General features: G+C 66.5%; 47 protein-coding genes and 1 tRNA gene (2 of these 48 only partly in view). 28 read left to right on the forward strand and 20 right to left on the reverse strand.

The window, feature by feature from the left end; all coding sequences use genetic code 11:
* Window positions 1–259 carry the beginning of a thiazole synthase gene (locus AC5P5S_RS05340; RefSeq protein WP_005410813.1) on the reverse strand. It extends 536 nt beyond the left edge of the window, so 259 of the gene's 795 nt are visible here — the first part of the coding sequence; it begins with the start codon at window positions 257–259; its stop codon lies off the left edge, out of view.
* Window positions 260–410: 151 nt separating this feature from the next.
* On the reverse strand, window positions 411–611 hold the full coding sequence (thiS, locus tag AC5P5S_RS05345; RefSeq protein WP_005410812.1) for a sulfur carrier protein ThiS: 201 nt from the start codon (window positions 609–611) through the stop codon (window positions 411–413).
* A 206-nt stretch (window positions 612–817) separates the two neighbouring features.
* Here thiS and AC5P5S_RS05350 point away from each other — a divergent pair, with 206 nt between their 5' ends.
* From AC5P5S_RS05350 to AC5P5S_RS05365, 4 genes are all read left to right on the forward strand, one after another.
* Entirely contained in the window at window positions 818–2,653 is a 1,836-nt protein-coding gene (locus AC5P5S_RS05350) for an autotransporter domain-containing esterase (protein WP_049460991.1), read from the forward strand.
* Window positions 2,654–2,768: 115 nt separating this feature from the next.
* Window positions 2,769–2,842 (forward strand) — tRNA-Gly (locus AC5P5S_RS05355).
* Between the two features lie 310 nt (window positions 2,843–3,152).
* Window positions 3,153–3,557: a DUF805 domain-containing protein gene (locus AC5P5S_RS05360; RefSeq protein ID WP_049448792.1), complete on the forward strand. Its 405-nt coding sequence runs from the start codon at window positions 3,153–3,155 to the stop codon at window positions 3,555–3,557.
* A 74-nt stretch (window positions 3,558–3,631) separates the two neighbouring features.
* Window positions 3,632–4,786 (forward strand): hypothetical protein, encoded by a 1,155-nt coding sequence (locus AC5P5S_RS05365; RefSeq protein WP_062605772.1) that lies wholly within the window; start codon window positions 3,632–3,634, stop codon window positions 4,784–4,786.
* Here AC5P5S_RS05365 and AC5P5S_RS05370 read toward each other — a convergent pair whose 3' ends face one another.
* Entirely contained in the window at window positions 4,787–5,224 is a 438-nt protein-coding gene (locus AC5P5S_RS05370) for an acyl-CoA thioesterase (RefSeq protein ID WP_005414313.1), read from the reverse strand.
* A gap of 129 nt (window positions 5,225–5,353) precedes the next feature.
* On the opposite strand from AC5P5S_RS05370, the gene rimK reads away from it, so the two are divergent.
* The 6 genes from rimK to AC5P5S_RS05400 all read left to right on the forward strand — a co-directional run bounded on the left by rimK (window position 5,354) and on the right by AC5P5S_RS05400 (window position 10,412).
* Window positions 5,354–6,232 (forward strand): 30S ribosomal protein S6--L-glutamate ligase, encoded by an 879-nt coding sequence (rimK, locus tag AC5P5S_RS05375; RefSeq protein ID WP_062605774.1) that lies wholly within the window; start codon window positions 5,354–5,356, stop codon window positions 6,230–6,232.
* Window positions 6,233–6,478: 246 nt separating this feature from the next.
* A complete protein-coding gene (locus AC5P5S_RS05380) occupies window positions 6,479–6,955 on the forward strand; it encodes a hypothetical protein (RefSeq protein ID WP_005410806.1) in 477 nt (158 codons plus the stop codon).
* An 89-nt stretch (window positions 6,956–7,044) separates the two neighbouring features.
* Window positions 7,045–7,515 carry a hypothetical protein gene (locus AC5P5S_RS05385; RefSeq protein WP_005410805.1) on the forward strand — a complete coding sequence of 157 codons (471 nt, stop codon included), beginning with the start codon at window positions 7,045–7,047 and terminating at the stop codon, window positions 7,513–7,515.
* Between the two features lie 8 nt (window positions 7,516–7,523).
* Window positions 7,524–8,201, forward strand: a complete 678-nt coding sequence (locus AC5P5S_RS05390; RefSeq protein WP_005410804.1) for a response regulator transcription factor — start codon at window positions 7,524–7,526, stop codon at window positions 8,199–8,201.
* Window positions 8,164–9,531 carry a sensor histidine kinase gene (locus AC5P5S_RS05395; protein WP_043034309.1) on the forward strand — a complete coding sequence of 456 codons (1,368 nt, stop codon included), beginning with the start codon at window positions 8,164–8,166 and terminating at the stop codon, window positions 9,529–9,531. Before AC5P5S_RS05390 ends, AC5P5S_RS05395 begins: the two co-directional genes overlap by 38 nt.
* Window positions 9,532–10,025: 494 nt before the next feature.
* Window positions 10,026–10,412 (forward strand): hypothetical protein, encoded by a 387-nt coding sequence (locus tag AC5P5S_RS05400; RefSeq protein ID WP_231336626.1) that lies wholly within the window; start codon window positions 10,026–10,028, stop codon window positions 10,410–10,412.
* 259 nt (window positions 10,413–10,671) lie between these two features.
* Here AC5P5S_RS05400 and coaE read toward each other — a convergent pair whose 3' ends face one another.
* Genes coaE through AC5P5S_RS05415 form a run of 3 tightly spaced genes read right to left on the reverse strand, consistent with a single transcriptional unit; the run spans window position 10,672 to window position 13,425 of the window.
* Window positions 10,672–11,283, reverse strand: coding sequence for a dephospho-CoA kinase (coaE, locus tag AC5P5S_RS05405; protein WP_062605778.1), 612 nt, complete (start codon window positions 11,281–11,283; stop codon window positions 10,672–10,674).
* Window positions 11,284–11,294: 11 nt separating this feature from the next.
* On the reverse strand, window positions 11,295–12,158 hold the full coding sequence (locus AC5P5S_RS05410; protein WP_005410800.1) for a prepilin peptidase: 864 nt from the start codon (window positions 12,156–12,158) through the stop codon (window positions 11,295–11,297).
* A 7-nt stretch (window positions 12,159–12,165) separates the two neighbouring features.
* Entirely contained in the window at window positions 12,166–13,425 is a 1,260-nt protein-coding gene (locus AC5P5S_RS05415; protein ID WP_062605780.1) for a type II secretion system F family protein, read from the reverse strand.
* 352 nt (window positions 13,426–13,777) lie between these two features.
* On the opposite strand from AC5P5S_RS05415, the gene AC5P5S_RS05420 reads away from it, so the two are divergent.
* From AC5P5S_RS05420 to pilB, 3 genes are all read left to right on the forward strand, one after another.
* On the forward strand, window positions 13,778–14,212 hold the full coding sequence (locus AC5P5S_RS05420) for a pilin (RefSeq protein ID WP_062605782.1): 435 nt from the start codon (window positions 13,778–13,780) through the stop codon (window positions 14,210–14,212).
* A 152-nt stretch (window positions 14,213–14,364) separates the two neighbouring features.
* A complete protein-coding gene (locus tag AC5P5S_RS05425; protein WP_062605784.1) occupies window positions 14,365–14,772 on the forward strand; it encodes a pilin in 408 nt (135 codons plus the stop codon).
* Window positions 14,773–14,994: 222 nt separating this feature from the next.
* A complete protein-coding gene (gene pilB / locus AC5P5S_RS05430; protein WP_062605785.1) occupies window positions 14,995–16,728 on the forward strand; it encodes a type IV-A pilus assembly ATPase PilB in 1,734 nt (577 codons plus the stop codon).
* Between the two features lie 125 nt (window positions 16,729–16,853).
* Here the strand turns inward: pilB and AC5P5S_RS05435 are convergent, their stop codons facing one another.
* On the reverse strand, window positions 16,854–18,227 hold the full coding sequence (locus AC5P5S_RS05435) for a sigma-54-dependent transcriptional regulator (RefSeq protein WP_062605786.1): 1,374 nt from the start codon (window positions 18,225–18,227) through the stop codon (window positions 16,854–16,856).
* Window positions 18,228–18,287: 60 nt separating this feature from the next.
* The gene (locus AC5P5S_RS05440) at window positions 18,288–19,901 is read right to left on the reverse strand and encodes a sensor histidine kinase (RefSeq protein WP_062605787.1); all 1,614 of its coding nucleotides are present in this window, start codon (window positions 19,899–19,901) and stop codon (window positions 18,288–18,290) included.
* Window positions 19,902–20,258: 357 nt separating this feature from the next.
* Here AC5P5S_RS05440 and sucC point away from each other — a divergent pair, with 357 nt between their 5' ends.
* From sucC to AC5P5S_RS05455, 3 genes are all read left to right on the forward strand, one after another.
* Window positions 20,259–21,428, forward strand: coding sequence for an ADP-forming succinate--CoA ligase subunit beta (gene sucC, locus AC5P5S_RS05445; protein ID WP_004154430.1), 1,170 nt, complete (start codon window positions 20,259–20,261; stop codon window positions 21,426–21,428).
* 21 nt (window positions 21,429–21,449) lie between these two features.
* Entirely contained in the window at window positions 21,450–22,325 is an 876-nt protein-coding gene (sucD, locus tag AC5P5S_RS05450) for a succinate--CoA ligase subunit alpha (RefSeq protein WP_005410793.1), read from the forward strand.
* Between the two features lie 241 nt (window positions 22,326–22,566).
* On the forward strand, window positions 22,567–24,201 hold the full coding sequence (locus tag AC5P5S_RS05455; RefSeq protein ID WP_024956776.1) for an NAD+ synthase: 1,635 nt from the start codon (window positions 22,567–22,569) through the stop codon (window positions 24,199–24,201).
* 419 nt (window positions 24,202–24,620) lie between these two features.
* Here AC5P5S_RS05455 and AC5P5S_RS05460 read toward each other — a convergent pair whose 3' ends face one another.
* Window positions 24,621–25,823: a lipase family protein gene (locus AC5P5S_RS05460; protein WP_062605788.1), complete on the reverse strand. Its 1,203-nt coding sequence runs from the start codon at window positions 25,821–25,823 to the stop codon at window positions 24,621–24,623.
* Between the two features lie 190 nt (window positions 25,824–26,013).
* Window positions 26,014–26,901, reverse strand: a complete 888-nt coding sequence (locus tag AC5P5S_RS05465) for an outer membrane protein assembly factor BamD (protein ID WP_024956778.1) — start codon at window positions 26,899–26,901, stop codon at window positions 26,014–26,016.
* Between the two features lie 113 nt (window positions 26,902–27,014).
* On the opposite strand from AC5P5S_RS05465, the gene rluD reads away from it, so the two are divergent.
* From rluD to AC5P5S_RS05485, 4 genes are read left to right on the forward strand one after another with little or no spacing between them, the layout of a single operon-like run.
* On the forward strand, window positions 27,015–28,004 hold the full coding sequence (rluD, locus tag AC5P5S_RS05470) for a 23S rRNA pseudouridine(1911/1915/1917) synthase RluD (protein ID WP_081113732.1): 990 nt from the start codon (window positions 27,015–27,017) through the stop codon (window positions 28,002–28,004).
* Window positions 28,004–28,774 carry a peptidoglycan editing factor PgeF gene (pgeF, locus tag AC5P5S_RS05475; protein WP_012481092.1) on the forward strand — a complete coding sequence of 257 codons (771 nt, stop codon included), beginning with the start codon at window positions 28,004–28,006 and terminating at the stop codon, window positions 28,772–28,774. Before rluD ends, pgeF begins: the two co-directional genes overlap by 1 nt.
* Window positions 28,775–28,776: 2 nt before the next feature.
* The gene (locus AC5P5S_RS05480) at window positions 28,777–29,301 is read left to right on the forward strand and encodes a DUF4166 domain-containing protein (protein ID WP_005414299.1); all 525 of its coding nucleotides are present in this window, start codon (window positions 28,777–28,779) and stop codon (window positions 29,299–29,301) included.
* Window positions 29,276–29,713, forward strand: coding sequence for a thiol-disulfide oxidoreductase DCC family protein (locus AC5P5S_RS05485; protein ID WP_049395383.1), 438 nt, complete (start codon window positions 29,276–29,278; stop codon window positions 29,711–29,713). The genes AC5P5S_RS05480 and AC5P5S_RS05485 overlap by 26 nt, the downstream gene beginning before the upstream one ends.
* A gap of 72 nt (window positions 29,714–29,785) precedes the next feature.
* On the opposite strand, the gene otsA is transcribed toward AC5P5S_RS05485, so the two are convergent.
* From otsA to AC5P5S_RS05505, 4 genes are all read right to left on the reverse strand, one after another.
* Window positions 29,786–31,150, reverse strand: a complete 1,365-nt coding sequence (gene otsA, locus AC5P5S_RS05490; protein WP_005410785.1) for an alpha,alpha-trehalose-phosphate synthase (UDP-forming) — start codon at window positions 31,148–31,150, stop codon at window positions 29,786–29,788.
* Entirely contained in the window at window positions 31,147–32,928 is a 1,782-nt protein-coding gene (locus AC5P5S_RS05495; protein WP_005410784.1) for a glycoside hydrolase family 15 protein, read from the reverse strand. Before AC5P5S_RS05495 ends, otsA begins: the two co-directional genes overlap by 4 nt.
* A 41-nt stretch (window positions 32,929–32,969) precedes the next feature.
* Window positions 32,970–33,728, reverse strand: a complete 759-nt coding sequence (gene otsB, locus AC5P5S_RS05500) for a trehalose-phosphatase (RefSeq protein WP_005410783.1) — start codon at window positions 33,726–33,728, stop codon at window positions 32,970–32,972.
* 236 nt (window positions 33,729–33,964) lie between these two features.
* Window positions 33,965–36,400, reverse strand: a complete 2,436-nt coding sequence (locus AC5P5S_RS05505; protein WP_062605791.1) for a TonB-dependent receptor plug domain-containing protein — start codon at window positions 36,398–36,400, stop codon at window positions 33,965–33,967.
* A 215-nt stretch (window positions 36,401–36,615) separates the two neighbouring features.
* Here AC5P5S_RS05505 and AC5P5S_RS05510 point away from each other — a divergent pair, with 215 nt between their 5' ends.
* The 4 genes from AC5P5S_RS05510 (at window position 36,616) to AC5P5S_RS05525 (ending at window position 42,048) form a co-directional block, all read left to right on the forward strand.
* On the forward strand, window positions 36,616–37,098 hold the full coding sequence (locus tag AC5P5S_RS05510) for a DUF3574 domain-containing protein (RefSeq protein ID WP_010481551.1): 483 nt from the start codon (window positions 36,616–36,618) through the stop codon (window positions 37,096–37,098).
* A gap of 36 nt (window positions 37,099–37,134) precedes the next feature.
* Window positions 37,135–37,992: an XAC2610-related protein gene (locus AC5P5S_RS05515; protein WP_062605864.1), complete on the forward strand. Its 858-nt coding sequence runs from the start codon at window positions 37,135–37,137 to the stop codon at window positions 37,990–37,992.
* A gap of 129 nt (window positions 37,993–38,121) precedes the next feature.
* Window positions 38,122–39,840, forward strand: a complete 1,719-nt coding sequence (locus tag AC5P5S_RS05520; protein ID WP_005410779.1) for a thiamine pyrophosphate-dependent enzyme — start codon at window positions 38,122–38,124, stop codon at window positions 39,838–39,840.
* Window positions 39,841–40,443: 603 nt separating this feature from the next.
* Window positions 40,444–42,048, forward strand: a complete 1,605-nt coding sequence (locus tag AC5P5S_RS05525; RefSeq protein WP_062605793.1) for a SulP family inorganic anion transporter — start codon at window positions 40,444–40,446, stop codon at window positions 42,046–42,048.
* A 79-nt stretch (window positions 42,049–42,127) separates the two neighbouring features.
* On the opposite strand, the gene AC5P5S_RS05530 is transcribed toward AC5P5S_RS05525, so the two are convergent.
* Complete coding sequence (locus tag AC5P5S_RS05530; RefSeq protein ID WP_059035206.1) at window positions 42,128–42,838, reverse strand: glutathione S-transferase; 711 nt, start codon at window positions 42,836–42,838, stop codon at window positions 42,128–42,130.
* Between the two features lie 170 nt (window positions 42,839–43,008).
* Between AC5P5S_RS05530 and AC5P5S_RS05535 the strand changes: the two genes are divergently transcribed.
* Window positions 43,009–43,830, forward strand: a complete 822-nt coding sequence (locus AC5P5S_RS05535) for a DUF3014 domain-containing protein (protein ID WP_059035203.1) — start codon at window positions 43,009–43,011, stop codon at window positions 43,828–43,830.
* Between the two features lie 181 nt (window positions 43,831–44,011).
* On the forward strand, window positions 44,012–46,597 hold the full coding sequence (clpB, locus tag AC5P5S_RS05540) for an ATP-dependent chaperone ClpB (RefSeq protein WP_012481080.1): 2,586 nt from the start codon (window positions 44,012–44,014) through the stop codon (window positions 46,595–46,597).
* A 72-nt stretch (window positions 46,598–46,669) separates the two neighbouring features.
* On the opposite strand, the gene AC5P5S_RS05545 is transcribed toward clpB, so the two are convergent.
* From AC5P5S_RS05545 to AC5P5S_RS05555, 3 genes are all read right to left on the reverse strand, one after another.
* Window positions 46,670–47,470 (reverse strand): MipA/OmpV family protein, encoded by an 801-nt coding sequence (locus tag AC5P5S_RS05545; RefSeq protein ID WP_012481079.1) that lies wholly within the window; start codon window positions 47,468–47,470, stop codon window positions 46,670–46,672.
* A 140-nt stretch (window positions 47,471–47,610) separates the two neighbouring features.
* On the reverse strand, window positions 47,611–48,900 hold the full coding sequence (locus AC5P5S_RS05550; RefSeq protein WP_062605795.1) for an ATP-binding protein: 1,290 nt from the start codon (window positions 48,898–48,900) through the stop codon (window positions 47,611–47,613).
* On the reverse strand, window positions 48,897–49,634 hold the full coding sequence (locus AC5P5S_RS05555) for a winged helix-turn-helix domain-containing protein (RefSeq protein WP_005414287.1): 738 nt from the start codon (window positions 49,632–49,634) through the stop codon (window positions 48,897–48,899). Before AC5P5S_RS05555 ends, AC5P5S_RS05550 begins: the two co-directional genes overlap by 4 nt.
* 182 nt (window positions 49,635–49,816) lie before the next feature.
* Here AC5P5S_RS05555 and AC5P5S_RS05560 point away from each other — a divergent pair, with 182 nt between their 5' ends.
* Window positions 49,817–51,103 (forward strand): O-acetylhomoserine aminocarboxypropyltransferase/cysteine synthase family protein, encoded by a 1,287-nt coding sequence (locus tag AC5P5S_RS05560; protein WP_049395423.1) that lies wholly within the window; start codon window positions 49,817–49,819, stop codon window positions 51,101–51,103.
* A 529-nt stretch (window positions 51,104–51,632) separates the two neighbouring features.
* Here the strand turns inward: AC5P5S_RS05560 and ybaL are convergent.
* Together ybaL and AC5P5S_RS05570 are read right to left on the reverse strand one after the other, a co-directional pair.
* Window positions 51,633–53,330, reverse strand: coding sequence for a YbaL family putative K(+) efflux transporter (gene ybaL, locus AC5P5S_RS05565; RefSeq protein ID WP_005414286.1), 1,698 nt, complete (start codon window positions 53,328–53,330; stop codon window positions 51,633–51,635).
* A 201-nt stretch (window positions 53,331–53,531) separates the two neighbouring features.
* Complete coding sequence (locus tag AC5P5S_RS05570) at window positions 53,532–55,919, reverse strand: TonB-dependent receptor plug domain-containing protein (protein ID WP_062605797.1); 2,388 nt, start codon at window positions 55,917–55,919, stop codon at window positions 53,532–53,534.
* Between the two features lie 335 nt (window positions 55,920–56,254).
* On the opposite strand from AC5P5S_RS05570, the gene AC5P5S_RS05575 reads away from it, so the two are divergent.
* Window positions 56,255–57,671 carry the 5' portion of an ABC-F family ATP-binding cassette domain-containing protein gene (locus AC5P5S_RS05575; protein ID WP_005414284.1) on the forward strand. It continues 449 nt past the right edge of the window, so the window shows 1,417 of its 1,866 coding nt (coding positions 1–1,417); it begins with the start codon at window positions 56,255–56,257; the stop codon falls past the right edge of the window.

Below are 57,671 nucleotides of genomic sequence, written 5' to 3' on the forward strand. Positions count from 1 at the left end.
CTTCGGCGGTGTAGCAGCCGGCGGTGTTGGGCAGGATGGTGTAGCGCTCCGGCGGCAGCACGTCGAGCAGGTTCGGCTCGCCCGGGTTCTGCCCGATGTTGGTGCGGCGGATCGCCACGGTGACGATCTGGGCGCCCGCGGCCTCGGTGGCCAGGCGGGTTTCTTCCAGATCCTTGAACTTGCCGGTGCCGGTCAGCAGCCGCGAGCCATAGGTCTTGCCGGCGATCACCAGCGAATCGGGGGAGACATGAACGTTCATGGCGCGATTATCGCCTATCCGCCTGAAGATGGGATCACGCAAGGCGGTGCTGTCCGCAGGAGGGCGAGGGTAGTGCCGGCCGCTGGCCCGCAAATGCAGGGTGCCTGACAGCGTCGGATTGCCGGCCAGCGGCCAGCACCACCCGGAGGTCTCAGCCCCCGCCCAACGCGTGCACGATCTCCACCACGTCGCCTTCGGCCAGGACGTGCTCGCCGTGGCGGCTGCGGCTGACGATCTCGCCGTTGACCTCGACCGCCACCCGGCGCTGCAGCAACTGTTCGGCCTCGAGCAGGTCGTGAAGGGTTGCCGAAGCGGGCAGGGCGCGGGGTTCGCCATTGAGCTGGATGTTCATCCGTGCATTGTCGCCGATAGCCCGCCGGGATCGGAACACTTGCAAATTGAACGGGGCGCCAGCTCCGGCACAGCAGGTTTCCCGGCGATCGGGCGACAATCCATGCGGCGGCGCAGCGTGAGCAAAACGCGGCGCAGTGAAACCATTCACCGTGCGCCGGCGTACGTCCGCCGGGTCCTCAACGATATCCCCACAGGAGTTTTTTCATGCTGCTCAGCAAACGCCCGATCCGCACCCTGATGGCGGCCGCGATCGCGCTGGCCGCGCTTCCGGCCATGGCAGGCGAATCCCCGTATTCCAAGGCCGTGTTCTTCGGCGACAGCCTGACCGATGCCGGCTATTTCCGCCCGCTGCTGCCGGCTGATGTGCGTCCGGTGACCGGCCAGTTCACCACCAACCCGGGCTGGGTGTGGTCGCAGCAGGTCGCCAACTACTATGGCCTCAATGGCGCCGCCAATGGCAACGGCCAGAACGGTGACAATTACGCGGTCGGTGGTGCCCGCGTTGGCGTGGACGTGCCGAGCGCAATGGGGACTATCCCCTCGCTGAAGTCGCAGGCGGCCCGTTATCTGGCTGCCAACGGCGGCAAGGCTGACGGCAATGTCCTGTACACGGTGTGGGGCGGCGCCAATGACCTGTTCGCCGCCGCAGCTGCGCCGACGCAGGCACAGGCCATCATCGGCGCCGCCGTCACCGACCAGATCGCTCTGGTGGGTGCGCTGAAGCAGGCCGGTGCGCAGTACGTGCTGGTGCCGAACCTGCCGAACGTCGGCCTGACCCCGGCCTTCCGCGGCCCGAACGCGGCCACCGCCACCGCGCTGTCAGCCGGCTACAACAAGGCTCTTTATGGTGGCCTGAAGCAGGCCGGCATCGAGTTCATCCCGCTCGATACCTTCACCGTGCTGGGCGAAGTCGCCGCCAATCCGGCCATGTACGGCTTCACCAACGTCACCAGCACCGCCTGCAAGATCGATCCGGCCAATTCGACCCAGAGCATCCTGACCTGCAATCCGACCAGCTACGTCAGCCCGGATGCGGCCAACACCTATCTGTTCGCCGATGGCGTGCATCCGACCACGGCGGGCCACCAGCTGCTGGGCCAGTACGCGGTCTCGGTGCTGGAAGCCCCGCGCCTGCAGCAGGTGCTGAGCCACTCGGCACAGACCATCGGTCGTTCGCGTGCCGATCAGGTCAGCATGCACCTGGGCGGTCGTCCGGCCGACGGCCTGTCCTGGTGGGGCGGCGTCCGCGGTGACCTGCAGCGCTACGACCACGCGGATCTGTACGACGGCCTGGCGCCGGCCGGCCTGTTCGGCATCGACTGGGCGCGCGACGGCATGGTGGTCGGCGGCTTCGCCGGCTTCGGCCGCCTCAACGCCGACTTCGGCAACAGCCGTGGCGATTTCACCCAGAAGGACACCACCGCCGGTCTGTTCGCCGGCTGGTACGGCGATCGCATCTGGGTGAACGGCCAGGTCAGCTACACCTGGCTGTCGTATGACGTGAACCGCAAGGTCCAGCTCGGCCCGGCCACCCGCGAGCACGGTGGTTCGCCGGACGGCAGCAACCTGACCGCCGCCCTGAACGCCGGTTACGAGTTCGGCACCGAAGGCGGCTTCCGCCACGGCCCGATCGCTTCGGTGATCTGGCAAAAGGTGAAGATCGATGGTTACACCGAAAGCGCTGCGGCCGGCACCCTGGCCACCGCGCTGGGCTACGACCGCCAGAACGTTGATTCGACCGTTGGTCGCATCGGTTGGCAGGCCCGCTTCGATGGCGGCACCCTCAAGCCGTACGCGCAGCTGACCTACGACCATGAGTTCGAAGATACCAAGCAGGGCAGCGCGTGGCTGCAGACCCTGCCGGAACTGGGCAGCTACCGTGTGCCGGGCCTGAAGTTCGACAAGGACTACGCGACCGTCGTGCTGGGCGCCCGCACCGAACTGTTCGGGCTGCAGAGCAACTTCGGCCTGAGCGCTTCGGCCGGGCAGAAGCGTGCCCAGGACGCAACGCTGTTCGCCAACTTCAGCGGCACCTTCTAAGCAGAAACCAGGCGGGGTCGGCCCTCTCGGCAACGAGAGGGCTTTGACCCCCGGCCTGATGCGATGGGCACCATTGCGCAACACGGGGTCCAGCGCATAGACTTCCCACCGCAACGCGGGCGTAGCTCAATGGTAGAGCTGTAGCTTCCCAAGCTACTGACGTGGGTTCGATTCCCATCGCCCGCTCCATGTCTCCAGCGGTCTGCATCAGGCAGACGCTCCGCGATATCCGAACCCCGCTTTTCCGCGCATGGATCCCGGTCGAGATGCCCGGTGAATGCCAGGGCTGGACGTGGCTTCGCAAACATCCCTTGGCCGGATCGGTCGAGTCCGAATGTATCCTTGCGCAGAGCCTGCAGGACAGGAACTGCCCCGCTGCAGCTGCGGCTGCTGTGGCCTCCCGGGCCCGGTCGAGCTGCGGGGTTCAGTTGATGCTTGGCTTCGCAATGCTAGAAGATCGTCAGCTGTTGACGCCCAACATCCGTTGCCCGGAGCGTGAATGATCGCTGCACTTGTGCCCATCAGGCGATGCTTTGATTTTTCCGGACGATCCGACCGGCGGGAGTTCTGGTCGTATTCGCTGCTGGCCGGGTTCGTGGTGGCGGTGAGCTACAGCGTGATGGATCGCGGTTACTGGCTGGTCGGGTACCTGTCGTTGGATTGGGAAACGTCCGAGAGCCTGTGGAAGGTGGGATGGGTCATGACCGTCTGCGCTGTCTTCGTCTTCCTGCCTCCGATGCTGGCCCTGACCGTGAGGAGATTGCACGATATCGACGAGTCAGGCTGGTACACCGTGATCGCGTTCATTCCCTTGGGGGTGTTCGTCCTCTTTCCGGTCATGCTGCTTCCCGGGAGCGAGGAAGAGAATCGATTTGGCGCAGTTCCAGGAGCGCAGGATGCTTGAACCGGCATCGGCCGCAATCGATCGGATCGGCATTGAAGACGTCGACGGTTCGCTGGGGCGCCTCTCTCATCCGCATGTCCCTTGATCGAACCGCCCTGCGGCGCTACACCCAGTGGTTGCCGTTCCTGGCCCTGGTCGCCGTCTGTGTGGCCTGGTGGTCGCCTTTGGGAGTGATTGCCGGCCTTGCCGTGTGCCTTGCGTTGGGGGGCGCGCTGCAGCGAATCGATCTGGTCGGCAATGCCGTGGGCGGTTCACGACTGCGCTCGCAATCGATGAAGCCCTTTGCCGAACGGCCGCCCGCACATGATGTGCTGTTGGATTGGGGCGAGCTGGGCATGGGCGGACCGGCGTACAGCACGCAGATGCTGCGCGATGGCGCCATCGTCGAAGGCGTATCCACTGGAGGCAGTCGTGATGCCAGTGGTGAATGGCAGGACCTGCCGGGAGGCGCGCTGCGCCTGGCCAGCGGGTATGTTGATCGATGCGAAGCAGTGATCGTCTACGACGAGCGCCAAAAGACGGTGCAGGTGCTTGCGGCTGATCCCGGCCAGTTCCGGCAGCAGCTGGGCGAGCGCCTGCAGACCGATGGGGAGGCGGGGGCGGCGTCGTGGCTGCGCAGCCAGTCCGGCGGCGTGACCCAGCTGCATTCCTGCCGAGGCCTATGGTTGGAGCACGGACATCCGGCGCTGGCCGCCGGATTGCCGCGGGAGCTGAGGCACGTCCTGCCTGATGCCCGGGTGCTGCGCGCGGTCCCGCTGCTTCCCGATGATCTGCGCGTGACTGCGCATCCGGCCCTGTTCGCGTGCATCTGCCCGTATGCCCTTTACCTTGACGAGACCTCCAGTGGTCGCCATGCCTGTGATCTGGAGACCGTGATCGCGAGCCCGTCGGGACGCTGCCTGGTGGTGGCCGGCAGTGTGCTTGATGAGAACCTGCGACCCATCGAGGGCGTGTGGCTTGTCTGCTGGCAGGGTCGTTGGCAAGCCTTTGCCCGTCATGCGATGGGGGGCTTCGGCAAGGCCCGGAGCATGGCCTGGATCAATGTGATCGATGCTGACGATGACGGCACACTGCAGTGCGAAGCCTATGAGGAACGCTGGGAGTCCGATGCCGTCCATCGATACCCCACGCGCCACACAGCCTTGGAGCTGCCTGTGGAATGGCGGGAAACCGGGTTGGCGCTGCGCGCCCGGGATGGGCGCTTCAGGCTGCGCCTTCCCTCGCGCTGATCAGGCCTCGGCGGCGCGCGCGCTCGTTTCCCGCAGCGACTGTGCATATTCCTCGGTGAACAGCCCCGACAACGCCTGGCGCTGCTCCGCATCGATCTCGCGCGAGGCGTTGGCCGTGTAGTCGAAATGAACCATCACGCAGCGGCCGCTGGCTACCAGGGCCTCGAACTGGAACGCCTGCTGCACGATCGACAGCGAGGAGCGGCCAATGCTCTCGATCCGGGTCTCGATGCGCACTTCGTGTCCCGCCTGTATCTGCTGCAGGAAGTCGATCTCGTAGCGGCGCAGGATCAGTGCCAGGTCGCGCATGCTGGCCTCGCGGCTGAAATGCCGGAAGATCTCCTGGCGGCCTTCCTCGAACCAGACGGGCAGGGCGGTGTTGGTGACGTGGCCGAGTACATCCACTTCGGAGAAGCGCGGGAATACGGTGATCGACATCGGGGTTCCTTGCGGTCTGGCCTGCCCCCGCAGTGTGCCGCCTGCGCCGGAGCAAGCCACGCCGCAGGGCATCATCCACCCGCCACACGCCCGCGCTATGCTGCGCGCCTGCCGCCCGATCCTGCCGCGATGAAGCTCGCCATCCTGTCCCGCAACAGTTCCCTGTATTCCACCCGCCGGCTGGTCGAGGCGGCGCGCGCGCGCGGCCACACCGTGCGCATCCTCGATCCGCTGCGCTGCTACATGCGCATTGCCGCCGATGGCTTTTCGATGCATTACAAGGGCCGGCCGATGACCGGCGTGGACATGGTCATCCCGCGCATCGGTGCCTCGATCACCCGCTATGGCACGGCCGTGCTGCGCCAGTTCGAACTGATGGGTGCACGCACCCCGAATCCGTCCGACGCGATCCTGCGTTCGCGCGACAAGCTGCGCGCACACCAGCTGCTGGCGGCCAAGGGCATCGACATGCCGGTCACTGTGTTCGGCGACAACCCCGACGACACCGTCGACCTGTTGTCCATGCTGGGCCCACCGCCGCATGTGGTGAAGCTCAATGAGGGTACCCAGGGGCGCGGCGTGATCCTTACCGAGAAGGCCAGCGCCTCGCGCGGCATTGTCGAGGCCCTGCGCGGGTTGTACGCCAATTTCCTGATGCAGGAATTCATCGGCGAGGCCAAGGGCGCCGATCTGCGCTGCTTCGTGGTCGGTGACCAGGTGGTTGCCTCGATGCAGCGGCAGGCGCCGGAAGGTGACTTCCGCTCCAACCTGCATGCCGGGGGTACAGCGGTGGCGGCCAAGGCCAGCCGTGCCGAGCAGCAGGTGGCGGTGCGGTCGGCCAAGGCACTGGGACTGTCGGTGTGCGGGGTGGACCTGATCCGCTCCGCGCGCGGCCCGCTGGTGCTGGAGGTCAATTCAACGCCGGGGCTGGAAGGGATCGAGGCTGCGTGCGGGGTGGACGTGGCCACGCGCATCATCGAGCACGTCGAGAGGCTTAAAAAACCCTGATTATTCAGCGCCTTGAGATTCTCACGGGCGGATGAGGCCGGCTTTAACAAGCCTTTAATCGGCCCGCGCGTAGGCTTCAGCGAACCGCAGCTCTGCCTCTCAGCAGGATCGGTATCGGGATACAACTTCAGACCCAGGCGGGGGCACCGCCTGGGTCTTTTTTATGCCTGCCCGCTGTCCCTTGTGGAGGTGGCGTGACGGCCGTAGAGTGGCCCCCATCGTTCCTGGATGGATCGGAGGCTGGCGATGTACCGCATCACGATGATCGCGTTGTTGCTGGGCCTGGCCGGATCTGCTGCGGCCAAGCCGGAGAAATCCGTTGTGCAGATGGACCGGCAGTCGCCGGTGGCCGAGCAGGTGCGCCAGGTCGAAAAAGCCCTGGATGATGGCGATTACAGCGAGATTTCCGCTGATGACCGCAGCACCGTGCGCGAAGCGCTGGCCCGGATCACCGCGCGGATGGGCGGCCACCAGAGCGTGCAGGAACTGCCGCCGCAGGTGCAGGGGGAGGTCTTCAACGACCAGGAGCGGATCAATACCCTGCTCACCCGCGCCCACGAGGACAGCCGGCAGATCTGCCAGCACACGCGCAGTACCGGCAGCAACATGCCCAAAAGCCGCTGCCTGACAGTGGCCGAACGCCGCCGGATCGAGGAAAAGGGCAAGGCGCTGTTGAACGACCAGCGCACCTTCAACAACTTCAACCCGGCCAGCTCGCGGTAGGGCTTCCGCTGCCCCGACCATTGGCACTTGCTGGCGTGAAGGGGGTGCGAATAGAGTCGGGATTCGCCACAGACAAGGATTTGTTTGCCATGAAACAGGCTTTGATGTCGGCCGTCCTGTTGTCAGGACTCGCCCTGGTCAGTACCGCATCGGCATCCAGGGGCAAGGACGTGTTCGTGCCCGGCCAGCCGCTGCAGCAGCAGATCGCGCGTATCGAGGTGGAGCTCAAGGACGGCGAAACCTATTCGGAACTCAAGCAGGACGAGCGCACCCGCGTCAACGACGCCCTGGCACGCATGCGGGCAGCGGTGGAGCAGTACCCGGCACGCGATTCCATGCCTGAACCGGTGCAAACCCAGGTCTTCAACGATCAGCAGGTCGTGAACACGGTTTTGACACAGGCGCGTGAAGATAGTCGTCTAATATGCCAACGTGAAAAGCCCATCGGTTCCAACCGGACCACGACGCAGTGCATGACCGTTGCCGAGCGCGCTCGGCAGAAGGAACGGGCACAGCAGGACATGAGGCAGGTCATGCGCGCCGGCAGTACAGTCAATTAGAGGTGACAGTGAGAATCCTGGTAATCGAAGACAACAGCGACATTGCGGCCAACCTGGGCGACTATCTGGAGGACCGGGGGCATACGGTGGACTTCGCGGCTGACGGGGTCACCGGCCTGCATCTGGCCGTGGTGCACGAGTTCGACGCGATCGTGCTGGATCTCAACCTGCCAGGCATGGACGGCATCGAAGTCTGCCGCAAACTGCGCAATGAAGCGCGCAAGCAGACCCCGGTGCTGATGCTGACGGCCCGCGATTCGCTGGACAACAAGCTGGCCGGCTTCGATTCCGGTGCCGATGACTACCTGATCAAGCCGTTCGCGCTGCAGGAAGTGGAAGTGCGTCTGAACGCCCTGTCGCGCCGCGGCAAGGGCGTGCAGACCCGCGTGCTGGAAACCGGCGACCTGGAATACAACCTGGATACGCTGGAAGTGCGCCGCCAGGGCAAGCTGCTGCAGCTCAACCCCACTGCGCTGAAGATCCTGCAGGCGCTGATGGAAGCGGCACCGGCGGTGGTGACCCGCCAGGAGCTGGAAACCCGCGTGTGGGGCGAGGAACTGCCTGATTCGGATTCGCTGCGCGTGCATATCCATGGCCTGCGTGCGGTGGTCGACAAGCCGTTTGAAGTGCCGCTGATCCAGACCCGCCATGGCATCGGATACCGCATCGCCACCCCGGAAGCCTGATTCCGTGGCAGCCAAGGGGGAGCGCCGGCGCACGCCATACCGGCGGCGCCTGCGCAGCCGCATCATCGTCTCGTTCGTGTTGTTGGGCTTCTGCCTGACGACACTGTTCGCGTTCGCCACCAACTGGGCCCGCCTGCGCGTGGAAAACCAGCTGGTGGAAGAGCTGATGAACCGCAACATCGACGAGTACGCGCGGCGCTACTACGAACACCCGGGCCACAACCCGGACGCGCCGGTGCTGCAGATCCGTGCGTATGCCTATTCCAAGGACAAGTTCGACCGGGTGCGCGAAGAACGCGCGCAGTGGGCGGGCTTCTCCGATGGCATCCACAGCGTCAGCGGCGACGAACACGGCGAACCCTATTCCTACAAGCTGGCCGTGCGGAAGACGCCCGACGCCTGGTTCTTCCTCGCCTATGACATGACCGACAGCGTGCGCGGCGGCAAGCAGCTCAACCGCGCGCTGGTGTTGTCGGTGCTGGTGTTCAGCGTGCTGTCGCTGGTGCTGGGCTGGTGGTCGGCGTCGAAGGTGATGAAGCCGGTGTCGGACCTGGCCGCGCGGCTGCGTGCGTACCGTGGCGGTACCAGCGAGCCCGAGCCCTTGGCGCCGCGCTTTCCCGATGACGAGGTGGGGCAGCTGGCACAGGCGCTGGACGACTATTCCTCGCGGCTGACCGAAGTGGTGCAGCGCGATCGCGAGTTCAATGCAGACGTCAGCCATGAACTGCGCACGCCGCTGGCAGTGATCCGCGGTGCCACCGAGCTGCTGCTGACCCGGCCCGGCCTGGACGAGAAGGTGCTGCAGCGCCTGCAGCGTATCCAGCGTGCCGAGCAGCAGTGCAGCGACCTGATCGGCGCACTGCTGCTACTGTCGCGCAACGAGCGCGGGCAGGGCACCAGCAACGTGGCCCGCGTGGCCGAGCAGCTGCTGGATGCGCACCGCGCGCAGCTGGGTGGCAAGCCGCTGGAGCTGCTGCTGGAAGGCGAGCGCAACCTGGTGATCGATGCACCCGAGGCGGCGCTGTCGGTGGCGCTGGGCAACCTGATCGGCAACGCGGTGAAGTACTCGCAGGATGGCGAAGTACGCGTCTTCGTGGGCGCCAATTCGGTGTCGGTGACCGACAGCGGCCCGGGCCTGAGCGAGGAAGATGCGGCCAAGCTGTTCCAGCGTGGCTACCGCGGCACGCACGCTGGTCATTCGCAGGGCGGCGGCATCGGCCTGTCGATCGTCAGCCGTCTGTGCGACCTGTACGGCTGGCAGGTGAGCGTGCGTCCCGGTGGCGAGCGTGGCGTGATCGCCACCCTGACGTTCTCGCCGAAGCCGCTGTAAGCACCCCTGCTTTGGTGGGTGACGACCTTGGTCGGCACGGACCCTGCCGACCTTGCATCACGCCCTGTGTCGCTTGTGCCACTGAATCCCCCGCACGCGAACATCCCATCGCAGGCCCGACACGACACCACCGTGATCGCTGCCGCGCCCGGCGCGTGTTCCAACGCACGCATTCGCAAGCCCGCGCCGCACTTGGGAATTTCCTTACAGATTGCCGTGCGCGGCGATGGCCTGATGACCTGGCCGGGGCAGGTGCCTTGGCCGGGATTGGCGTCCTGAAAAAAACCAACAAATCAAAAGCTCCGGATGTGCTCTAGCTCATCATGGAAAATGCATCGTCTGCCCTCGCTTTGGCGGACGGTGCGTGGGGATTCGCCAGAATCCGCTGGAGTCTTTTTCCTTCGCTTTTGAGTTGTTGGGTCTCCGGTACGCCAACCCGCACCGTCCGCCACCTTGCATCTGCAGGTGGCCTGCCGTCTGCGAGGAGCTTCATCATGTCCACCCGCCCGCTGTTCCCCCAGTTGCACGCCCTGATCGGCGATGCCGCCCACCTGCTGCCTGCCGACGTCGCCGAGCGGGTCGAAGTTCTGCTGGATGACCCCAGGGACCTGCTGCCCGCCCTGCTGGCGCGCATGGATGGCCGCGACACCGCCGACGGCCAGCGGCTGGATGTGCAGGGGGGCAGCCCGGCGCAGGCCGCCACGATGGCTGGTCTCAGCCGCACGCTTGCCGGCCTGAATACCCTGATCCAGCTGCTGCACGCTGCCGAAATCGCGCGGGAGCAGGGTGGCGCCCGCCAGCAGCTCAATCCCGATGTGGTCGACGGCCTGCTGTTGGGCGCCCGCGAACTGGCCCGCTACGCCCGCCAGCAGCTGGAGTAGATCCACGCCACACATGGATGCGCTTTGGTAGTGCCGGCCGCTGGCCGGCAATCGAATCGGCCAGTAGATCTACGCCACGCATGGATGCGCTTCGGTAGTGCCGGCCGCTGGCCGGCAATCGAATCGGCCAGTAGATCCACGTCACGCATGGATGCGCTTTGGTAGTGCCGGCCGCTGGCCGGCAATCGAATCGGCCAGTAGATCCACGCCACGCGTGGATGCGCTTTGGTAGTGCCGGCCGCTGGCCGGCAACCAGGCCTCAAGCCCCGGCCAAGCCCAGATACCGCGCATGCAGCTGTTCCACCTGCACCTGCAGGTCCTCCGGCTGCCCATCATTGACCACCACGTCATCGGCCAGTGCCAAGCGCTGCGCACGGCTGGCCTGCGCCGCAATCATCCGGTCGGCCAGCGCGGCATCAATGCCATCGCGCTGCATCAGCCGGGCGTGCTGCACGGCTTCCGGTGCATCCACCAGCAATACCCGGTCCAACCAAGGATAAGCCTTCCGCCCGCCCACCTCGATCAGCAGCGGAATGGCCGCAATCGCATAGGGGCTCTCAGCCTGCTCGCACTGCTGTTGCATCAGCAGGCGGATGGCCGGGTGGGTGATGGCTTCCAGCGCCGTCCGCTCGGCCGGATCGGCAAAGACGTGGGCGCGCAGGCGGGCCCGGTCCAGGCTGCCGTCGGCCAGCAGCATGTCGGCGCCGAAACGCTCGGCAATGCGGGCCAGCGCCGGGCTGTCGGCAGCCACCACGGCCCGGGCGGCCAGGTCGGCGTCGGCCACCACGATGCCCAGCGCTTCGAAGCGCCGGGTCACTTCACTCTTGCCCGAGGCGATGCCACCGGTCAGGCCAACCACATAGCGGCTCATGGGGCCTCCCCTCAGCGCAGCCCGCTCATCACCATGTACTGCTCCACCAGCGGCGCACCCCACATGAAGTACAGCCAGCCGGCAATGGCCAGGTAAGGGCCGAACGGAATCGGCGTGGCGCGGTCACGGCCCCGGCTGTACAGCCAGATCGAGCCGATGATGGCGCCCAGCACCGACGACAGCAGGATGATCGGCAGGATGCCCTTCAGGCCACACCAGGCGCCCAGGGCTGCCAGCAGTTTGAAGTCGCCGTGGCCCATGCCCTCCTTGCCGGTCAGCTGCTTGAACAGCCACCAGACCGTCCACAGCGACAGGTAGCCCACCGCCGCGCCCACCAGGGCGGGCTTGGCCGGCATGTACAGGTTGTCGATGCTGCCTATCAGCCCCAGCCACATCAGCGGCAGGGTGAGCTGGTCCGGCAGCAGCTGGGTGCGCAGGTCGATGCCGGACAGCGCGATCAGGAAGCAGGTCAGCACGATGGCGCCGAAACCCTGCCAGCCAAAGCCGAACTGCCAGACGCAGGCCACCACCAGCAGTGAGGTCAGCGCCTCCACCAGCGGGTACTGCAGCGAGATCGGTGCCTTGCAGTGGCGGCACTTGCCGCCCTGGATGATCCAGCTGAACAGCGGGATGTTCTCGTACCAGCTCAGCTTGTGCTTGCAGTGCGGGCAGTGCGACGGCTCGACCACGATCCCCGGTGGGGGCGGCTCATAGAAGTCCGGTTCCTCCAGGACTTCGCGCGCATCGCGCTTCCACTGCCATTCCAGCCGCTTGGGCAGGCGCAGGATGACGACGTTCAGGAAACTGCCCAGCAGCAGTCCGAAGGCGGCCGCGGCGGGGTAGCCGAGGCCAGGATGCTGGTCGAGAAAAGCCATGTATGTGTTATCCGACGACGGCGCCGAGTTTGAAGATGGGAAGGTACATGGCAATCACCATGCCGCCCACAATGGTACCAATGAACACCATGATCATCGGTTCCAGCAGGCTGCTCAGGGCATCCACCGAATTGTTGACCTCCTGCTCATAGTACTCGGCCACCTTGAACAGCATGGCATCCAGCGCGCCGGCCTCTTCGCCGATGCCGGTCATCTGGATGACCATGTGCGGGAACAGGTTGGTCTGCTTCATCGACATGTTCACCGGGTAGCCCACCGAGACGTCGTCGCGCATGCGCAGCACCGCCTCCTCGTACACGGTATTGCCGGTGGCGCCGGCCACGATGCCCAGCGCCTCCACCAGCGGCACGCCGGCCTTGAAGGTCACCGCGGTGGTGCGCGAGAAGCGGGCGATGGCGCTGTTGTGCATGATCTGCCCGATCACCGGCACCTTCAGCACGAACCGGTCCATCGCATGCTGCATCTTCGGCGAGCGCTTGTAGGCCATGACCAGTCCGACCGCCGTGCCGATCGCGACCAGCAGCATCAGCCACCACCACGACACCATGAATCTCGAGAGGTTCACCACCATCTGGGTGAAGGCGGGCAGTTCGGCACCGAAGCTCTTGAACACGTCCTCGAACTGCGGCACCACGAACACCAGCATGATGCCACTGACCAGCATCGCGACCACCACCACCATGATCGGGTAGAACAGCGCCTTCTTGATCTTGCCCTTCAGCGCTTCGATGTTTTCCTTGTAGGTGGCCACCGTGTCCAGCACGGTTTCCAGCACGCCGGCGCCTTCGCCGGCCCGCACCAGGTTGCGGTAAAGCTCATCGAACTGCACCGGGTGCTTGCTGATGGCTTCATGCATCGAAGAGCCGCCTTCGATGTCGGTGCGGATGGTGTCCACCAGCTTCTTCATCCGCGGGTTCTTGTGCCCGCTGGCGATGATGTCCAGCGACGATACGATCGGCACGCCGGATTTCATCATCGTGGCCATCTGCCGGCTGAAGAAGGCGATGTCCTTGGGCTTGATCGGGCTGCCGGCGGCGCCGAACAGCGGCTTCGACTTGGGCTTGACCTGGCCCGGGTTGATGCCCTGGCGGCGCAGCTCGGCGCGCAGCAGGTTGGCGTTCTTGGCCAGCTGCTCGCCCTTCATCTTCACGCCCCGCTTGTCGGTCCCCTCCCAGACAAACGGCTGCAGTTCCATGGTGGCACGCGCCACCGGCTCTTTCTTGATCGCACTGCGACTGACAGACATGTTGGCTCCCCAAGACCCGCCATCCCCAGGCGGGTAACTAGCCATCGATGGTAGCGGGTTCAAGGCCGGATGGGCAGTTGGCAGGCGGCCCAGCGTGCGATTTCGTGCCGGGTGCCGACCAAAGGTGACGTACTGCGTCACATTGCCGCGTCCATCGCAGATTCGGATGCGGGGGGTTCCCATCCGCGAAATTGCTGCCATCATGGGCGCGGGGAAATCCAGGGGGAGGCGTGCCGGGGTTGGCACGCAACCTGCGTTGATCCACCCGCAGGGCATGGGGCCCGCTCAACCGGCACAGCCTGGTCCGATCCCGTGCACTGAACTCAACCACCACTATCTTGGGGATGTACCAATGAAGAACCAGAAGGGCTTCACCCTTATCGAACTGATGATCGTCGTCGCGATCATCGCCATCCTGGCCGCCATCGCGCTGCCGGCCTACCAGGACTACACCTCGAAGTCGAAGGTCACCGCTGCGCTGGCCGACCTGGCCTCGCACAAGACCCAGTTCGAGATGGAAGTCAGCAACGGCAAGACGCCGTCGCTGGAGACTGCTGGTTTCCAGAGCAAGGAAACTGGTAGCTGCAAGGAAATCGTTGTCGACAAGGATGGCATGACCTGCACCATTCGTGATCCGGGCCGCATTGGTGATGCTTCCTCCCTCAAGCTGGCATACGCTGAAGCTGCTGTGGACGACAAGGGTGCAATCACGAAGGCCGGTGGTTTCAGCTGCAAGGTCACGGACGTGAAGGAAAAGTACCGTCCGGCAGGTTGCACTGGTACCTAATACTCTTGACCTGACAGGCATGGGAGTTTGCTGCTCCTGTAGCTGTCATCAGAGTTGACACAAGGCCCGCTTCGGCGGGCCTTGTGCTGACTGGAGTACGAATTCTAGGCAGCACACAGCAATGGGGATTGCTGGATCAAACAGGGGGAGTCATGTACACACAGAAGGGCTTTACGCTCATCGAACTGATGATCGTCGTGGCCATCATCGCCATCCTGGCAGCGATCGGGACAGTCGTATTTCAGCCATACATAATCCGGACGCAGCTCACCGCTGCACTGGCAGACATCAGCCCGGGCAAGATGCTGGTTGAAACGGTCGTCTATGAAAATCGCTCGGCCAGTCTGGTCACCCCCGAGTTCATCGGCGGTGCCCAGAACGCCCACTGCTCCAACGTTGAAGCCGAACTCAGTGAATCCGGCGTCGGTCACATCAGCTGCACCTTGAAGGGCCACAGCGCGCTGGAAGGGAAGGACCTGATCCTGCGCCGCTCGGCCGAGGGCATCTGGAGCTGCGATGGCAGCGCGTTCGAAGCGCGCTATAGGCCGACCGGCTGCTGATCACACTTCAGCGCTTCAATGGGATGCTGGCTGCCCCTTGACGGGGCTATCATCCCCGGGGGAGTCAGGATCGTGCCTGCCAGGCCGGGAGTGCCGGGCAAGGCAGTGTTGCTCATGGATTGGCGATGCCGGTGGCCGTTGGGTCGCGGCGGGTTCTGCTGCCCCGTGCGGTGTCCGTGCAAGGCGTACGGCATGGCATGACCCCATGAGCCAAGGATTCATATGAACGCTGTCACCACCGCCAATCTTGTCGGCATCACCGGCCTGGCCCGTCGCCTGGTGCAGGATGGGGCCCTGGACGAGGCCACCGCCCGCGACGCCATGGCCAAGGCCGCGGCCGCCCGCCAGCCACTGCCAACGTGGTTCGCGCAGAACAAGCTGGTCAATGCCTCGCAGCTGGCCGCCGCCAACGCGGTCGAGTTCGGCATGCCGCTGTTCGACGTGTCCACCTTCGACGCCAGCCAGAACGCGATGAGCCTGGTCAGCGAGGAACTGCTGCGCAAGCACAACGTGCTGCCGCTGTTCAAGCGCGGTGGCAGGCTGTTCGTCGGCACCAGCAACCCGACCCACTCGCTGGACGAGATCAAGTTCCACACCAACCTGGTGGTCGAACCGATCCTGGTCGACGAGGACCAGATCCGCCGCACGCTGGAACAGTGGCACGCCAGCCATGACACCCTCGGCGACGCCCTGGGGGGCGATGACGATGGCATGGGCAACCTGGACGTGGCGGCCGGCGACGAGGATCTCGGCGCCACCGGCGGCGATTCCGGCATCGACGCCAAGGGTGACGACACCCCGGTGGTGAAGTTCGTCAACAAGGTGCTGGTCGATGCGATCCGCAAGGGTGCCTCGGACATCCACTTCGAGCCCTACGAAGATGATTACCGCGTGCGCCTGCGCATCGATGGCCTGCTGAAGATGGTCGCGCGCGCACCGGTGAAGTTGAACCAGCGCATCGCCGCCCGCCTGAAGGTGATGGCACAGCTGGACATCGCCGAGAAGCGCGTCCCGCAGGACGGCCGCATCAAGCTCAATCTGTCCAAGACCAAGCAGATCGACTTCCGCGTCAGCACGCTGCCGACCCTGTTCGGCGAGAAGGTGGTGCTGCGTATCCTCGATGGCAGCGCGGCCAAGCTGGGCATCGACAAGCTGGGTTACGAACCGGACCAGCAGAAGCTGTTCCTGGATGCCATCCACAAGCCGTACGGCATGGTGCTGGTGACCGGCCCGACCGGATCGGGCAAGACGGTGTCGCTGTATACCGCGCTGGGCATCCTCAACGACGAGACGCGCAACATCTCCACCGCCGAAGACCCGGTGGAAATCCGCCTGCCCGGCGTCAACCAGGTACAGCAGAACAACAAGCGCGGCATGACCTTCGCCGCGGCGCTGCGCTCGTTCCTGCGACAGGACCCGGACATCATCATGGTCGGCGAAATCCGCGACCTGGAAACGGCGGAGATCGCGATCAAGGCCGCGCAGACCGGCCACATGGTGCTGTCCACGCTGCATACCAACGATGCGCCGCAGACCATCGCGCGCCTGATGAACATGGGTATCGCGCCCTACAACATCACCAGCTCGGTGACGCTGGTGATCGCCCAGCGCCTGGCGCGTCGCCTGTGCGGCAACTGCAAGCGACCGTCCAGCCTGCCCGAACATGCGCTGCTGGCCGAAGGCTTCACCCAGGCGCAGCTGGATGCGGGCATCGAGCTGTACGAGGCCGTGGGCTGCGACGAATGCACCGAGGGCTACAAGGGCCGGACCGGCGTCTACCAGGTCATGCCGATGACCGATGAGATCGCCACCATCGTGCTGGCCGGTGGCAATGCGCTGCAGATTGCCGAGGCGGCGCAGCAGATCGGGGTGAATGACCTGCGCCAGTCGGCGTTGAAGAAGGCCGCGGCGGGCATCACCAGCCTGGCCGAGATCAACCGCGTCACCAAGGATTGAGGTAGATCCACGCCATGCGTGGATGACGCGATGCATGGGGTTGCCGGCCAGCGGCCGGCACTACCAGGTCGGTGGTACGCGCCGGGTCAGAGCCCTTTCCTTGGGAAAGGGATTCGACCCCGTCCTTACTCCATCCCCAGCTTCTTCAGCTTGTAGCGCAGCGCACGGAAGGTGATGCCCAGCTGCGCGGCAGTACGGGTCTTGTTCCAGCGGTTCTCTTCCAGCGCACGCTGGATGGCGCTGCGCTCGAGCTGCTCGATGTAGGAGGGCAGGGCGGCGCTGCCCGGCTGCAGGTCGGCCACCGCTTCGGCGGGCGCCGCGCTGCCGGGTGCACGCGGCGCGTGCTGCGGCAGGCGCAGGTCATCGGCGCCGATGCAGTCTTCCTCGGCCAGGGCCAGCGCACGTTCCAGGATGTTCTCCAGCTCGCGCACATTGCCCGGGAACGCGTACTGCGCCAGCGCTTCCAGCGCCGACGGCGCCAGCAGCGGGGTGGCACGGCCGTGGCTGCGGGCCAATCGGGCCAGCACGGCGGCGGCCAGCTCCGGCAGGTCCTGGCGGCGCTCGCGCAGCGGTGGCACCTTCAGTTCGATCACGTTGATGCGGTAGTACAGGTCGTGGCGGAAGCGTCCGTCCTCGACCAGCTCGGCCAGATCCTTGTGGGTGGCCGAGAGGATGCGGACATCTACCGGCTCCTCGTTGGCCGCCCCCACCGCGCGCACCGACTTTTCCTGGATCGCGCGCAGCAGCTTCACCTGCATCTGCAGTGGCAGTTCAGCCACTTCGTCCAGGAACAGGGTGCCGCCGTGCGCCGCCTGGAACAGGCCGGGCTTGTCGGCGTGCGCGCCGCTGAAACTGCCCTTGCGGTGGCCGAAGAATTCGCTCTCCATCAGCTCGCCGGGAATGGCGCCGCAGTTGACCGGCACGAACGGGCCGGCCGCGCGTGCGCCCTGCGCATGGATGGTGCGTGCGACCAGCTCCTTGCCGACACCCGACTCGCCGAGGATGTAGACCGGCGCCTGGCTGCGCGCGACCTTGCCGATGGTGGTGCGCAGCACATCCATGGCCTGTGAGTGGCCAAGCAGGCGCCCGCCCTGTTCGGCGTTGGGGCCCGGTACCGGGCGCTCGGCGTTGTTGAGTTCCAGCGCGTGCTTGACCAGTCCGCGCAGCACCGCGATGTCCACCGGCTTGCTGACGAAATCGAACGCGCCGGCCTTCAGCGCCTCCACGGCGAGATCCATGCTGCCGAACGCGGTGATCATCGCAACCGGCGTGCGCGGGTAGTGCTGGGCGATCTCGCTGACCAGCTCGATGCCGTTGCCATCCGGCAGGCGCATGTCGGTGATGCACAGGTCGTACGGATTGCTGGCCAGCAGCTCACGTGCCTCGGCCAGGTTGGCGGCGGTACTGATGCGCAGCCCCATGCGGCCGAGGGTCAGCACCAGCAGTTCGCGGATGTCGCGTTCGTCGTCGACGACGAGGGCGCTGCGGGTTTCATTCATGGGCGTGAAAGATAAACGAGGGGGCTGGAAGCGACAAATGTTTGACGCACAGAATGGGAATCAGCTGGGCAGCAGTGTATGTGGACCGGGCAGCACCAGACGGAAGCAGGAGCCACCGGCCGGCACCGCGATGTAGTCCAGGCGGGCCTGGTTGGCCCTGCACAGCTCGCGCGCGATGTACAGGCCCAGCCCGGTGCCATGCTCGGACGTGGTGAAGAAGGGCCGGAACAGCTGCGCGGCCACGCTCTCGGGGATACCCGGGCCACGGTCCATCACGTCGATCACCGCGCTGCGTTCGTGCTGGGCCACGCGCAGCCGCACCCGTGCCGGCTGCTGGCCGATGCGGCCGTACTTCAGTGCGTTGTGCACCAGCACGGTCAGCACCTGGTAGAGATGCTTGGTGTCGACCTGGGCCATCACCGATGTGTCGCTGATGATCGGTTCGATGCTGTCGGTCTCCAGGGTCTGGCCCTGCTTGTACTCCAGCACGAAGCGGCGCACGAAGGCGACCAGGTCCACGTTCTCGGGCGTGGCGCGTTCGCGCCGTGCCAACCCCAGCACGCTCTCGACGATGCCGTTGGTGCGCTGGCATTGCTGGCGGATGATCTGCAGCAGGCGGCGGTCGCTTTCGTTGAAACCGGTGCCTTCTTCCAGCAGCTGCACGGCATAGTTGATCGCCGCCAGCGGATTGCGGATCTCGTGGGCGAGGCTGGCCGAGAAGCGGCCCATCGCCGACAGAGTGAGCGATTCGGCGCGGCGCGAGACCACGCTGGAATCATCCAGGAACACCAGCGCAAGGTCGCTGCCGGCCAGCAGGCGGGCGAAGCGCGGCTGCACTTCCGGCTGGTCGGGGTTGAGCTGCAGCGGCAGTTCGTCCTGTGCCCAGCCGTTGCGCCAGCGCTGCAGCCGGCGCGCCAGTTCCGGTGCGGCGCTGGCCAGGTCCAGGCGTCCGCTTTCGCCGTTGCCGTCGTTGTCGCCCAGCAGCATCGAGGCGGCTTCGTTGGCCAGGGTGATGCGGTTGTCGGCGTCCACCACCAGCACGCCGGTGCGCATGCGGCGGATGATCAGTTCGTTGATCTGGAACAGGTTGGCCACTTCATCGCCGCGCTGGTTGGCCAGTTGCTGGTTGCGGCGGGCGCGGTTGCCCACCTGGTAGCTGATGAAGGCCAGCGCCAGGTAGCTGGTGGCGAACATCGCCAGTTCGGCCAGGGTGCGGGTGGGGTCGCCGCCTTCCAGCAGCTTCCAGGTGTACTCCACGCCGGTGGCCAGGCTGGCGGCCAGCGCCAGGCCCAGTCCAAGGCTGAGCGGCAGCAGGGTGGCGGCGGCGGCGATGTTGAACAGCAGCGACATCGAGATGCCGGCACTGGCGCCGGGCAGGGCGTGCGACAGCAGGGTGGCGGCCACGATATCCACCAGCACGCCGCTGACCACGATCGGACGCAGCCAGCGTTCGTTGCGGCCGAGTGCCAGGGCCAGCAGCGACAGGGCCAGGTAGATGACCGCAACGACGTCGGCCAGCCGCGGGTGGTGGGCTTCGCCGACCATGGCCGACAGGGGGCTGTAGAGCAGGGCGGCGATGACCGAGGCGATCAGCACCCGGTACAGCGCGAAGAAATACAGTTCACGCCGCGGAATCGATTCGATGCGGTCGATCAATGAAGCACTGGGTGACACGCCGGAACTCCCCTTCTGGCTGCCTGGGTCTGGATTCTGCGGCGGGCCTGGCCGGCGTCCCCTGAAGCCGGGCCGGCACGTCGCGTTTGCGAAGGGCAGTATAGGGCTCCCGGCCGGGCGCCGCCGAAGTGACCCGGATCGCGCATTTGGCCCGGTGCGGACACCGGTGGCCAGCCCCGGCCCGGGCGCAACTGCCTGAATGACGGTGGAAATCTGCCCGCGTCCGGCGTTTTGTACAGACTTCTTTGCGCCCCGGCGCCGGCTCGGCCACAATAGTGGGCCCGCCGCGGTCCATGCCGGCGCCCCGCCGGGGCCCTGAGGAATTGCGTGCGGTCGTTCCTATTCCCACGGTGACGCATGAATTTCCACGAATACCAGTCAAAACAACTGCTTGCCGAGTACGGCATCCCGGTCCCGGCCGGCAAGGTCGCTGCGACCCCGGACGAAGCGGTTGCCGCTGCCAACTCCCTGGGCCAGGGCCCCTGGATGGTCAAGGCGCAGATCCACGCTGGCGGCCGCGGCAAGGCTGGCGGCGTCAAGTTCTGCAAGACCACCGACGACGTGAAGGCCGCTGCGGCCAAGATGCTCGGCACCAAGATGGCCACCTACCAGACCGCAGGCGTTGAACTGCCGGTCAACCTGGTGCTGGTGACCACCGCCGGCGAGATCGTCAAGGAACTGTACCTGTCGGTGCTGGTCGACCGTGGCACCAAGACCATCACCTACATCGCCTCTTCGGAAGGCGGCGTGGAAATCGAGCAGGTCGCTGCTGAAACCCCGGAGCTGATCCACTCGCTGAACGTCGACTTCGTCGAAGGCGTGCAGGGTTACCACGGCCGTGATTTCGGCTTCAAGCTGGGCCTGACCGCCAAGCAGGCCGGCCAGTTCGCCAGCATCATGGTGAACCTGTACCGCCTGTTCAACGAAAAGGACCTGGCCCTGGTTGAAATCAACCCGCTGGCCATCCTGGACGACGGCAACCTGTACGCGCTGGACGGCAAGTTCGACAGCGACGACAACGCCGCGTTCCGCCAGAAGGCCCTGGTCGCCATGCGCGACAAGACCCAGGAAGATCCGACCGAAGTGATCGCTTCGGAGCTGGACATCAACTACGTCACCATGGACGGCAACATCGGCTGCATGGTCAACGGCGCCGGCCTGGCCATGGCTACCATGGACGTCATCAAGCTCAACGGCGGCGAGCCGGCGAACTTCCTGGACGTGGGCGGCGGTGCCAACAAGCAGCGCGTCATCGAAGCCTTCAAGCTGATCCTGTCCTCGGACAAGGTCGAAGGCATCTTCGTCAACATCTTCGGCGGCATCGTCCGCTGCGACATGATTGCCGAAGGCATCATCGCCGCCGTGAAGGAAGTGGGCGTCAAGGTTCCGGTCGTGGTGCGCCTGGAAGGCACCAACGTGGAAGAAGGCAAGCAGCTGCTGCGTGACAGCGGCATGGCCATCATCCCGGCTGACAACATCAACGATGGCGCCAAGAAGATCGTTGAAGCTGTCAAGAACGCCGCCTGATACCGACACCAAGGAATTCCAATGTCTGTTTTGATCAACAAGAACACCAAGGTGATCGTGCAGGGCTTCACCGGCCAGCAGGGCACCTTCCACGCCACTCAGATGATCGAGTACGGCACCCAGGTTGTCGGCGGCGTGACCCCGGGCAAGGGTGGCACCACCCATATCGACCTGCCGGTCTTCAACACCGTTGCCGACGCCGTGCAGAGCACCGGCGCCAATGCCTCGGTCATCTACGTGCCGCCGCCGTACGCGGCTGACGCGATCCTGGAAGCCGCTGCTGCCGGCATCAAGGTCATCGTCTGCATCACCGAAGGCATCCCGGTGCTGGACATGCTGCGCGTCAAGAACGTGCTGACCCGCTCGCATCCGGACACCGTGCTGATCGGGCCGAACTGCCCGGGCGTCATCACTCCGGGTGAGTGCAAGATCGGCATCATGCCGGGCCACATCCACCAGCCGGGCAAGATCGGCATCGTGTCGCGTTCGGGCACCCTGACCTATGAAGCGGTCAAGCAGACCACCGAAGTCGGCCTGGGCCAGTCCACCTGCATCGGCATCGGTGGTGACCCGATCAACGGCCTGAACTTCGTCGACTGCCTGAAGCTGTTCAACGAAGACCCGCAGACCGAAGGCATCATCATGGTTGGCGAAATCGGCGGCGACGCCGAAGAAGCCGGCGCCGAGTACATCAAGAACCACGTGAAGAAGCCGGTCGTCGGTTTCATCGCCGGTGCGTCGGCTCCGGCTGGCAAGCGCATGGGCCACGCCGGTGCGATCGCCTCGGGCGGCAAGGGCACTGCCGAAGGCAAGTTCGCCGCCATGGAAGCGGCCGGTGTTGTCACCGTCCGCTCGCCGGGCGACCTGGGCGCTGCCATCGCCAAGCTGGTCAAGTAAGACCGCTGGGCGGGGGATTGTAGAGTCGACTGTTAGTCGACTGATCTTCCCACCGGCTGCTGCAAAACAGAAAGGCCGCCTCCGGGCGGCCTTTCTGCGTCTGGCGCCCTGGCCATCCCGGCAAGCTCATCCACGCATGGCGTGGGTCTACTGAGCCGGGGCTGTCCACGCAGCGAGCGCGCCCGGCGCGCGCATGGCGCAGCGCTACAATGGCGGCATTGCAACCACAGGCTGGATTCCCATGGCTTCGATCCGCATCGCGATGGCGCAGTTCGACTTCCCGGTCGGCGACGTCGCCGGCAACACCGAGCGCATCATCGAGATGATCGGCCAGGCGCGCGACGAGTACGGCGCCGAGCTGGTGATGTTCCCCGAGCTGGCGGTGAGCGGTTATCCGCCGGAAGACCTGCTGCTGCGCCCGGGCTTCCTGTACGAGTGCGAGCAGGCAATGATGCGCATCGCCGGTGCCTGCCGCGGCATCACGGCGGTGGTCGGCTGGCCGCAGGCGGCTGGCGCGGTGGTCTACAACGCCGCCAGCGTGCTGCGCGATGGCCTGGTCGAGCAGACCTACCGCAAGCGTGAGCTGCCCAATTACGCCGTGTTCGACGAACGCCGCTACTTCGATGTTGATCCGGACGGTGGCAGCTGCGTCTTCGAGGTCAACGGCATTCCGGTGGGTTTGCTGATCTGCGAGGACCTGTGGTTCGCCGAGCCGCTGGCCGACACCGTGCGCGCCGGCGCGCAGCTGGTGGTGGTACCCAATGCCTCGCCGTACGAGCGCGGCAAGCACGCCCAGCGCGATGCGGTGCTGGCCGCACGCACCCGCGAGAGCGGGGCAGCGATTGCCTATCTCAATGTGGTTGGTGGCCAGGATGCGCTGGTGTTTGATGGCGCCTCGGTGGTGGCCGATGGTGACGGCACGGTGCACCCCGCCGCCGCCGCCTTCGTCGACCAGTGGCTGGTGGTGGAGTACGACGGCCAAACACGCCGCTTCATGCCGCACGTGTGGATGGACGACGGCGACGAGAGCATGGACGCGCTGGCCTGGCGCGCGGTGACCCGTGGCATCCAGGATTACTGCCGCAAGAACGGTTTCAAGAAGGTCTGGCTGGGCCTGTCCGGTGGCATCGATTCGGCGCTGGTACTGGCGCTGGCGGTCGACGCGCTCGGCGCCGAGAACGTCACCGCTGTGCGCCTGCCGTCGCGCTATACCGCCGGCATGTCCAACGACCTGGCCGCCGAGCAGTGCCAGGCACTGGGCGTGAAGCTGGAAGCGGTCTCGATCGAGCCGGCGTTCAAGGGCCTGATGGAATCGCTGGCGCCGATGTTCGAAGGCACTGCGCCGGACGTGACCGAAGAGAACCTGCAGTCGCGCAGCCGTGGCGTGATCCTGATGGCGCTGGCCAACAAGTTCGGTGGCCTGCTGCTGACCACCGGCAACAAGAGCGAGTACGCCGTCGGGTATGCCACCATCTATGGCGACATGTGCGGTGGCTACGCGCCGTTGAAGGACCTGTACAAGACCGAGGTGTTCGGCCTGTCCAAGTGGCGCAATACCGTGGGCGGCGCGCCGGTGATCCCGCCGGCGGTGATCAGCCGGCCGCCGTCGGCCGAACTGCGCGAGAACCAGCTGGACCAGGACTCGCTGCCGGCCTATGACGTGCTGGACGGCATCCTGTACCGCTACATCGACCAGGAGCAGTCGCGCACGGAGATCGTTGCCGCCGGTTATGACGCGGCCGTGGTCGACCGCGTGCTGCGCCTGGTGCGCATCAGCGAGTGGAAGCGGCACCAGGCCGCGCCAGGCCCGAAGGTGTCGCGCCGCGCTTTCGGTCGCGAGCGTCGCTACCCGATCAGCAACGGCTACAAGGGTTGAGGTAGCCGTTGGCAGGTAGTGCCGGCCGCTGGCCGGCAACGCCGTATGCCGCGCATCCACGCATGGCGCGGATCTACTGCCTTTGGTAGTGCCGGCCGCTGGCCGGCAACCCGTATCCCGCGTATCCACGCATGGCGCGGATCTACTGCATCCGGTAGTGCCGGCCGCTGGCCGGCAACCCGTACCCCGCGTATCCACGCATGGCTCGGATCTACTGCCTTTGGTAGTGCCGGCCGCTGGCCGGCAACCCGTATCCCGCGCATCCACGCATGGCGTGGATCTACCGCATCCGGTAGTGCCGGCCGCTGGCCGGCAACGCCGTATCCCGCGCATCCACGCATGGCGCGGATCTACTGCCTTTGGTAGTGCCAGCCGCTGGCCGGCAACCCGTATCCCGCGCATCCACGCATGGCGTGGATCTACCGGGCGTCGTCGAGCAGCTGTTCGAGGCCGGCGGTTTCCGCAGCGTCGTTGAAGTGGCCGTCCCCCAGCCGGGCTCGTACGAATGCCAGGCCATCCGCCGCCGCAGCGTCCAGCGTGCCGCGATGGTCGACCGGGTAGCGCCGGAACGCTACCGGCTCGCCGCGCAGCGCCAGGCCTGCGGCATACAGCAGGGTGGTCAGATAGGGGACGTCGCGGTCCTCGCTGCCGTGGCCCAGCATCAGCGGTTGGCTGAAACCGCGGCGCGGTACGCCGAGATAGTCGTACAGCACGGCCCAGATGCCCGGCACGCTGGTCAGCGGTGCGGTGAACATGCTGCCGGTATCCGCGCCGTCCAGCGTGGTGGCCAGTTCGCCCAGGCACTGCTCGCGTGCCACTGCCACGCGGGTGCGGCCGGTGTCGCTGAGGACGCGGTCGATCTGCGGCGCAACCTGCAGCAGACCGTCGAGCAGATACGCGTGATACGCGTTGAGCGCGCCAGGATTGGCGGTGCGGTTGTCCGGCTTCATCACCAGTGCGGTCAGCTCGACGGCGGTGGGCGTGCCGGTGGTGAAGCTGCCGCGGTAGTGCAGCGACGGGCCAGCATAGGTGGGCGCCAGATGCCCGGCAGTGAGCGCGGCGGCACCACCCTGCGAATGGCCGACCGAGACCCAGCGCGGCGACAGCGTTGCGGTGCCCAGATACTGGCGGCTGGCTTTGACGAGGTCGATGGCATTGCGCGCGGCAGTGCGCACATGCAGATAGGCATGGTCACCTGGACTGCCGAGGCCCTGGTAGTCCGCAGCAACCACCGCATAGCCCTGTGCCAGGAACTGATCGAGGAAGCGGCCGTCGCGTTCGGGTTGGTAGGGGCCGGACACCGAGGGCGCACAGCGATCCGCGATGCCCTGGGTGCCATGTGCCCAGGACACCACCGGCCAGCCGCCTGCAGGCGCCGCGCCGGCGGGCAGGTACAGCAGGCCGGTGCCTTCGGCCAGCTGGCCGCGATGATCCGGGGTGCGGTAGTGCAGCTTGTAGGCCTGCGCGGCCTTGGACGGCACCCATGGCGCGCGATAGGGGGTAGCAGACAGCAGATCGCCCGGTGCGGGTGAGGCAGCCGCCACGGGGCCCGAGGACAGCGCCAGCAGGGCAGTGGCGAGGAGGCAGGCGAGCGGGTGGAAACGGCGGGGCGGTGGGGTCATGGGGCGCTCCTTCACGGCCGGGATGGCCGTTGCGCCGTAGTGTGGAGGGCCTCGCCTACGCCGATTGGGACCGGCGTCGCATCCGCCGGGGATTCGTAGAATTCCTAGTGTCGTGGTCCATGGGCGCACGAACCCTCCACGCATGGTGTGGATCTGCCGACAAAGAAAAGGCCCCTTTCGGGGCCTTCTTTTACTTCTTTTCCAGTCGTGCGTTGCGCTGGCCGGTGCTGGCGGACTTTTCGCCAGCGAACGGGTTCAGCTTGCGGATCATCCACGGGTACTTCGGCCACTTGCCTTCCAGCCACGGGTGGTCCGGCTGGTTCAGCTGCAGGACGCGGCGGGCGTCGTCGGCCAGGGTCTTGTTGCCCAGGTGGGTGTAGGAATCGGCCAGGACGGCGACGGCATCGTACTGGAACGCGCTCTGCGGATAGGTTTCCAGCAGGTAGTTGGCGCGGCCGGCGGCCGAGACCCAGGCGCCGCGGCGCATGTAGTACAGGGCGTTGTCCAGCTCATGCTGGGCGAACACGTCACGCAGCTCCAGCATGCGCTGGCGCGCATCGGCGGCGTAGCGGCTGTTCGGGTAACGGTCCACCACGATGTTGAAGTCCGAATACGCCTGGTGCGGCGTGGACAGATCGCGGCGGCTGGCATCCAGCGACCATACGCGGCGCAGGAAAACCGTACTGCGGTTGGAGTTGGCCAGGCCGCGCAGGTAGTACAGGTACGCGATGTTGCGATGGGTCGGGTAGGTACGGATGAAGCGGTCGATGCTGGACACCGCATCGTCGTGCTTGCCGGCCTTGTACTGCGCGTAGGCGGTTTCGATCATCGCCTGTTCGGTATACGGGCCGTACGGATACTGGGCCACGAGGCGGCGGAAGCTGGTTTCAGCCCCGCTCCAGTTGCCACCCTGCATCAGCTTGTGGCTCTTCTCGTACAACTGTTCGACCGGCGTCCCTTCATCGGGGCGATCGCCCTTCTTGGCGCCACGGTGGCAGCCGGTGGCGGCGATGACCAGCACCAGCAGCAGGGCGGTGAGGCGGACGGGCGCGGAGAGCATGGAGGAGCGTCGGATCATGAGGTCAAGGCGGGACGCGGCTGGAATACGAAGGGTCGATGATAGCCTAGTGTCCTGTCCAGCGACTGAAACCGGCCGCCGGGACCCCAAAATTTCAAAGAATGCCCCCTGCCATGTCTGAACAACCCTATGAATCGGCCCGCCAGGCCATCGTCCCCGACACCGCTGCCGGCCGCCGTTTCGACGCCGTGGTGGCCGAACTGTTCCCCGAATACTCGCGTTCGCGCCTGACCGAGTGGATCAAGGCCGGGGAGGTCCTGCTGGACGGCGCCCAGGTGCGCCCGCGCGATCCGCTGCGCGGTGGCGAGGTGGTGACCCTCAACGTGGTGCTGGAAACCCAGACCGACGCCCAGCCGGAGGACATCCCGCTGGACGTGCTGTTCGAGGACGAGCACCTGCTGGTGATCAACAAGCCGGTTGGCCTGGTGGTGCACCCGGGCGCGGGCAACCACAGCGGCACCCTGGTCAACGCCCTGCTGTTCCGCGACCCGTCGGTGGCGGTGCTGCCGCGCGCGGGCATCGTGCACCGCCTGGACAAGGACACCAGTGGCGTGATGGTGGTGGCCAAGACCCTGGAAGCGCAGACCGCGCTGGTCGAGCAACTGGCCGCACGCGACGTGCACCGCCAGTACCTGGCCATCGTGATGGGTGCGCTGGTGGCCGGCGGTACCGCCGATGCCCCGATCGACCGCCACCCGCGCGACCGCCTGAAGATGGCGGTGCGCGAGGACGGCAAGGAAGCGATCACCCACTACCGCCTGCGCGAGCGCTTCCGTGCGCACACCGCGCTGGAGTGCCGCCTGGAAACCGGCCGTACCCACCAGATCCGCGTGCACATGGCGCATGTGCGCCATCCGATCATCGGTGACCCGCTGTACGGCGGTGCGCTGAAGCTGCCCAAGGGGGCCAGCGATGAGCTGGTGGCCGCGCTGCGTGGCTTCAAGCGCCAGGCCCTGCACGCCGAGACCTTGGAGTTCACCCATCCGATCACCGGTGAGCTGGTGCGCAACACCGCGCCGGTGCCGGAGGACATGCTGCACCTGATGAAGGTGCTGCGCGAAGACAGCGAGGCCTTCGCCGCGCGCGAGCGGGACCGCTGGTGATGGCCGCCGCGCTGCCCGTGCTGCAGGCGGACTGGCTGGCGCCGCCGGGCGTCCATGCGTTGACCACGCGTCGGCACGGTGCGGGCATTTCGCCGGCGCCGTTCGCGCAGTTCAACCTGGGCAACCGGCACGCGGCCGACGGTGATACCCCAGCCAACGTAGAGCACAACCGCCAGCTGCTGCAGCAGGGGCTGGGGCTGCCCTCGACACCGCACTGGCTGCGCCAGGTGCACAGCAGCACCGTGCTGCGCTTCACCGCGCCGCCGGTGCCCGGCGCAAGCGAGCCGGTGGCCGATGCCGCAGTGACTTCGGTGCCGGGCGTGGTGCTGGCGATCCTGACTGCCGACTGCCTGCCGGTGGTGTTTGCCGCCGCCGATGGCAGTGAGGTGGGCGCGGCCCACGCAGGCTGGCGTGGCCTGGCCGACGGCATGCTGGAGGCCACCGTGGCCGCCATGCAGACGCCGCCGGCGCAGCTGCGGGCCTGGCTGGGCCCGGCCGCCGGACCGGCCGACTACGAGATCGGCGAGGAGGTCTACCACGCCTTCGTCGGCCATGATCCGGCCGCCGAGGCGGCGTTCGTTGCCACCCGCGCGGGCCACTGGAAGGTGGACCTGTTCGCGCTGGCGCGGCAGCGGTTGCAGGCGGCGGGCATGGACCCGGCGCAGGTTCATGGCGGCACGGTGTCGACCATGGCCGATCCGGACCTGTATTCGCACCGGCGCGACCGTCGCACCGGGCGCATGGCGACGCTGGCCTGGATCGCGCCCTGACCTTGCCGCTGTTCGCGCGCGTGCTGGGGCCGGCCTTCGCCACCCTGGCCGCGCCGGTGCAGGCGCTGCATGCCGCGCCGTTGCCCTGCCGCTACGTGGGGCAGGCGCGCATCGTGAGGGGGCGGCACTGGCTGGTGCCGCTGCTGGCTGTGTTGGCGCGGCTGCCGAAGGACGGTGACGCGCTGCCCACCGAAGTGGCGTTCAGCGCACATGGGCAGGGCGAGCAGTGGGCGCGGCAGTTTGGCCGCTGGCCGATGGTGTCGCGGCTGTGGGCGCACGAGGGCTGCCTGCGCGAGCAGTTGGGCGCGGTGCGCTTCGAGTTTGATCTGCAGGCCCGCGAGGGTGGCATCGACTGGTCGGTGCGCCGGGTCTGGGCGTTCGGGCTGCTGCCGTTGCCGAGGCGCTGGTTTGGTGGCGTGCGTTGCCGCGAAGCCTGGCAGGGTGAGCGGTACACTTTCCTGGTCGATGTGACGCTGCCCTGGGCGGGAGCCCTGATCCGCTATGAAGGTTGGCTCGAACCGCAGTGAGGCCGCCGCCGAGGCGGGCAGCGCGGTGATCGTATTCGATGGCGTATGCGCGCTGTGCAACCGCTGGGTGCGCTTCCTGCTGCGTTTCGACCGCGCCGGGCGCTACCGCTTTGCGGCGATGCAGGGGCAGCAGGGCAGCGCGATGTTGCGCGCGCACGGGCAGGACCCGCAGGACCCGATGTCGTTCCTGCTGCTGGACGCGCAGGGTGCCTGGACCGATACCGATGCGATCCTCCGCGTGCTGGCGGGGCTGGGCGGCGCCTGGCGCCTGACCGGCGTACTACGGGCAGTGCCGCGCGGCTGGCGTGATGCCGCGTACCGCGTGCTGGCGCGCAACCGCTACCGCTGGTTCGGACGGCACGACGCCTGTCATCTGCCCGCACCGGAGCAGGCAGCGCGATTCCTGGATTGAAGGAAAAAGGGGACGGAGGGGATCAAGGCGTCTGTGCACAACTGCCTTGATCCCCTCCGTCCCCTTTTTTCCTCAACCTTCCAGCGCGTCCAGATAGCTGCGGCGCCAGTGATTGATGTCGTAGGTGCGCAGGTGATCCATCATCGCGTGCCAGCGTTCCTTGCGCCTGCTCAGTGACATCGTTGCTGCCGTGGCGATGGCGTCGGCCACGCCGTCCAGATCGTGCGGGTTCACCAGCAATGCCTGCTTGAGTTCGTCGGCAGCGCCGGCCAGCAGCGACAACACCAGCACGCCGGGATCTTCCGGGTCCTGCGACGCTACGTATTCCTTGGCCACCAGGTTCATGCCATCGCGCAACGGCGTGACCAGGCCGACCGCCGCCGCCCGGTAGAAGCCGGTGAGGGTGGCATGGGTGAAGTTCTGGTTGACGTAGCGCAGCGGCGTCCAGTCAGGTTCGGCGTGGCCACCGTTGATGTGGCCGGCGATCTGTTCCAGCTGGCTGCGCAGCTGCCGGTACTCGGTGACATCGCCGCGCGAGACCGGGGCGATCTGCAGGTAGGTCAGCGAGCCGCGCTGGTCGGGGTGGCGCTCAAGATAGCGCTCGAAGCCAAGGAAGCGTTCGGGCAGGCCCTTGGAATAGTCCAGGCGATCCACGCCGATCGCCAGCTGGCGATCGCGCAGGCTGGCGCGCAGGTTCTTCACGGCGGCCTTGGTGGCCGCGGTGCCGGCCTGGCGTGCGATCAGCTCGGTGTCGATGCCGATCGGGAAGGCGGCGGCACGGAAGCGGCGCCCGCCCGGTGCTTCCAGCTCGCCGTTGTCGAGCACGCGGCCGCCGCCGAACAGGCGCAGGTAGGTCTGGAAGCGATCAGCGTCGCGCTGGGTCTGGAAGCCGACCAGGTCGTAGGCGTACAGCGCGGAGAACAGCCGCAGGTGGTCGGGCATCGCCTGCAGCAGGTCGGCAGACGGCATCGGGATATGCAGGAAGAAGCCTATGCGACAACCGATGCCGCGCTCGCGCAGCAGCGCACCGAGGGGGATCAGGTGGTAGTCGTGGATCCAGACGATGTCGTCCTCGCGCAGCAGTGGCGCGAGCTTGTCGGCGAACAGCGCGTTGACCTTGTGGTAGGTCTCGCGGGTGCCGCGGTCGTAGTCGACCAGATCCAGGCGGAAGTGCAGCAGCGGCCACAAGGTGCGGTTGGCGAAGCCGTTGTAGTAGCCATCGACCTCACGCTTGCTCAGGTCCATGGTGACGTAGTCGATGTCACCGTCTTTCTGCCGGTGCAGCGTGCCGCTGCCTTCCTTCACCGTCTTGCCACTCCAGCCGAACCACAGGCCACCGCGTTCCTTCAGGGCAGCCAGCAGGCCGACAGCCAGGCCGCCGGCGCGGTTCTCGCCGGGCACGGCCACACGGTTTGAAACCACGACCAGACGACTCACGATGCCTCCTGCCAGGACCGCGACAGGCGCATTGCGGCGGTGATCAGGCCGACGTGCGAATAGGTCTGCGGGAAATTACCCCAGGCCTCGCCGCTGTCGAAGGCCAGATCCTCCGACAGCAGGCCCAGGTGGTTGCGCTGCTTCAGCAGCAGCTCGAACATCTCACGTGCTTCATCCATGCGCCCGATCGCGGCCAGCGCGTCGATGTACCAGAAGGTGCAGATGGTGAAGCTGGTCTCCGGCTCACCGAAGTCATCCGGCGCGACATAGCGGTACAGCGAATTGCCATGCTTGAGGTCGCGGCCGATGGCATCGACGGTGGCGATGAAGCGGGCGTCCAGCGCGTCGATGAAACCGATATCGGCCAGCAGCAGCAGCGAGGCATCCAGCCGATGGCCGCCGAAGGTATCGGTGAAGTGGCCCAGCTCCTCGTTCCAGGATTCGGCCATGATGCGCGCGTGGATGGTGTCGGCGCGCTCGCGCCAGTAATGCGCGCGGTCGTCACGCTTCAGGCGCACGGCGATCTTGCACAGGCGGTCGCAGGCGGCCCAGCACATCGCGCTGGTGTAGGTGTGCACTTCGGTGCGGCCGCGGAATTCCCACAGGCCGGCATCGGGTACGTCGTGCAGGGCGAAGGCCTGTTCGCCCAGGGGTTCCAGGCGGGCAAAGGTGTGCGCATCACCCGGGTCCTGCAGGCGCCGGTCGAAGAACAGCTGCGTGGAGGCCAGTACCACGCTGCCGTAGACATCGTGCTGGCGCTGCACCCAGGCCAGGTTGCCGCGCCGCACCGGGCCCATGCCGCGATAACCGGACAGGCTGGGTACCTCGTCCTCGTCCAGCTTGGCCTCGAAGCCGATGCCATACAGCGGCTGCAGCGTGCCGTCGGTGGTGGCCAGGTTGAAGATGTAGCCGAGGAACTGTTCCATCGTGCGCGTGGCGCCAAGACGGTTCAGCGCCCGCACCACGAAGGCCGCGTCGCGCAGCCAGCAGTAGCGGTAGTCCCAGTTGCGCACGCTGCCGGGTGCTTCCGGAATGGAAGTGGTCATCGCCGCGATGATCGCGCCGCTGTCCTCGTACTGGCACAGCTTCAACGTGATCGCACTGCGGATGACCGCGTCCTGCCATTCCAGTGGAATGGACAGGTAGCGCACCCACTCGCGCCAGTAGTCGCGGGTGCGCTGGAAGGCTTCCTGCACGTAGCCGCTGATCGACCGATTGAGCGATTCATCCACGCCCAGGATCAGGTGGATCGGATGGTTGAGCACGAACGGCAGGCCGTCGCGCACGAAGCGCACCGGCACATCGGTGGTCAGCCGCAGCACGTGCTCGGGCAGGATCCAGCGCACATGGTTACTGCCCCAGGTCGACTCTGGCACGCGTGCGCCCCAGTCGGCCAGCGGGCGCGCACGCACGGTGATGCGCGGGCTGCCGGCCAGTGGACGCACCTGGCGGATCAGGCTGACCGGCCGGTAGAAGCGGTCGTTCTGGCGCCAGCGCGGGGCGAAATCGAGGATTTCCAATGCGCCGCCCTGCGTGTCACGCAGCACGGTGCGCAGGATCGCAGTGTTGGTGAGGTATTCCTGCTCGCTGCTCGCGAAGTCCTCCAGCTCGATGGCGAAGTCGCCGCCGGTCTGCTGGTTGGGGCCGAGCAGGGCGCAGAAGGTGGGGTCGCCGTCGAAGGTGGGCAGGCAGCTCCAGACAACGCGGGCATGTTTGTCGACCAGGGCGCCGAAGCTGCCGTTGCCGACCACGCCCAGATCAAGATCGGGTTGGGTCATCACGCGGTACATCTCGGTTGCGGCCGTGGGGGTTGGCCGGGTCAATAGGCATTCTCACGCAGCCAGGCGTGCACGCTGCGTATGTCGGGCAGCGCGAACACGGCCGCACTGGGTTCACGTTCACCCACCAGCACGCTCCAGCCATGCTGGCCGTTGGCGGCATCGAAGCCGAATTCGTCGGTGAGGTCATCACCGAGGAACACCGGCAGGCGGCCGCGGAAGGGCAGGTACTGCATCATCCGGCGCACGGCACGGCCCTTGTCGGTGCCGACAGGCACGAACTCGACCACATGGTCGCCAGGCTGCAGGCGGTAGCTGGTGCGGCCACGCACGTGGCGGTCAGCGAACGCGCGGACATCGCTGGCGGCGTGCGGCGCACCGCGCCAGTGCAAGGCCAGGCCGACGCCCTTGTCTTCCACCAGCACGCCAGGATGCCCATGGGCGAAGCGCATCGCCTGCTGGTGCAGCGCGTGCAGCCATTCGGCGGTGTCGTCGTCGTGTTCGTCGCGCAGCACACGACCGTCTTCGCCACGCAGCTCATGGCCGTGCAGGCCGGCGGCGGGTAGTTGCAGGGGGGCGAACAGTTGATCCAGCTGTTCAAGCGGGCGACCACTGACCAGTGCCACGGCACCTTCCAGGCGGTCGCTGATGCGGCCGATGGCTTCACGCACATCCGGCAGCAGCTGCACGGCATCCGGGCGTGCAGCGAATTCGATCAGGGTGCCATCGACATCGAGGAACAACGCACAGGCGTCGTCCAGCAATGGCGGTGGCGGACGCAGGGGGAGCGGTTCAGCCATGACGCCCAGCTTGCCAGCGTGGGCGTGTACGCGGGGTCGAGGGCAGGCTACGGCCCTGCTTCGGTGGGTGCCGACCGTTGGTCGGCACGGCAGGTCAGCCTGCATCCAGCTCAAACAGTGCGGACCAACGGTCCGCACCCACCCAAAGCAGATCCGCACCCGGATCACGAAGTTGCCGGCCAGCGGCCGGCACTACCGTGTCGTGCGGACCAACGGTCCGCACCTACCCAATGCGATCAGAACGTATAGCGGACGCGGCCGTAGTAGTACGCGCCGTTGCTGCCGATCGGCGACAGCACGTCATACGGCAGGTTGCCGAAGTAGTGGATATCGCTGTTGGATCGATCCGGGTAGTTGTCGGTCAGGTTCTGGCCGCCGATGGCCACGCTCCAGCGCGGAGTGATGCGGTATTCGACCTCCGCATCCAGCTGCCACTCGGCCTGGTAGGTCTGGCGCGGGATGTAGCCGTCACCGAAGTTGAACACGCGGGTGGCGCTGCCGTAGCGGTTCACACGGGTGCTCAGCGACCAGTGGTCGTTGCTCCATGCGGCCGAGAAGCTGCCGCGGGTACGCGGCGTGGCATCGGTAAGCGTGTTGGTTTCTTCGATGCCAAACAGCACGTAGTCCGGATTCAGTGCACGCAGCTGTGCCGGCGTAGCCAGCACGTTCTTCAGCGTGGTCTTGGTGTACGCATAGGTGCCGGTCAGCAGCAGCTGGCCGTCGCCCAGCGACTGGCGCCAGTTGCTCACCAGCTCGGCGCCGCGGGTGCGGGTATCGGCGGCGTTGACGAAGAAGCTGGCGCTCTGCAGGCCGCTGACGCCGTAGTTGGCGGCCACGTAGTCGGTCAGTGCATCGCCGGTGATGCTCTCCGACAGCGCGATGCGATCGTCGATGTCGATCTGGAAGAAGTCCAGTGACAGGTCGAAGTGCTCGCCAATTCGGCTGGTGAAGCCCAGCGAGGTATTGATCGACTTCTCCGGCTTCAGGTTCTGCGCACCGAGGCCACGCGCGATCGGGTTGTTGACCGACAACAGGCGGCCCTGCACCAGCTGGCCGCCAGCGTTGTAGCCGGTGGAGGTGGATTCGTAGCCGATCTGTGCCAGCGACGGCGCACGGAAGTTGTTGGAGATGGCACCGCGCAGCGCGAACGCCGGGGTGAATTCATAGCGCAGGCCGAGTTTGCCGGTCAGTTCACCGCCGAAGTCGTCGTTGTGCTCGTAGCGCGCGGCCAGATCGGTGGAGAACTTCTCGCCGAACTGACTGGACAGGCTGGCGTAGGCGCTGGCGACGTCGCGCGACAGGGTGGCCGCGTCCTGCGGGGTCAAGCCGCCACCGGCCTGCGAACCGGTCGGGCGGTCGGTGTACGGGCCGGCCGCATAGCTGGCCGGGTCGCCGGGACGGGTCTGGTAGCGCTCGTGGCGTGCTTCCACGCCCAGGCCGAGCGTGTGGCTGATGCTGTCGCTCTGGATGAACACGCGGCTCAGATCGAGGTTGCCCACGGTCTGCGCGTATTCGTAATCGGCGGTCTTGAAGCAGGTCGGGCTGGTCGGGCCCAGCGAGGCGTTGAGCGAATCACGCAGGCGGTAGGTGAAGTCGTTCTGGCCGTAGTCCAGGCTGCCGTCGTAGCTCCATTCGCCCCACTGCCCGCGCACGCCGGCCACGGCCTGCACGTCGCGGTTCTCGCCCTCGGAGATCGGCCGGTATCCATTCGGATAGACCTGCTTCCAGTTGGCATCGCCATCGGGGTAGCGGAAGTAGTTTGCGCCTTCGGTATCGCGCTGGTTGAAGGTGCCGAATGCATAGAATGTCGAGGTCTGGCCCACCGGGATCTCGGTGTTCAGCCACAGGTTGATGTCCTTGCTCTTGCCATCGCCCAGCACATAGTTGCGCTTGCCCTGCAGCGCCAGGTTGCCCGGGGTCTGGTCCCACGGCGGAATCTGGTCGAAGCCGGCACGGTTGGTGCCGTTGCGATGCTTGTATTCCAGGCCGACGCGCAGGAAGCCGCCGTCCTCGCCCAGCGAGGTGCCGACCTTGGCGCTGATGTTGCCGGTCTGGCCGTCGGTGAGGGTACGCCCGATCGGCTTGAGGTCGGTGTGGTTGGCACCGTAGCTGGCCTCGATCTCGCCACCGTCGCCGCCGTTGTCGAGTATCACGTTGATCACACCGGCCACCGCATCCGAGCCATACAGCGCACCAGCGCCATCACGCAGTACTTCGATGCGCTTGATCGCGCTGACCGGGATCGAATTGAAATCAACCGGGGTGGTGCCCTTGCCGATCTTGCTGTCGGTGTTGACCAGCGCGGTGTGGTGGCGGCGCTTGCCATTGACCAGCACCAGCACCTGGTCCGGCGACAGGCCGCGCAACTGTGCGGCGCGCACATGGTCGGCGCCACCGGAGTTGGACTGGCGCGGGAAGTTGAACGACGGCAACAGCGCCTGCAGCGCGCTGCCCAGCTCGCCGTTGACCACGCCGGCCTTGCGGATGTCCTCGGCGGTGAGCACATCCACCGGCGAGGTGGATTCGAGCACGGTGCGGTCGGCGGCACGGGTGCCGGTGACGATCACCGTGTCCAGGTTGGTGGCGTCCTGGGCCAGGGCCGGGACGGCGGCGGAGGAAAGCGCGAGGGCGATAGCGAGGCCGAGCGGCGACGCGGGCAGGCGGACGGACATGGGGGCTCCAGCAACAACGACGACGGGGAAGGGGGGAGATGGTTTCACTTACATCCATCCGGATGAAGCGATATATTATCTTCGCGTGATGACCGGTGCCGATGCAAGCCCCTGCCGGTCCGGCATGAGTTGATGCCCTGCTGGCATCAGCACGCCGGGCCGGTGGCGCTGTACGCTGCCGGCTCGCCTTGTCCCCCTTCCCCGGAGCTGTACCGATGAAACACCTTGGCCTCGTCTTCGCCGTGCTGCTGGCCACCAGTGGCTGCGCCAGCCTGTCCTCGCAGGCGCCCAGCGCCTATGCCACGGCCACCACCGCCGAACTGAAGGGCGATGCTGCACGCCCGTCCGCCGGCCACGGCTGGGTGCGCAGCGAGCTGTATTTCGGCGTGGGCGAGGAGCAGGGCGCCGGCAACCGCCCGCAGGCCGATACCATCAGCGAGGCGCAGTGGCGCACCTTCCTGGACAAGGAAGTCACTCCGCGCTTCCCGGATGGCCTGACCGTGTTCGATGCCTATGGCCAATGGCTGTTCCGCGGTGATGCCGCGCCCAACCGCCTGCGCACCAAGGTGCTGGTGGTGCTGCACGAGGACACCCCGCAGCGCCGCGCCGACATCGAAGCGATCCGCCTGGCGTGGAAGCAGCAGACCAAGCATCAATCGGTGCTGTGGTCGCGGCAGCCGGTCGAGGTATCGTTCTGAGTTGAAGGTGCCGCCGCGGTGTCGCAGGGAGCAATGATGAATTACAGGGAATGCGTGCTGGGCCTGGTGCTGGCGGGAGTGCTGGCACCGTCGGCGCAGGCAAGTGGCGACGACGGCGAAACGCTGCGGTTCCAGGTGGCCGCGCATGTGCAGGCGCATGCCGATCCGCAGCAGGACGGCAGCATCGCGGTGCAGCTGTCACCGTCGGGCAAGCGCCAGACGCTTGAGGGCGCGGCGGATGCCGATGGCACCTCGCGATGGTCGCTCGAAGATGTCGATTTCGATGGCTACCCGGAATTGGTCGCACGCGCCCCGGTAGGCATGGTCAACGAAGCAGTGGCGGTGTACCGGTTCGATCCGGCCACTGTGGGGTTCCGCGCGCTGCAGGCCGACACCCACGGCAAGGACAGTTGCGGTGACCTGATGGGGTTGAGCGTGGATGCTGCCACTCGAACCCTGACCAGCAGCTGCCGCAGTGGCCCGATGTGGTACACCGACCAGTACCGGTTTGCAGGCGCGAAGCTCCATCTGTACCGCTCTGAGAGCGTGCTGATGCTGGGCGATACCTTGAACGCCGCGCTGCAGTGGGAACAGACCGACGAGCAGGGCCCGTTGGCGGTCTGGCGCACGTATGATCCGGCCGGCCGTGTGCTGGAAAGTGCCATCGCCGATGGCCTGGGCGCACCGCCGGACGGGCCGTTGCGTGGTCAGCAGGCCACCGTGGTAACCGCGCGCCTGTTCCTGTTCGACCGACCCGGCGCCTCCAGCACCAAGCGTTACCTGGTGCAGGGTGATCGCGTGGAACTGCTGGATGAACAGGACGGCTGGGTGAAGCTGCGCTACCGCAACCCGAAGCAGGGCGCGGTGGAAGGCTGGATCAACGTCAACGATTGAAGAAAAAGGGGACGGAGGGAATTAAGTCGTTTGCGGCACATACGACTTGATTCCCTCCGTCCCTTTTTTGCGGAGGCATCACTTCATCGGGTCTAGCCTCGGATGTTCCCCCGTTCGAGGATGTATCCGATGAGCAAGCGTGTGGCCGAAATCGTGGTGGACGCCCTGCAGCAGGCCGGTGTCCGCCGTTGCTACGGCATCGTGGGCGATACGCTCAACCATGTGACCGATGCGATGCATGGCAGCGAGATCGCATGGGTGCATGTGCGGCATGAGGAAGTAGCAGCCTTTGCCGCAGGCGCCGATTCGCTGGTGAGCGGCGAACTGACCGCCTGCGCCGGCTCCTGCGGTCCCGGCAGCCTGCATTTCATCAATGGCGTGTTCGAGAGCAACCGCAACCGCGCGCCGATGGTGCTGATCGCCAGCCAGGTGGTGACCAGCGAGCTGGGCATGGAATTTCCGCAGGAAGTGGACTTCAAGGCGGTGTACGCCAGTTGTTCGGTGTTCTGCGAGCAGGTGCACAGCGCCGAGCAGGCGCGTCGCGTGGTCACCCTGGCCTGCCAGGCCGCGATCAGCCGCCGTGGCGTGGCGGTGGTGATCCTGCCCGCCGATATCAGCCAGGCCGAAGTGAAGCACGATGTGCCGTTCTCGGTGCATTACACCCAGCCGGTACTGCGCCCGTCGGATGCTGAGCTGCAGCGCATCGCCGAGCTGCTGGGGCAGGGCAAGCGCATCGGCATCTACGCCGGCGCCGGTTGCCAGGGTGCGCACGCACAGCTGCTGGAACTGGCCCGGCGCCTGCAGGCACCGATCGCGCACACCTCGCGCGCCAAGGACTTCGTCGAGCCGGACAACCCGTACAACATGGGCATGACCGGCATCTTCGGCATCGAATCCGGCTTCCACACGCTGATGGAGTGCGACACGCTGCTGCTGCTCGGCGCCGACTTCGCCTGGGGCCAGTTCTACCCGGACAAGGCCACGATCATCCAGGTCGACCGCGATGGCAGCCATCTCGGCCGCCGCCACCCGGTGAACCTGGGCGTGGTCGGTGACATCGCACCGACGCTGGATGCCTTGCTGCCGATGTTGCCGCCGCGCGAGGACAGCAGTTTCCTGGACGAATGTATCGAACGTCGCGACAAGGCGCTGAAGAAGCGCGAGCAGGAAGAACAGCCGGGCGAGGGCGAGCTGATCCACCCGCAGCATCTGACCGCGCTGCTGTCGAAGTACGCCAGCGACGATGCGCTGTTCACCGCTGACGGCGGCTCGCCGATGGTCTGGGTGCTGCGGCATATCCGCGTCAACGGTCGCCGCCGCACGCTGACCAGCCTGCTGCACGGCACGATGGCCAATGCAATGCCGCAGGCACTGGGCCTGCAGAAGGCGTTCCCCGGCCGGCAGGTGATTTCGCTGTCCGGCGATGGCGGCCTGGCGATGCTGCTGGGCGACCTGCTGACGGCCGTGCAGGAGAACCTGCCGATCAAGGTGGTGGTGTTCAACAATGGCTCGCTGAACTTCGTCGAGCTGGAGCAGAAGGTGGAAGGCCTGCTGGACAACTACACCGACCTGAAGAACCCGGATTTTGGCCGCCTTGCCGAAGTGATCGGTTTCCACGGCCGCACGGTGACGCGCAGCGAGGATCTGGAAGAAGCGGTGCAGGATTTCCTGTCGCAGCGTGGCCCGGCGCTGCTGGACGTGCATACCAGTCGCGCCGAGCTGGTGATGCCGCCGCAGATCGAGGCCAAGCAGGTGGCCGGTACCGCGCTGTATGCAGCCAAGGCGGTGTTGAACGGCCGCTTCGACGACGTGAAGCATCTGCTGGTGGACAACTTCCTGAAGAAGTAACGGGGTGGGTTTGATGCAGGGCTGCGCCCTGCACCCGCTACGAGCCGGAGCCAGAGCAGAAGCGGGTTTCCTGAGGGATGGCGGGGTGGGTCCGGTTGCGGGGGACGCCGTAAACCCGTCCCTGGGGGCTTGGCCGCGGCATCCATGCCGCGGACACCCCCGCAACCGGACCCACCCCACCTTCGACAGTTTCCTGCGATCTGTCGGTAGATCCACGCCCTGCGTGGATAGCGTGGAAATGATCGAATTGTTCGTGTAGAGCCGAGCCATGCTCGGCTCAGAGCGAAGCGACCCGCTTTTGCTTTTGATCCTTTGATTCCTTTCCGTGGCTCGCACGCGCAAGGAATTATCAGGGGCCGGTCGGGATGGGCTGCGCAGGACCGTTGGCGCCATGGATGGCGCCATCGAGCCCCCAGGGATGGGTTTACGGCGTGTCCTGCGCAGCCCATCCCGACCGGCCCACTCCGATAAAGCTGCTTTTGACGACCCCCCCCAGCCACGAGGGGCTCCGCCGTTGGCTGGAACCCATCATTCCACGACGGAATTGGCGCGCTGGCCCCGCTGGGCCTACCATCGGCGGTCCCCACCCCCACCGCCCCTTCCATGTCCGCTCCCGCTTCCGCCGCACCGCGTCGCTGGTTCGTCGCCGGCGACTTCAACGGCTTCTTCGGCCTGGTCGTCGACAACCTCTCCATCCTCGGCTTCATCGCCATGGCCCTGGTCGGGATCTTCCAGTTTCCCGCCGACGTGGTGTTCGGCCGCATGTTCCCCGGCACCGCCTTCGGCGTGCTGGTCGGCAACCTGCTGTACACCCTGATGGCGCGCCGGCTGGCCGCGCGTACCGGCCGAGACGATGTCACCGCCATGCCGCTCGGTCTGGATGCACCGACCAGCATCGGCATGGCGCTGCTGGTGCTCGGCCCGGCCTTCCTCGCGTTCAAGCAGCAGGGCATGGACCCGCACGCTGCGGGCATCGCCACCTGGCAGCTGGGCATGGCCGCGCTGGTCATCATCGGCGTGCTCAAGTTCGTGCTGTCGTTCTTCGGCGAAGCGGTCACCCGCGCGCTGCCGCGAGCCGCGCTGCTGGGTTCCATCGCCGGCATCGCGCTGGTGCTGATGGGCCTGCTGCCGCTGCTGGAAACGCTGCGCTCGCCGCTGGTCGGCTTCACCACGCTCGGTTTGCTGCTGTACGTGCTGATCGCCAAGGGCAAGCTGCCGGTGCGTGGCCCGGGCGTGCTGCTGGCCTTCGTGTTCGGCACCGTGCTGTATTACGGCCTCGGCCTGGCCGGGCTGGGCGCACCCGGCTTCCATGTACCGGAGTGGGTGCCGCCGCAGGTGGTGCTGCCGCTGCCGACACTGGGCTTCCTCGACGGCCTGCCCACCGCGATGACCTACCTGCCGCTGCTGCTGCCGTTCGGCCTGCTGATGGTGGTCGGCGGCATCAACGTGTCTGAAAGCGCGCGCGCAGCCGGCGACGACTACCGCACCCGCGACATCCTGCTGGTGGAAGCGGTGGCCACGCTGGTGGCAGGCGTCTGTGGCGGCGTGGCGCAGACCACGCCGTACATCGGCCAGCCGGCGTACAAGCACATGGGTGCGCGCAGCGGCTATACGCTGCTGACCGGCCTGTTCGTCGGCATCGGCGGCATGCTCGGCATCATCTCCGGGCTGGTGCAGTGGCTGCCGCTGGCGGTGCTGGCACCGATCATCGTGTACGTGGCCATCGACATCACCACCCAGGCCTTCCAGGTCACGCCGCGTCACCACACCGGTGCGATGGTGTTCGGTTTCCTGCCGTCGGTGGCGTACCTGCTGGCGATCAAGGCACCCGGCTGGATCGCGCCGGACCAGCTGCCGCAGCTGCTGACCAAGCTCGACGGCCATGGCCTGCCCGAGCTGGCGGTGATCTTCACCCTCGGCAACGGCTTCATCATCACCTCGATGCTGTGGATTTCGGCGGTGGCGGCGATGGTCGATGGCCGCCTGCGCCGTGCCTGCGGCTTCCTGCTGGTGGCTGCGGTGCTGACCCTGTTCGGCCTGATCCACTCGGTGGATCCGCGTGGTGGCATCTATCTCCCGTGGGAGCTGGACGGCCTGGCGCGCATCATCAGCTGGCAGTTCGCTGGTGCCTACGTGGCACTGGCGTTGCTGCTGGGGTTGCTTTCGCTGCAGAAGCAGCCGGTGCAGCCGCTGGGTGAAAACAACTGACCCAACGGTAGTGCCGGCCGCTGGCCGGCATCCTCATGGGCTTCGGTCGGATCGTGCAGCTGCCGGCCAGCGGCCGGCACTACCGTTCGGCGTCCAGTTCCGGGTAGTGGCGGAAGATGCCGTTGGTGTTGAACGGCAACCGCCGCTCCGAGGCCAGATAGGCGGCGATGTTCGGCCGCTTTGCCACCCGCTCCTGCAGCGCACGCAGCAGGGGCAGGGTCGGCGCCAGTGCCTGCATGCGGCGCGGGAACATGTAGTCCAGTCCGCTCAGCAGCTGGAACAGCGACAGATCAACATAGGAATGCTCGCGCAGTGCGTGGCGGCCACCATTGGCGGCCAGCACCTGCTCGAAGTAGCCGAGAAACTTCGGCAGCCGTTCGCCACGCAGGGAGGCGGCCCGTGCCTTGGCTTCGGTCTTCTGCTCTTCGTAGTACTTCGATGCGGCGATCGGATGGTGGGTGTCGTGCACCTCGGCTACCAGATCAGCGATGGTCAGCTGCAACTGCAGTGCCTGCATCCGCCGCGAGGCCGCCTGCGGCACCAGGTCCAGCGGCGGGCCGAGAAAATCCAGGATCGCGGCGACCTGTGCAATGACCTGGCGGCCCGCCTTCAGGAATGGCGGCGCGAAGGGCTGCGCACCTTCACTGCTGCCATCGAGAAACGGCTGCATCACCGCATCGCCGTGCACCCGCGCCATGTCGATGTAGTCGGCACCGGCATCCTCCAGCGCAAGCCGCACGAACTCGCCACGGCCCTGGATGCCGGTCCAGTAATACAGCGCGTACTGCATGGCAGTGCCTCCACAGAACAAGGCTCACAGCCTCGCGCGCTGCATGCAAAGCAAGTGTGAGCACGGCCTTGCTGCAGGCCTCAACCCGAACGGCAGCGGAACAGGCGGGGAACCGGCTGCAATCGGTGGGGTCACACCTTCATCATGCGTGTGAAACGAGGTGCTGCATCATGCAGAGTGGAAAGGCGGTATGGCCCTGGGTGTTGGGCGTGGTGGTAATCGGTGGCGCGGGAGGTTGGCTGTTCCGCGATCAGCTGAAGCGCCTGGCAGACGGTGTTTCGGTGCCGGTGCAATCAACCCCCGCCAGTACCAGCGCGCCGCCACAACCGCAGGCGGCCGCAGAACCCGCGCCAGCACCGCCCGCGATCAAGCATCCGCTGGATACCGAGGCCGCAGCCGATCCGGCGCTGCCGAAGCTGGCTGACAGCGATACGGCCGCCTGGGGTGCATTGACCCAGTTGTTCCAGGGCGAGGGGCCACTGACCCTGCTGCTGCGCGATCATCTGATCCAGCGCCTGGTCACCCAGGTCGACAACCTGGACAAGCCCAGCGTGCCGCCGACCGCGCTGGCTGCGCGGCCGCTGCCGGGCAACCTGCAGGTCGAGCCTGGCGAGGGCGGCGAGCACATCGCTGCCAGCAACGGCGCGCGCTATGCGCCCTACGTGCAGGCCTTCACCGCGCTGGACCCGGCGGCAACGGCTACTGCCTACAAACGCTTCTATCCGCTGATCCAGCAGGCCTATGTGGACCTGGGCCGGCCCGAGGGTTACTTCAACGACCGCCTGGTCGCGGTGATCGACCACCTGCTGGACACCCCGGAACTGGCCCAGTCCCCAGTGGTACAGCGCGATGAACGCGGCCGCTACCGCTTTGTCGATCCCACCCTGCAGTCGCGCTCGATCGGGCAGAAGGCGCTGCTGCGGATGGATGCCGCCCAGGCGCGGGCGGTCAAACAGCAGCTGAGGGCGATCCGCAGCGCGATCACCCGCTGAGCCCGTTCACCGCGTAGAACTGATCGGGATCAACGCGCCGACCACGCCGGTTCCGGCATGCTGGCCGCAGCCTGACTGGCCTCGGGGTGCAGTCGCAGCCACCCTTGAAACCGGGTGGGGCAACCGCATCTTTCCAGCATCGCCGGCGCGGGCCGGCCCTGATGACCGATGAGGATTCGCAATGCGGATGGACAAGCTCACCTCGCGTTTCCAGCAGGCGCTGGCAGACGCACAGTCGCTGGCCGTGGGCCGCGACAACAGCATCATCGAACCGGTTCACCTGTTCAGCGCGCTGCTGGACCAGCAGGGTGGCAGCACGCGCCCGCTGCTGGCCCAGGCCGGGGTGAACGTGCCGGTGCTGCGCGAGCGCCTGACCGAGGCGCTGGATGCGCTGCCGAAGGTGTCCGGCCAGGCTGGCAACGTCTCGATGGGCAACGACCTGGGGCGCCTGCTGAACCAGACCGACAAGCTGGCCCAGCAGCACGGGGATGCCTTCATTGCCAGCGAGTGGTTCGTGCTGGCGGCGCTGGACGACGGCGGCACGCTGGGCATGGCGCTGCGCGCCGCCGGTGCCGACAAGACGCGCCTGCAGGCGGCCATCGACAAGCTGCGCGGCGGCGAGAACGTGCAGTCGGAGAATGCCGAGGAACAGCGCCAGGCGCTGGAGAAGTACACCATCGACCTGACCGCGCGTGCCGAGAGCGGCAAGCTCGACCCGGTGATCGGCCGTGACGAGGAAATCCGCCGCACCATCCAGGTGCTGCAGCGCCGGACCAAGAACAACCCGGTGCTGATCGGCGAACCCGGCGTGGGTAAGACCGCGATCGTCGAAGGGCTGGCCCAGCGCATCATCAACGACGAAGTGCCCGAAGGCCTGCGCGGCAAGCGCGTGCTGTCGCTGGACATGGGCGCGCTGATTGCCGGGGCCAAGTTCCGCGGCGAATTCGAGGAGCGCCTGAAGGGCGTGCTCAACGACCTGGCCAAGAACGAGGGCCAGATCATCCTGTTCATCGACGAACTGCACACCATGGTCGGCGCCGGCAAGGCCGATGGCGCGATGGATGCCGGCAACATGCTGAAGCCAGCGCTGGCACGCGGCGAGCTGCACTGCATCGGCGCCACCACGCTGGACGAATACCGCAAGTACATCGAGAAGGATGCTGCGCTGGAGCGTCGCTTCCAGAAGGTGTTCGTGGGCGAGCCGTCGGTGGAGGACACCATCGCGATCCTGCGCGGCCTGAAGGAAAAGTACGCGGTGCACCACGGCGTGGAGATCACCGATCCGGCCATCGTCGCGGCTGCGACGTTGTCCAACCGCTACATCACCGACCGCCAGCTGCCGGACAAGGCCATCGACCTGATGGACGAAGCCGCCTCGCGACTGCGCATGGAGATCGACTCCAAGCCGGAAGAGCTGGACCGCCTTGAGCGCCGGGTGATCCAGCTGAAGATCCAGCGCGAGATGCTGAAGAAGGAGAAGGACGAAGCCTCGCGGCAGCGCCTGGCCGACCTGGAGAACGACATCGACGGGCTGGAGCGCGAGTTCTCCGACCTCAATGAAATCTGGAAGTCGGAGAAGGCCGCGCTGCAGGGCGCGACCAAGATCAAGGAACAGGTCGAGCAGGCCAAGCTGGAGCTGGAGGCCGCGCAGCGCCGCCAGGATTTCGCCAAGATGAGCGAGATCCAGTACGGGCTGTTGCCGCAGCTGGAAAAGCAGCTGGCCGCGGCCCAGGAGGCCGAGCACAAGGACTTCAAGCTGGTGCAGGACCGCGTGACCGACGAGGAGATTGCCGAGGTCGTATCGCGCTGGACCGGCATCCCGGTCAACAAGATGCTCGAAGGCGAGCGCGACAAGCTGTTGCGCATGGAAGAGGTACTGCACAACCGCGTGGTCGGCCAGGAAGAAGCGATCAAGGTCGTCTCCGATGCCGTGCGCCGTTCGCGTGCGGGCCTGTCCGATCCGAATCGCCCGGCCGGCTCGTTCCTGTTCCTCGGCCCGACCGGCGTCGGCAAGACCGAGCTGTGCAAGTCGCTGGCCGAGTTCCTGTTCGACAGTGCCGACGCGATGATCCGCATCGACATGAGCGAGTTCATGGAGAAGCACAGCGTCGCCCGTCTGATCGGCGCGCCTCCGGGTTACGTGGGCTACGAGGAAGGTGGCTACCTGACCGAGGCCGTGCGTCGCCGTCCGTACTCGCTGATCCTGCTGGACGAAGTGGAGAAGGCGCATCCGGATGTGTTCAACATCCTGCTGCAGGTGCTGGACGATGGCCGCCTGACCGATGGACAGGGCCGCACCGTGGACTTCCGCAACACCGTCATCGTGATGACCTCGAACCTGGGCTCGCACCAGATCCAGGACATGAGCGCCGACGACAGTCCGGAGGCCTACACGCAGATGAAGGCGGCGGTGATGGGCGTGGTACAGGCGCACTTCCGTCCGGAGTTCATCAACCGCCTGGACGACATCGTGGTGTTCCACCCGCTGGACAAGCAGCAGATCAAGCAGATCGCGCGCATCCAGATGCGTGGGCTTGAGAAGCGGCTGGCCGAGCGCGGATTGAAGCTGGCGGTCTCCGATGCGGCGTTCGACCTGCTCGGCAACGTCGGCTTCGATCCGGTCTATGGCGCGCGCCCGTTGAAGCGTGCAATCCAGTCGCAGCTGGAGAATCCGCTGGCGCAGCAGATCCTGTCCGGTGCTTTCGTCAACGGCGATACCATCGAAGTCGGAAACGACGGCGGCCGCCTGGTGTTCGCCAAAGCGTGATTCACACGGGGCGCTGCCTGGCCGCAGCGCCCCGTTTCCTGCGAAGTGGGCCGGGCCATGCCCGGCGCTCACTCAGAAGCGGTGCGTATAGCCGCTCATCAAGCCGAACTGGTTCGCCTTCTGCACGATCGGGCTGTCGGCGGCATCACCGAGCAGGCGCGTGCCTTCGGCCGAGATGTACCAGTTGCCGTTGCGGCCCACGCGGTGGCTCCACTTCAGGCCGACACCGGCACTGACCAGGCCGGCCTTTGGCTTGTGCTCGGCAAAGCCGGTACGCGCCGCCTGTTCCGGGCTGACGCCGTACCAGGTCTGCATGTAGCCGCGGTTGCCGTAGTCGGTGGACACGCTGCCGCTGATCACGCCGCCGGCCAGGTCGAACAGCGGCATGCTCAGGTTCAGATGGATCTGCTGGGTGGCCAGGCCGTTCTCGGCCTTGTCCTCGTCCTTGCGGGTGAACTGCCAGGAGCCGCTCAGCACGGCTTCGCCCAGCGTATAACCAGCCGAGACGCCGACCAGGGGACGGGCATCGATATCACCCATGCCGCGCAGGAAGTCGGAACCGCCGAGCAGCGAGTCCTTTTCCTTGCGGATGCCGCTGGCGCCGACATACGCGCGCACGCGGGTGTGCTCGCCGATGGAGGTGCCCCAGCCAATGCCACTGGTGCCCAGAAACCATCCACCCGGCGAGGTGACATCAAAGGACAACGACGGCGTCGCACGATACTCCTCGCTGCCGCTGTAGCGCGGCGCCACGCCACCGCCGGCAGCGACCTCGAAGGTCCAGTGGTCATCCTTGGCGTGGGCGATCGGTGCGGCGAACAGCGGCAACAGGGCCAGGCAGAGCAGGGCTGGGGAACGGCGAAGCTGGGACATGGAAACTCTCGACAATGGGAGGAAGGCAGCACGCGCATCCGGCGAGTGCTGCAGGGTCGCTAGCGTGGCGATACGCCGGCGACCGATCCGTCCGCAGTTGTGCGGGAGTTGTAATCAACTGTAATCGCGCCCAGGGGCGTTCAGCTGGCAGCCAGCGGCCAGTGCATTTCCATGCGCGCGCCGCCCAACGTGGCGCGGCTGATGCGAAGTTCGCCGCCGTGGCGGACGGCAATGCGGCTGACGATGGCCAGGCCCAGGCCGAAGCCCCCGGTATCGCGGCTGCGGCTGTCATCCAGGCGGGTGAACGGGCGCATCACCTTCTCGCGATCGGCTTCGGCAATGCCGGGACCGTCGTCATCCACACGCAGGCAGGCGCGGCCGCTGACACCGACCAGCGAGACTTCCACCTGCGAACGCGCATGGCGCAGCGCATTGCCCACCAGATTGCTGAGTGCCAGCTGCAGCAGGCGCGGCTCGGCATCCACCCGTGGCAACGCGCTGGGCTGCACGCGCAGTATCACGCCGGCACGTTCGGCATTGCGGCGCGCATCGGCCAGGCAGGCCTGCAGCCAGTCGTTGGCTTCGATGCGCTGCATCGGCTCGCCCTCGCTGGGATGCTCCAGCCGTTCGTAAGCCAGCAGTTCGCTGACCAGCCGGTTGAGTTCGGCCAGATCGCCGTGCAGGCCCCGCGCCAGCCGTTCGCGGCGTTCGCGGTCATCGCTGTCCTGCATCAGGTCCAGGCCGAAGGCCACGCGCGCGATCGGCGTGCGCAGCTCGTGCGAGATCGCATGGGTCAGGTCGCGCTGGCGCTGCACCAGTTCGGCCACGCGTGCCGCCATGCGGTTGGAGTGGTCGACGATGACCCGGATCTGCGAGCGTGGCGAGACCTGGGCACGTGCCTGCAGATCGCCCGAACCGATGCGGTCGGCATGCCGGCGCAGCGCTTCCAGGTCGCGCCAGAGCAGGCGCACCCACGCGTACAGGCTGGCGCCCACCAGCAGCAGGATGCTGAGGTAGGCGGCGATGGTCATGTACGTCGTCATCTGCACCGCGCCAGGCAGGCGCAGGTGCAGCCAGCGGCCATCGCTGCCCTCGATGGGCAGCAGGACCTGCTGGTATTGATCGCGCACGATGAAACCATCGGCCTTCACGGCCACCTGTTCCTGCGCGTCGAGTGCGGGAGGTTTGTCGAGCAGGGTCAGGGCGATGCCGTAGTGTGGCTGCCACTGCCGCAGGCGCTCACGCTGCTGGTCGGCATCCAGGCCGGCCAGGCCACTGCGCAGGGCGTACACCTGACCACGCACCTGCTGGACGAAGACGCGATCCTGCACGGGCGTGTAGATGCCGTCCAGGATGTGGTTGAGGAAGAACACCGACACCAGGAAGCAGGCACCCGTGATAAACCACAACCACAGGAACAGCCGCTTCATGCCGTCCAGGCCGACGGATTGAACTGGTAGCCACGGCCCCACACGGTCTTGATCCGCCGCGGTTCGCGCGCATCATCACCGAGCTTGCGGCGCAGCTTGCCGATGCTGACATCGACACTGCGGTCCAGGCCGTCAAAGCCGATGCCGCGCACCGCCTGCAGGATCTGGTCGCGCGACAGGATCTGCCCCGGCTGGCTGGCCAGCAGCCACAGGATCTCGAATTCCGTGGTGCCCAGCTCGACCGGTTGACCGTGCAGGTGCACTTCGCGCTGCATGCGGTCGATCAGCAGTTCGCCATGCATCAGACGGCTGGGTGTACCGGTGTTGCTGCTGCCATGACGGCGGCGCAGCAGGGCGCGCAGGCGGGCCAGCAGCAGGCGCGGCTCGATCGGTTTGTGCACATAGTCATCGGCGCCCGATTCCAGGCCCAGCACCTGCTCGATGTCGTCTTCGCAGGCGGTCAGCATCAGGATCGGCACGTCGGAGAAGCTGCGGATCTGCCGGCACACGTCGATGCCGCCGAGGCCGGGCAGCATCAGGTCCAGTACCACCAGCTCGGGCGCATGCTGGCGGCAGGCCGCGCCGGCAAGGTCACCGCGTGCCACATGCTGCACGGCGAAACCATGTTCGTGGAGATAGTCGCTGACCAGCTCGGCCAGGCGACGGTCGTCCTCCACCAACAAGACCTGGGTCGGGGTGCCGTTGGCGGTGGGTGTCCAGGGGGATGGCTGCATGCGCGTGGGGCCTCCGTGCCCGGGCAGGAGCGCCCGGCGGCGAAGCCTATCAACGCTCCGTGACCGCTGCCTGAATCGCGGCCAACCTGATAACCCCCGGTATGGACGTCATCGCCAGCAGCTTTCAGCGGCGGGCGACGGCTGGCCTATGGTGGCGGTTTCCCCGGATGGAGCCTGGCGCAATGAGCGACCCGCAGTGGCAACTGGAAACCCTGGCCGTGCACGGCGGCTACCGTCCCGACCCGACCACCCGCGCGGTGGCGGTGCCGATCTACCAGACGGTGGCGTATGCCTTCGATGACACCCAGCATGGCGCCGACCTGTTCGACCTGAAGGTGCCGGGCAACATCTACACACGCATCATGAATCCCACCACCGACGTGCTGGAGCAGCGCCTGGCCGCGCTGGAAGGTGGCATCGGCGCGCTGGCGCTGGCCTCGGGGCAGGCGGCGATCACCTATGCCATCCAGACCATTGCAGAGGCCGGCGACAACATCGTCGCCTCCAGCGCGTTGTATGGCGGCAGCTTCAACCTGCTGGCGCACACCCTGCCGCAGTACGGCATCCAGGCGCGCTTTGCTGATCCGGCTGATCCTTCTGCGTTCGCCGCGCTGATCGACGAGCGCACCAAGGCGGTGTTCGTCGAATCGATCGGCAACCCGCGCGGCAACGTCACCGACATCGCTGCGATTGCGGAGGTCGCGCACGCCGCTGGCGTGCCCCTGATCGTCGACAACACCGTGGCCACGCCGTTCCTGCTGCGCCCATTCGAGCACGGCGCCGACATCGTGGTGCATTCGCTGACCAAGTACCTGGGCGGCCACGGCACCAGCCTCGGCGGCGCGATCATCGATTCCGGCCGCTTCGACTGGACCGCACAGCCCCAACGCTTCGCGCGGCTCAACCAGCCCGACCCCAGCTACCACGGCGTGGTCTATACCGAAGCCCTGGGGCCAGCGGCCTACATCGGCCGGGCGCGGGTGGTGCCGCTGCGCAATACCGGCGCTGCGTTGTCGCCGTTCAATGCGTTCCTGATCCTGCAGGGCATCGAGACCCTGGCCCTGCGCATGGAACGCATCAACGCCAACGCACTGGCCGTCGCGCAGTTCCTGAAGTCACACGCAAAGGTGGCGTGGGTGCGCTATGCCGGGCTGGCCGACGATCCCGAGCACGCCGCCGCGCAGCGCTATCTGGGTGGGCACGGCTCGGGCGTGCTGACCTTCGGCCTGCCGGGCGGGCGCGAGGCAGGCGCACGTTTCCTTGACGCGCTGAAATTGTTCACCCGCCTGGTCAACCTGGGCGATGCGAAGTCACTGGCCACCCATCCCGCCTCGACCACCCACCGCCAGTTGGATGCGGCGGAGCTGGCCAAGGCCGGCGTCAGTGAAGACACCGTGCGGCTGTCGATCGGCATTGAACATATCGGCGACCTGCGTGCCGACCTGGAACAGGCCCTGGCCGGCGCCTGATAGCCACACGCTTGGTCGTCATCGCCACAGGCGATCACCACCGGTGCCGCGATGCGCTACGGTGGAACTGCCTCTCCAAGGCGTGGCAACGTGGCGATCCAGATCCCCGGTCGATGCGGGTCGACCGGGGATTTTTCTGTTTCCGAGGTCAGATCCGTTTTCCTGTGGAAAATGGATCTGACCCCATGCACCGCCGTGTCGACCAAGGTCGACACCTACCAGAGCAGGACGCCGTTCCGGCAGATCGCAGGAATCTGTCGAAGGCGGGGTGGGTCCGGTGGCGGGAGTGTCCGCGGCATGGGCCCGAGGCATGCCTCGGGCGGGTTGGGCAGGACGCCCAACCCTGGTCTTGCCGTGTGTGCAAGGACTGCACACACGAGCAAGCCGCGGCCAAGCCCCCATGGAAGGGTTTACGGCGTCTTCCGCCACCGGACCCACCCCGCCATCCCACGGAATGCCTGCTTTTGCCGTTGCAGTTGAAGTTGCTTCAGCAGGTGCAGGGCTGCGAGCCCTGCCGCACGCACACCCCTCACACCACCGGAATACTGTGCTGGCCCAACCCGCGATACGGCGGCGTGGCCATCACCATCTCCGCCAGCGAATACGCCAGCTCACGTTCGGCCATCACTGTGCCATCCGCACCGTGTTCCAGCAGATGCTTCACCTCGGCGTCGCTGTGCGCACGCGCCAGCAGGGTCAGGTCCGGGTTGATCGCCCGCAGCTTGGCCAGTGCCTCACCGGCTTCCAGCGGCTGCGGAATCGCCAGCACCGCGATCTTCGCGCGTTCCGGATGGGCCTCGGCCAGCACCCGGTCGGCAGCGGCACTGCCGCGGATCGCCGCCAGGCCCTTGGCGTGCGCCTGCTCGACGTGTTCCTTGTTGTCATCGATCACCAGCACCGGCACGCCACGGTCGCGCAGCACCTGCGCCAGTTCGCTGCCCACCCGGCCATAGCCGATCACGATGGCGTGGTCATGCAGGTCGCGCGACGGGCCGATCGCTTCGGGCGGCTCGGGTACCTGCGGAGACTGCTCCTGCTTGGCCTGCCAACGGTCGAGCAGGCCGAACACCAGCGGGTTGAGCATGATCGACACCAGTGCCCCGGCCAGCACCAGCGACTGGCCTTCCTTCGGCAGGATCTGCAGCGCCACGCCGAGGCCGGCGATGATGAAGGCGAACTCGCCGATCTGCGCCAGGCTGGCCGAGATGGTCAGCGCGGTGCTGGTCGGGTGGCCGAACGCACGCACGATGAAGAACGCGGCGGCCGACTTGCCGAACATGATGATCAGCACCGTGGCCAGCACCTGCCACGGGTGCTGCACGATGATGTTGGGGTCGAACAGCATGCCGACCGACACAAAGAACAACACCGCGAACGCATCGCGCAGCGGCAGCGAATCATGCGCGGCCTTGTGGCTCAGCTCCGATTCGTTGAGCAGCATGCCGGCAAAGAACGCGCCCAGCGCGAACGAGACGCCGAACAGCATCGCCGAGCCGAACGCCACGCCCAGCGCGATCGCCAGCACGGACAGGGTGAACAGCTCACGCGAACCGGTACCGGCGATGCGTTCCAGGATCCACGGGATGACCCGGCGCCCGACCACCAGCATCACCGCCACGAACAGGCCCAGCTGCACGAAGGTCCAGCCGATGTCGGCCAGCACGCTGCCCAGCGAGTGCGATTCCTTGGCCGCGTCGGGGCCGAACACGCCGGCCATCACCGGCATCATCACCAGTGCCAGCACGCAGGCCAGGTCTTCCACGATCAGCCAGCCGACCGCGATCTTGCCGCGCATCGTCTCCAGCAGGCGGCGTTCTTCCATCGCCCGCAGCAGCACCACCGTACTAGCGGTGGCCAGCGAGAAACCGAAGATGACGCCATGGATGGCCGGCCAGCCCATCAGCGAGGCCACGCCCCAGCCGAGCAGGGTGGCCACTGCGATCTGCCCAATGGCACCGGGAATGGCGATGGCCTTGACCGCCATCAGGTCCTTCAGCGAGAAGTGCAGGCCGACACCGAACATCAGCAGCATCACGCCCAGTTCGGCCAGCTGGTTGGCCAGCGCCTGGTCGGCGACGAAGCCGGGGGTGAACGGACCTACGCAGATGCCAGCAACCAGGTAACCGACCAGGGGAGACAAGCGGAGCTTGTTGGCCAGCGCGCCGAAGATGAAGGCGAGCCCCAGGCCAACGGCAACGATGTTGATCAGGTCGGTGTCATGGTGCATCGGCACTCGCAGAAAGCAGGGGGATACCCCGATTTTCACCGAAGCGGCCAGATACGGCAAACCCGCCGTCCACGTGCGGTGGCCGGCGGGTTTGTCCACGCATTTCTCCTCTACCCCCGCCATCGGCGCGCCCCTTCAACAAGAAGGGGCGCTCCTCCAGACGCGGCCCGGGGTACGCCGGCCAGCAGCCGGCTCTACCCCTTACCAGGTGTACTTGATCCGCCCGTACACATATGCGCCGTTGAAGCCGAACGGCGAGTAGTTGCTGTAGGGCAGCATGCCGAAGGTCGAGTTCTGCAGGTCTTCGGTGCGGTCCGGGTACTTGTCCAGCAGGTTGTCGGCGCCCACGGTCAGGGTCCAGTTGCTGCTCGGCTTGTAGCTGGCCGAGGCATCCACCACCCATGCATCGCCGTAGGTCTGGTCACGCAGCGCGGTGGCCGAGTTGCGCACGGTGAATTTGCCGTAGCGGGTGGCGGCCAGGCCCAGTTCCCAGTGGTCCGAACGCCAGGTGCCGCTCAGGATCGCCTTGTCGCGCGGGTAGCTGTCCTCGATGCGGCCAATTTCGTCGCGACCGATCAGCGACTGGGTCAGGCCCAGCGTTCCGAACACCGCCGGGGTGCCGCCAACGCGGCGCACTTCGGTGTCGTTGTAGCTGTACGCAGCGGTCAGCTCCAGGCTGCTGGCGTTGAACGGCACCGTATAGCTGGACACGAAGTCGACGCCACGGGTGCGCGTATCCAGGCCGTTGGTGAAGTAGGAGAACGCGGTCACCTGCGGCAGGCCCAGGGTGCCCAGCAGCGCGCTGGTGGCCGCGTTGGTGGTGATGCTGGACGACAATGCGATGCGGTCATCGATGTCGATCTGGTAGGCGTCGACGGTGATATACAGGCGGTCGACCGGCTGCAGCACCAGGCCCAGGCTGTAGGAGGTGGAGGTCTCGGCCTTCAGCGGCGAGGCGCCCAGCGCCTGCGCGGCCGGGCTGGTGGTCGGGAAGGTGCCACGCTCGACGAATACGCCATTGAGGAACTGGCTGGTGACCGCCTGGTAGCCCTGCTGCGCCAGCGACGGTGCACGGAAGCCACTGGAGGCGGTGGCCCGCAGCGCGACCTTGTCGGTGAATGCATAGCGCGCCGACAGCTTGCCGGAGAAGCGGTCGCCGAAGTCCGAGTAGTCCTCGTAGCGGCCGGTGATGCCGGCCGAGAACTTCTCGGTCAGGTCCGCTTCCAGGCCAGCATAGACCGCGTAGTTGTGGCGGTCCGCATGCACTTCATTGGTCGGGGTGAAGCCCGCGAAGCCCTGCGCGCCACTGCCGGTGTACGAGTTCAGTTCGCCCGGGTTCTGGTCCCACTTTTCCTTGCGGTACTCACCACCGAAGGACAGCGTGACCGGGTAGGCCAGGCCCCAGTCCAGCGACTTGGTCAGGTCGGCATTGAAGATGTCCTGCTGGTATTTCAGCGTGCCGTCGTAGAACGAGCGCGGGCTGGTTGCGCCGAGGCTGTAGTTGATGCTGTTGCGGGTGTGGAAGTCGAGGGTGTTCTCACCGTGGTTCAGGCTCAGGTCCCAGGTCCAGCCGTTGTCGGTGTTGCCCTTGACCCCGGCCACCAGCGAGCGGTCCTTCGAATACTGGTTGATCTCCGGCACGAAGCCGTCGGGGTAGGTCTGCGCCAGCAGCGCGCTCTGCCCGCTGTGGTTGCGCGAACGGTAGAACGCGAACGAGGTGATGTCGCGGTTGCTGAGCAGCGCGCTGGCGTAGCCGGTCACGTGGTCGCTGAAGTCGAAGCTGGCGTTGGCCGACGCGGCGGTGGCATCCACGCGCGGGTCGCCGACGATGAAGGTCTTCTGGCCGATGCTGGGGAAGTTGCCGGTGTTCGGGGCGGCGCCGCGGTACGGGCCGGCGCGGTTGCTCTCGTCCTGCTGGCTGATCTGGCCAGCCACGTGCACGCGACCACGGCCGTTGCCGAACTCGACGCCGGTATCGCCGGAGAGCTGGTACTTGTTGCCGTCACCGGCCGAGTACTGGCCGTAGTCCACGGCCAGGCTGCCGCCACGGCCGCTGCCCTTGAGCACGATGTTGATGACGCCTGCAATGGCGTCCGAGCCGTACTGTGCCGACGCACCGTCGCGCAGCACTTCCACACGCTCGATGGCGGCGATCGGAATCGCATTGATGTCCACCGCCGACGAGCCACGGCCGATGCTGCCGTTGACGTTGATCATCGCCGAGGTGTGGCGGCGCTTGCCGTTGACCAGCACCAGCACCTGGTCCGGCGACAGGCCGCGCAGCTGCGCCGGGCGCACGCCACTGGTGCCGTCGGTCAAGGCCGGGCGCGGGAAGTTCAGCGAGGGCAGGGCGCGCGACAGTGCGGTGGCCAGTTCACTGGTGCCGGTGGACTGCAGCACTTCAGGGGTGATGATGTCGATCGGCGACTGCGATTCGGCGACGGTGCGGTCGGCCACGCGGGTGCCGGTGACGATCACCGTGTCCAGGGTGTTGGCGGCGGTGCCGGCCTGCTGGGCAGCGGCAACGAACGGAGAGCCACCGAGTGCGACAGCGACGGCGGCGGCGATCAGGCTGGTCTTGCGGGTCATCGGGATGGGGCTCCGGTTGGCGGGGGTGGCACCGGAATCGACATCACGGGGGTGAGGCGGACGGCGGTTGTTGCGGTGCGCAAGGCAGGAATTAACGGGATATTCAGTGCCTGTCAAATGGTTGCAACAGGAAAAAACGTTGCAGCAGCAACCATTTAGCGGCAGAGGGCAGCGGCGGGAGGTGGGGCCCGGGGGCTGCGCGGGGCCGACGAGGGAGAGAGTTGGCCTGCCGCCGCGCATCCCGGGGCGCGTCAAGTATTCGTTAACGCTAGAATTACGTCGCAGGAACAGTGCTCACCAGCACATTCCATCCGGTTATATGGACCCCTCCCCCGATGATCTCCCTTCGTAATTTCGCCTTGCGCCGCGGCGAGCGGCTGCTGTTGTCCAATGTCGACCTGACCCTGCACGCCGGTTACAGGGTGGGCGTGGTCGGCCGCAACGGTGCTGGCAAGTCCAGCCTGTTCGCGGCGGTGAAGGGCGAGCTGGAGGCCGACAAGGGTGACGTCGACCTGCCCGGCAAGGTCCGTATCGCCAGCGTGGCCCAGGAAACCCCGTCGCTGCCGGACCCGGCGCTGAGCTTTGTGCTGGGCGGGGATACCGATGTGGCTGCGGTGCTGGCTGAAGAGGCTGAAGCAACCGCGCGCGAAGACTGGGAGGCGGTGGCCAACGCGCACACGAAGATGGCCGAGATGGGGGCCTACGACGCCGAAGCGCGCGCCGGCAAGCTGCTGCACGGCCTCGGTTTCCCGGCCGAGACCCACCACCGCGCGGTGTCCTCGTTCTCCGGCGGCTGGCGCGTACGCCTGAACCTGGCCCGCGCGCTGATGATGCCCAGTGACCTGCTGCTGCTGGACGAACCGACCAACCACCTGGACCTGGACGCGGTGTACTGGCTGGAGCAGTGGCTGCTGAAGTACCCCGGCACCCTGCTGTTGATCTCGCATGACCGTGAGTTCCTCGACAACGTGGCCACCCACACCCTGCACCTGCACGGCGGCGGCGCCAAGCTCTACCCGGGCGGTTATACCGATTTCGAGCGCCAGCGCGCCGAACAGCTGCGCCAGCAGCAGATCGCGCACGAGAAGGAACAGGCCGAGCGCGCCCACCTGCAGAGCTTCATCGACCGCTTCAAGGCACAGGCCAGCAAGGCCGCGCAGGCGCAGAGCCGCATGAAGCGCCTGGCCAAGCTGGCCGGCACCGAAGCAGTGCGCGCCGAGCGCGAGTTCCGCATCGAGTTCGCGCCGCCGGCCAAGCTGCCGTTCTCGCTGATCCGCCTGAACCATGTCGAGGCCGGCTACGGCAAGGACGCAGTGATCCTGCACAACGTCGGCTTCGGTCTGGAAGCGGGCCAGCGCATTGGCCTGCTCGGCCCGAACGGTGCCGGCAAGACCACCCTGGTGAAGACCCTGGTGGGCGAGCTGGCACCGATCGTCGGCGAGCGCATGGCGCACCCGGACCTGAAGATCGGCTACTTCGCCCAGCACACGGTGGAGTCGCTGCACGAAGGCCAGTCGCCGATGGAGCATTTCCGCGAGATCGCCCCGGACGCACCGAACCAGTCGTTCCGCGACTTCCTCGGCAAGTGGAACTTCCCGGGTGACCGCGCGTTCGAGCCGGTCGATGGCTTCTCCGGTGGCGAGCGCGCACGCCTGGCGCTGGCGCTGATCGCCTGGCAGCAGCCGAACGTGCTGCTGCTGGACGAACCGACCAACCACCTTGACCTGGAAATGCGCGAAGCGCTGGCCGAAG

The organism is Stenotrophomonas sp. YJH_SMC_54 (assembly GCF_059368435.1).

Coding starts and splice junctions, on each gene's coding strand:
- thiS (WP_005410812.1), bottom strand. CDS start 611: ATGAACATCCAGCTCAATGGCGAACCCCGCGCCCTGCCCGCTTCGGCA.
- AC5P5S_RS05350 (WP_049460991.1), top strand. CDS start 818: ATGCTGCTCAGCAAACGCCCGATCCGCACCCTGATGGCGGCCGCGATC.
- AC5P5S_RS05360 (WP_049448792.1), top strand. CDS start 3,153: ATGATCGCTGCACTTGTGCCCATCAGGCGATGCTTTGATTTTTCCGGA.
- AC5P5S_RS05365 (WP_062605772.1), top strand. CDS start 3,632: ATGTCCCTTGATCGAACCGCCCTGCGGCGCTACACCCAGTGGTTGCCG.
- AC5P5S_RS05370 (WP_005414313.1), bottom strand. CDS start 5,224: ATGTCGATCACCGTATTCCCGCGCTTCTCCGAAGTGGATGTACTCGGC.
- rimK (WP_062605774.1), top strand. CDS start 5,354: ATGAAGCTCGCCATCCTGTCCCGCAACAGTTCCCTGTATTCCACCCGC.
- AC5P5S_RS05380 (WP_005410806.1), top strand. CDS start 6,479: ATGTACCGCATCACGATGATCGCGTTGTTGCTGGGCCTGGCCGGATCT.
- AC5P5S_RS05385 (WP_005410805.1), top strand. CDS start 7,045: ATGAAACAGGCTTTGATGTCGGCCGTCCTGTTGTCAGGACTCGCCCTG.
- AC5P5S_RS05395 (WP_043034309.1), top strand. CDS start 8,164: ATGGCATCGGATACCGCATCGCCACCCCGGAAGCCTGATTCCGTGGCA.
- AC5P5S_RS05400 (WP_231336626.1), top strand. CDS start 10,026: ATGTCCACCCGCCCGCTGTTCCCCCAGTTGCACGCCCTGATCGGCGAT.
- coaE (WP_062605778.1), bottom strand. CDS start 11,283: ATGAGCCGCTATGTGGTTGGCCTGACCGGTGGCATCGCCTCGGGCAAG.
- AC5P5S_RS05410 (WP_005410800.1), bottom strand. CDS start 12,158: ATGGCTTTTCTCGACCAGCATCCTGGCCTCGGCTACCCCGCCGCGGCC.
- AC5P5S_RS05415 (WP_062605780.1), bottom strand. CDS start 13,425: ATGTCTGTCAGTCGCAGTGCGATCAAGAAAGAGCCGGTGGCGCGTGCC.
- AC5P5S_RS05420 (WP_062605782.1), top strand. CDS start 13,778: ATGAAGAACCAGAAGGGCTTCACCCTTATCGAACTGATGATCGTCGTC.
- AC5P5S_RS05425 (WP_062605784.1), top strand. CDS start 14,365: ATGTACACACAGAAGGGCTTTACGCTCATCGAACTGATGATCGTCGTG.
- pilB (WP_062605785.1), top strand. CDS start 14,995: ATGAACGCTGTCACCACCGCCAATCTTGTCGGCATCACCGGCCTGGCC.
- AC5P5S_RS05435 (WP_062605786.1), bottom strand. CDS start 18,227: ATGAATGAAACCCGCAGCGCCCTCGTCGTCGACGACGAACGCGACATC.
- sucC (WP_004154430.1), top strand. CDS start 20,259: ATGAATTTCCACGAATACCAGTCAAAACAACTGCTTGCCGAGTACGGC.
- sucD (WP_005410793.1), top strand. CDS start 21,450: ATGTCTGTTTTGATCAACAAGAACACCAAGGTGATCGTGCAGGGCTTC.
- AC5P5S_RS05455 (WP_024956776.1), top strand. CDS start 22,567: ATGGCTTCGATCCGCATCGCGATGGCGCAGTTCGACTTCCCGGTCGGC.
- AC5P5S_RS05460 (WP_062605788.1), bottom strand. CDS start 25,823: ATGACCCCACCGCCCCGCCGTTTCCACCCGCTCGCCTGCCTCCTCGCC.
- AC5P5S_RS05465 (WP_024956778.1), bottom strand. CDS start 26,901: ATGATCCGACGCTCCTCCATGCTCTCCGCGCCCGTCCGCCTCACCGCC.
- rluD (WP_081113732.1), top strand. CDS start 27,015: ATGTCTGAACAACCCTATGAATCGGCCCGCCAGGCCATCGTCCCCGAC.
- pgeF (WP_012481092.1), top strand. CDS start 28,004: ATGGCCGCCGCGCTGCCCGTGCTGCAGGCGGACTGGCTGGCGCCGCCG.
- AC5P5S_RS05485 (WP_049395383.1), top strand. CDS start 29,276: ATGAAGGTTGGCTCGAACCGCAGTGAGGCCGCCGCCGAGGCGGGCAGC.
- AC5P5S_RS05495 (WP_005410784.1), bottom strand. CDS start 32,928: ATGACCCAACCCGATCTTGATCTGGGCGTGGTCGGCAACGGCAGCTTC.
- otsB (WP_005410783.1), bottom strand. CDS start 33,728: ATGGCTGAACCGCTCCCCCTGCGTCCGCCACCGCCATTGCTGGACGAC.
- AC5P5S_RS05505 (WP_062605791.1), bottom strand. CDS start 36,400: ATGTCCGTCCGCCTGCCCGCGTCGCCGCTCGGCCTCGCTATCGCCCTC.
- AC5P5S_RS05510 (WP_010481551.1), top strand. CDS start 36,616: ATGAAACACCTTGGCCTCGTCTTCGCCGTGCTGCTGGCCACCAGTGGC.
- AC5P5S_RS05515 (WP_062605864.1), top strand. CDS start 37,135: ATGAATTACAGGGAATGCGTGCTGGGCCTGGTGCTGGCGGGAGTGCTG.
- AC5P5S_RS05520 (WP_005410779.1), top strand. CDS start 38,122: ATGAGCAAGCGTGTGGCCGAAATCGTGGTGGACGCCCTGCAGCAGGCC.
- AC5P5S_RS05525 (WP_062605793.1), top strand. CDS start 40,444: ATGTCCGCTCCCGCTTCCGCCGCACCGCGTCGCTGGTTCGTCGCCGGC.
- AC5P5S_RS05530 (WP_059035206.1), bottom strand. CDS start 42,838: ATGCAGTACGCGCTGTATTACTGGACCGGCATCCAGGGCCGTGGCGAG.
- AC5P5S_RS05535 (WP_059035203.1), top strand. CDS start 43,009: ATGCAGAGTGGAAAGGCGGTATGGCCCTGGGTGTTGGGCGTGGTGGTA.
- clpB (WP_012481080.1), top strand. CDS start 44,012: ATGCGGATGGACAAGCTCACCTCGCGTTTCCAGCAGGCGCTGGCAGAC.
- AC5P5S_RS05545 (WP_012481079.1), bottom strand. CDS start 47,470: ATGTCCCAGCTTCGCCGTTCCCCAGCCCTGCTCTGCCTGGCCCTGTTG.
- AC5P5S_RS05550 (WP_062605795.1), bottom strand. CDS start 48,900: ATGAAGCGGCTGTTCCTGTGGTTGTGGTTTATCACGGGTGCCTGCTTC.
- AC5P5S_RS05555 (WP_005414287.1), bottom strand. CDS start 49,634: ATGCAGCCATCCCCCTGGACACCCACCGCCAACGGCACCCCGACCCAG.
- AC5P5S_RS05560 (WP_049395423.1), top strand. CDS start 49,817: ATGAGCGACCCGCAGTGGCAACTGGAAACCCTGGCCGTGCACGGCGGC.
- ybaL (WP_005414286.1), bottom strand. CDS start 53,330: ATGCACCATGACACCGACCTGATCAACATCGTTGCCGTTGGCCTGGGG.
- AC5P5S_RS05570 (WP_062605797.1), bottom strand. CDS start 55,919: ATGACCCGCAAGACCAGCCTGATCGCCGCCGCCGTCGCTGTCGCACTC.